Genomic DNA, 56,550 nt, shown 5'->3' with positions numbered 1-56,550 from the left:
CAGGGAAACACGCCGTCCGCGATCAGTCATTTTGGCAGCGGAACCCTCACATTCCATGTGCCTTGTCTTTTCCGGACCGACCCGGGAACGGACTTGTTCGTGACCGGGCCGCTCAACCGGCCGAAGGATGCCATTGCGCCGCTCTCGGGCGTCATCGAGACAGACTGGTCTCCTTACACATTCACGATGAACTGGAAATTCACGCGCTCGAATCAAAGAGTTCATTTCGAAGCAGACGAGCCGATCTGCCATCTCTTTCCGCTCGGGCGTGGTGCACTCGAGGCCGTTGCCCCCGAATTGCGGCCGCTTTCCGAGAACCCGGAGCTGGAGGCAGAATTCAAGACATGGTCGCAGAGCCGCAACGCGTTCAATGAAGACCTATCAGATCCCGACTCGGACGCCGCGCGGGCACGATGGCAGAAATCCTATTTCCGCGGCGTCTGTCCGTCCGGGGCGCCCGGACCGAAAGACCACCGCAGCCGGCTGCGCCTGAAGCCTTTCGGATAGCGTTTGGGGGCACCGCGCATGGACGGCGCGCGCGACAAGCGCTTGGCGTTCGCTCAAACCATTCCGTTTGAGCGGGACATGTTCTAAGTGCTTGAATTTGCTGGCACGCCCAACGGGACTCGAACCCGTGTTTCCGCCGTGAAAGGGCGGCGTCCTAGACCGCTAGACGATGGGCGCGCGCTGCGTGCTGGCTTATAGTCAGCTTCCGATTGGGAGACAACCCCGCAAATGCCCTTTGCGTGTTGTTTTTTCAGCTCCGCGAACGGCGCCTGCAGCGCCAGTTCCAATCGCGCTCCGGACCAACGTCGACATGCACGGATTTGGTGTGGCAATAGGTGCCGACGCCGCCGCGGCCGGACATGCTGCGCACATATTTGGCAAGCTCCCACTTGCTGACGCCGGGCACCTGCACATCGGCGGCGGCGCAATACATGTGCAGCGAGTTGCGCGCGCCGCGGGCCCGGCGATTGCGCTCCGGATTGCGGTAGCCGGAGGTCACGATGAGACGCTTTCCGTAATGCCGTTCGATCGTTTTCAGAACCCTGACGAGAGATGGCTTGAGGCACCCGACATCGACGCCGTCCGTCTGCTTCAGCAGCCCGTTCGGGGCGAGCCGCGCCAGACCGGCGGCCGAGGCGACGTCGACGGATCCCGATTCTTCATAAAGGTCGACGTCGTCGTCATTGCCCAGTCCGGATTTGCGGGTGATTTCAAACAGCGAATCCTGGCGCACGCCGGGCAATGCCGAATCGCTGCGCTCAGTGCCCGCCGTCCTGCTGACCGATGCCAGTTGGACAAGCGGTTTGGCGGCGGTCTGCTCGGAGTTCGCGGACGTTTCGGAAACAGCCTGCTGCACGATCGGCTGCGGGTCGCTCTGCGCCGTCTGGCCGGAGAAGAGGCTGGCCAGAAAACCCCGCTTCTGGGTCTGCGCGGGATCGGGCGTGTTTTCGGCATAGGCTGTCGGCTCGACCGTCTGCTGCGGGGCAGGGGTATTCGCTTCGGCCGTCCTTGTTTGCGCGGTTTCGTCTTCGGCCTCGACGCTTTCGGCGGCGACCGTTTCCGTCTTCGCGGCAGCGGCCGGTGGCGCGGAGTTGTCGGTTGCCGATCCGGATTCGCCGCGGCGCCCTCCTGCCGGGGCGGCCTGGCCGGCGGTCTGTTGCTGGCCCGAAAACAGGGTGGCGAAAAAGCCGCGTTTCGTGGGCTCGGTCTGCTTCGCGGATGCGGGTTCCACGTCCGCCGGCGCTGAAACTTCCGCCTGACTGTCTGCCGAGGCTGCGCCGCTTGCAGCACCCGCGGCAGAACGGTCCAGTGCGTTGTCGGTAGTTTCAGCCGGGTTGCCGGTTGGCACATAGGCGACTTCGGCCGGGAGAACCTCGTCGTCCGCGTCGATGACCGACGGTGGAACACCCGAACCGCCGTCGCTGGCCGCCGAATTTTCATCGGCGCCTTGCATCGCCTCCATGGCCGCCGTCTCCATGGACGCGACCAAGGGCGATTGTGATGTTCCCGAAAAGGAAGGATTGCCGAGGCCAAACTGGCTCTCGCCGGTCGCCGTGCAGGACGCCAAAAGGCTGCATGCAGCCGCTGCCAAGATGGCGCGCCTGGCTCTGCGTGCTGCCGGCTCCTGCGATGCTGTCAAAGGATCCCCACTTCCCGTAAAAGCCTCAAAATTTGGTCAAGGCCGCAAATTCTCGTAAGGGCCACGAATTCTCGTCAGGAATGCGTCTGCTAGGCGGTCTCGGGGTCGCCGCGGTGATACGCTTCGATTCCGCCCCCTCTCGCGCGAGGCCTACCGAATCCGTCTTCACTGTACAATATGTCGCTAGGCTCCAATTACGGCGAGAACGTGTTAATATTTTGTTTTCCCGCCTTAATTCCCCGACGTTTCGATCACAGAAGGTTTCCGTATATTACAATTCGATTGTCGGTGCGCCTTGGCCCGACTGCCAACGAAACGTGCACATTTTCCGGGGCGCGGCGCCGTGTTGCCTTCGATGGATATGCGATGGATGCAGTGCGTTTTGTGAAGATCGACGACGATGCTTCAGGACGAGCAGCTATATCTGCGCCCTGACATATTCGCCGGGCGCGTCGCCCAGTGAACGCTTTCCCTTGCGGCCGGGTTTGCGCGCCGGGACCCGTTCGTTGTCGAGGCGTTCGATCCATTGCTGCCAGTGCGGCCACCACGAGCCTGGCGTTTGCGTAGTCTCAGTCACCCAGTCCTCGAACGAGCCGACCGGCGGGCCGCCGGTCCAGTACTGGTATTTTCCGAGCGCCGGCGGGTTGATGACGCCCGCAATGTGGCCCGATCCCGCCATGACGAACTCCACCGGGCCGCCGAACTGGGAACAGCCGGTAAAGACCGACTTGGCCGGCGCGATGTGGTCTTCCCGCGTGGCCAGATTATAGACGGGGACGGAGATGTCCTTGAGGGCGACCTTGTGCCCTTTCAACGGCATCAGGCCGCGCGAGAGATTGTTCTCCAGATAGCAATTGCGCAGATAGAACGAATGGTTGGCGGCGGCCATTCGCGTGGAATCGGAATTCCAGTAGAGCAGGTCGAAGGGCATCGGATGCTTGCCGCGCATGTAGTTGTTGACGACATAGGGCCAGATCAGATCGCCGGCGCGCAGCATGTTGAACGCCGTGGCCATCTTGGTTCCTTCGAGATAGCCCTTGTCGTCCATCGCCCGCTCGAGCGCCGATATCTGCTCCTCGTCGACGAAGACCTTCAGGTCTCCGGCATGCAGGAAATCGACCTGCGTGGCAAAGAATGTGGCCGATTTGATCCGCTCGTCACCCTCCTTTGCCAGCATGGCCAGGGCCGCCGCCAGCAAGGTGCCGCCGACGCAATAGCCGATTGCGTTGACCGCTCTCTCGCCGGTCAGATCCTCGATCGTGTCGAGGGCGAAGATCAGGCCTTCCTCGATATAGGCCCCCCAGTCCTTGCGGCCGTGCCGCTCATCCGGATTGACCCAGGAGATGACGAAAACCGTATGGCCCTGGTCCACGGCCCAACGGATGAACGACTTTTCCCGATTGAGATCGAGGATGTAGAACTTGTTGATCCATGGCGGGCAGATCAGGAGGGGTCGCTTCAAGGCCTCCTTCGTCGTCGGCCGATACTGAATGATCTCGGCCAGTTCGCTGCGCGCCACGACCTTGCCGGGCGTTACCGCGATATTGCGGCCGATCTCGAACTGCGAGCAATCGGCCTGGCGCAGCTTCAGCTCGCCCTTGCCCGCGGCAATGTCCTCGGCCAGCATTTCCATGCCGCGCACCAGGTTTTCGCCATGGGTGGCGACCGTCTCGCGAAACAGTTCCGGATTGGTCAGGATGAAATTGGACGGCGACATGGCCTGGCTGACCTGCCGGACATAGAAGGACGCCTTGTGCCTGGTGTGCTCATCGAGCCCGTCGGCCTTGTCGACCAGTTCTGTGGCCCAGCGCGAGGTGACGAGATAAGCCTGCTTGAGAAAGTCGAAAAAGGCGTTCTTGCCCCATTCCTCGTCCTGGAAACGCCTGTCGCCGCGTTCCGGCTCGATTTGTTCGACGGGATCTTCGCCACTGCCGAAACGCCGGACGGAACTCGACCAGACGTTCATGTAGGCCGAGAAAAGCCTCGTCTGCGCCTCGATCGCACGGCCGGGATCCGACAGCCAGTATTCGGTCAGCTTGGAGAACGTCTTGACCATGTCGGTGACCGGTTCGGACACGCTGTCGCGCCGCTCGCCGCGCTCGCGCGGCGCAGCCCAGGCGGACGCCGCCTTGCCGGCGTTTTCGATCATGCGCGCCAGGTTGATTGCGAAAAGCTCAGGGTCCTTGACCAGATATTGCTCGACCTGCGAGGTAGCGTTGGTGTCGTTCGGTTTCTTGTCTTTTGCCTTGCCCATGTCGCGCAAGTCTCCTCCCGCAGGCGAATTTTCGGTACTTTATCACGCGTCGTCTCGCAGGGTCCAATTGCTTGACGCCGCAGCATGTGGTCCCATGGGGCGCAATATGGGAATCGCCATGGTCTGTTTGCCCGATCGAGCTGAAGTTTTCGTGACTGCCGCGCGGCTTTGTGTTCTCGCCGCCCTCGGCCTGTCGATCACGGCCTGCGCGTCGTCTACGACCGATAATGTCGCGCCGGCGGCATCCATGACCGCGGCTGCGGACGCACCAGTGACGTCAGTTGCGCCACGCAATACGGGCACCTATCCCAACCTCAATATTGCGCCGCGCGCGGCCGCGCCTCAACTGTCGGACGAAGAGACCAGCAGCAAGAAGCAGGAACTGCGCCAGACGCTTGCCGGTCAGAGTCGTGCGGGTGCCAATGGGGCTCCCGGCGCAACGGATCTGCAACAGCTGCGCGAAATCGGCCGCCGCCAGGCTGAAGCGGCGGCCGGCCAGGCCGCGACCGAGTAGAAGGCTCCGGCTAAACCTTCGCGCCGACCCTGCGACAGGCAAACGGGATTCTTCTTGGTTCGTGCCGGTTCCGGGTGTATATCGCCGGCCGATACGCCCTTGCATCCGGCTGGATCCGATATGGATGAATTTCACAAGACGCGGCGGCTTCCGCCCTATGTTTTCGAGCAGGTGAACCGGCTGAAAGCCAGCGCGCGCTCTCAGGGCGCCGACATCGTCGATCTGGGCATGGGCAATCCGGACCTGCCGACCCCGCAGGCGATCGTCGACAAGCTGTGCGATGTGGTGCGCGATCCGCGCACGCACCGCTATTCGACGTCGCGCGGCATTCCAGGCCTGCGGCGGGCGCAGGCGGCCTATTATGCGCGCCGCTTTGGCGTCAAGCTCGACCCCGAGACGCAGGTCGTGGCGACGCTCGGCTCGAAAGAGGGCTTTGCCAACATGGCCCAGGCGATCACCGCGCCCGGCGACGTCGTGCTTTGCCCCAATCCCACTTATCCGATCCATGCCTTCGGCTTCATCATGTCGGGCGGCGTGATCCGCTCCATGCAGGCCAGCCCCGATGAGGGGTTCATTCCGGCGCTGGAACGGGCCGCGCGCCATTCGATTCCAAAGCCTTTGGCGCTGATCCTCAACTATCCGTCGAACCCGACGGCGCATGTGGCCTCACTCGATTTCTACAAGGATGTCGTTGCCTATGCGAAGAGGAACGACATCATCATCCTGTCGGATCTGGCCTATGCGGAGATCTATTTCGACGGTTCGCCGCCGCCCTCGATCCTCGAAGTCCCGGGCGCGATCGACATCGCCGTGGAGTTCACCTCCATGTCGAAGACCTTTTCCATGCCGGGCTGGCGCATGGGCTTCGCTGTCGGAAACGAACGTCTCATTGCCGCGCTGTCGCGGGTGAAATCCTATCTGGACTACGGGGCCTTCACGCCGATCCAGGTGGCGGCGACGGCGGCGCTCAACGGCGACGGGTCCGACATCGAGCAGGTGCGCGAGATCTATCACCGCCGGCGCGACGTGCTGGTCGACTCCTTCGAGCGGGCCGGCTGGCCGGTGCCTGCGCCGGCCGCGACGATGTTCGCCTGGGCGCCGATCCCCGATGCGTTCCGCGGCATGGGGTCGCTGGAATTCTCCAAGCTTCTGGTGGAAAAGGCGGACGTGGCAGTGGCGCCGGGGATCGGTTTCGGCGAGCACGGCGACGATTTCGTGCGCATCGCGCTGGTCGAGAACGAACACCGCATCCGTCAGGCGGCGCGCAACATCAAGCGCTTCCTGTCTGCCGCGGCGCCGTCCGGCGACAATATCGTTCCGCTCAGCGCGCGCCGCTGAGACGGTCACCACATACCTGAAACAAATGAAAGGGTGTCATCACCATGGGTGAAGCATTGCGCGTCGGAATAGCGGGTCTGGGAACGGTCGGTGCCTCGGTTGCGCGGGTGCTGAGCGAAAAGACCGCTGAACTGACCCGCCAATGCGGCCGCGAGATCGTCGTGACTGCAGTGTCGGCGCGCGATCGCGCCAAGGATCGCGGTGTCTCGCTCGGTGACGCGCAGTGGTTCGACGATCCGGTCGAGATGGCCAGGTCCGCTCCCATCGACGTCTTCGTCGAACTGATCGGGGGAGAGAACGGGACGGCATATGCCTGCGTCAAGGCTGCGCTCGAGGCCGGCCGCCACGTCGTGACGGCCAACAAGGCGCTGCTCGCCGCCCATGGCGTGGCAATTGCGCAGGCGGCCGAGAAGGAGGGCGTGCTGCTCAATTACGAGGCGGCGGTCGCCGGCGGCATTCCGGTCATCAAGACCATGCGCGAGGCGCTTGCCGGCAACGCGGTGACGCGGGTCTTCGGTATTCTGAACGGAACCTGCAACTACATTCTCACGCGGATGGAGCAGGACGGCCTCTCCTTTGCCGAGTGTCTGGAGGAAGCCCAGAGGCTGGGCTATGCCGAAGCCGATCCCACCTTCGACATCGAGGGCCAGGACACGGCGCACAAGCTGGCCATCCTGACCAGTCTCGCCTTCGGCTCGGAGATTTCGGCCGGCGACATCTATCTCGAAGGCATCGCCAACATTACCCAGGCCGATATCCGCGCTGCGGCCGAACTCGGCTATCGCATCAAGCTGCTCGGCGTTGCCCAAAAGACAGAAAGCGGCATCGAGCAGCGCGTCCATCCGACCATGGTGCCGACTTCCTCGGTCATCGCCCAGGTCCATGGCGTCACGAATGCCGTGGCGATCGAGACCGACATATTGGGCGAACTGCTGCTTTCGGGGCCGGGGGCCGGCGGCGAGGCCACCGCATCGGCCGTCGTCGGAGACATTGCCGATATCGCCAAGAGCAGGCCCGGCTTCCAGCACGGACCCGTCTTCGGTTGGCCGGCGAGGGAACTGACACCCTACAAGCGGGCGCGGATGCGCGCCCATGCCGGCGGCTATTTCATTCGCCTGACTGTTGCGGACCGCACCGGCGTATTCGCTGCGATCGCGCGGCGCATGGCCGACAACGACATATCGCTCGAATCGATCGTCCAGCACGCCAACGGCGACATGGCCGATGACAGGAAGACGGTGATCCTCGTGACCCACGAGACGACCGAGGCCGCGGTGCGCAAGGCGGTGAAGGAGATGACCGCGGACGGCCATCTCGTCGACACACCGCAGGTCATCCGTATCGAGCGGGCCGAATAGCCGATCTGGCGCGAAGAGGCCGCGTCGATCGCGTTCGGGCGGCCTGCCTTGAAAATACCTTGAACTTTCAATCGATTGTTATGGCAAGAGGACCCCGTGCTCCTCTTGCCGAGCATGGGGCGGTTTGCCAAAAGAGTTCCCGAATTGCGTGTCTATGCGCAGTCTCGCTGATTTTTAGATCTGTCTTCAGGAATTTGCATATGCCCAAGAACGTCTCGGCCGGTCTCGATCGCATTCTTACTCTTGAGCTTGTCCGCGTCACCGAACGCGCGGCAGTGGCCGCAGCGCGGCTCAGAGGTCGCGGCGACGAGAAGGCGGCCGATCAGGTGGCGGTCGACGCCATGCGTTCCGAACTGAACCGCCTGCCGATCAAGGGTACGGTCGTCATCGGCGAAGGCGAGCGCGACGAAGCGCCCATGCTCTATATCGGCGAGGAGGTCGGAACCGGCGAGGGGACCGAGGTCGACATCGCGCTCGACCCGTTGGAAGGCACGACGATCTGCGCCAAGAACCTGCCCAATTCGCTGGCCGTCATCGCGATCGCCGAACGCGGCAGCCTGCTTTATGCGCCCGACGTCTACATGGACAAGATCGCCATCGGTCCCGGCTATCCCGCCGGCGTCATCGATATCGACGCGCCCGTGACCGAAAATTTCGCCAACCTTGCCAAGGCCAAGGGTGTCGCGGTGGCTGAACTTACCGCCTGCATTCTCGACCGGCCGCGCCACGCGCGGCTGATCGAGGAGGTTCGTGCCACAGGCGCCGCCATTCGCCTTATCGGCGACGGCGACGTGGCCGGGGTCATTCACACGACCAATCCCGACGACACCGGCATCGACATCTATCTCGGCATTGGCGGCGCGCCCGAGGGCGTGCTGGCGGCGGCTGCGCTGCGCTGCATCGGCGGCCAGATGCAGGGGCGGTTGCAGCTCAACACGGACGACAAGATCGCGCGCGCGGCGAAGATGGGCATTGCCGATCCCAACAAGGTCTATGCGATGGAGGAGATGGCGCGCGGCGACGTTCTATTTGCCGCCACCGGCGTGACCGACGGCAATCTCCTGTCCGGCGTCAAGTTCGGCCGAGATTCCATCAACACGCACACGATCGTCATGCGCTCCTCGTCAAAGACCGTGCGCGAGATCAAGGCGCAGCACCAGGATCTGGAGAAGTTCTGAGCCATCCTGCGGCCGCTTGCGTTTCCCTGGCCGCTGTGAAACGAAAGCGGCCATGACCAGCGGCCAAAGACGCTTCTTTCTCGATGTCAGACGCTCTGCGACCGGCCATGCCTGGGAGCATCGGCTGAACGAGCGGCAGGAGAATGTCGCACTCGCCATGGCCCAGACGCATGGCGTTCCCGATATCGTCGCGCGCGTCCTGGCCGGGCGCGGCGTGGCGATCGACGATGCACCGCGCTTCCTCGACCCGACAATTCGCGACCTTTTGCCGGACCCGGCGCTGCTGACGGACATGACACGCGCGGCAACGCGCATTGCCGAAGCGATCCGGCGGCGCGAGAAGGTCGCGATCTTCGGCGACTACGACGTCGACGGGGCCGCATCCTCCGCCATACTGAAACGCTATCTGCGTCATTTCGGCCTCGACTGCGAGATCTACATTCCCGACCGCATATTTGAAGGATACGGCCCCAACCCCGAGGCGATGCGCGATCTCGTCGCCCGCGGCGCATCGCTCATCGTCACCGTCGACTGCGGCACCAACAGCGCGCCCTCGATCGCCGCCGCCAACGAAGCCGGGGCCGAGGTCGTCGTGCTCGACCATCACCAGGTCGGCGGCGATCTGCCGCCGGCGGTGGCGGTCGTCAATCCGAACCGCGAGGACGACATATCGGGGCAGGGACATCTTTGTGCCGCGGGGGTGGTCTTTCTGGCCCTGGTGGAGACGACGAGGCTCCTGCGCGCCGGTGGGCCGTCGCAGCCGCTGCCGGACCTGCTTTCGCTTCTCGATCTCGTGGCCCTGGCGACGGTTTGCGACGTGGTGCCGCTCGTCGGCGTGAACCGCGCTTTCGTCGTCAAGGGACTGCTCGCCGCACGGTCGCAGGACAATGCCGGACTGGCGGCGCTGCAGGCGGTGGCGCGCATCGGCGAGCCCGTCAACAGTTTCCATTTTGCCTTTCTGATCGGTCCGCGCATCAATGCCGGCGGGCGCATCGGCGACGCCGCGCTTGGGGCCCGGCTTCTGGCAACTGACGATCCGGCCGAGGCGCGCGACATTGCCCAGGCGCTGGACCGGTTGAACCAGGAACGCCAGGCCATGGAGCGCGAGATGCTCGAACAGGCAAAAGCCGAGGCCGACGCCGAGCTTGCCGCGGGGCAGGGGCCGGCAATCCTGGTGGCGGCAAGCGAGGGCTGGCATGCCGGCATCGTCGGCCTGCTTGCCTCGCGGTTGAAGGATCATGCGCGCCGCCCGGTCTTCGCGATCGCCTTCAACGATAACGGCCAGGGGACAGGTTCCGGCCGCTCCGTGCCAGGATTCGACCTCGGCCGGCTGGTGCGCCGTGCGGTGGAAAAGGGGCTGCTGGTCAAGGGGGGCGGTCACGCCATGGCTGCCGGCATAACCGTCGACAAGGCAAGGCTCGGTGAATTGCGGGCATTCTTCGAAGAGGAGGCGGGCGCCGACGTTTTCCGGTTGATCGACGAGGCAAGCCTGAAGATCGATGGGGCGCTGAGCGCCGAAGGCGCCAACCTGGCGCTACTAGAGACGCTTGAGCGTGCCGGTCCGTTCGGCGCCGGTCACGCCCCGCCGCAATTCGTCTTGCCGCGCCACACGATAGCGGCGATCCGTGAAGTCGGAACCGGCGGCCATCTGCGGGTCGACCTTCGTTCGCAGGCCGGAGGCCGCATGCAGGCCATGGCCTTTCGGGCGGCCGATGCCCCGCTCGGGCGCTTCCTGCTCGATAACCGCGGGCAGACGGTACACCTCGCTGGCACTGTGTCAGCCAATTTCTGGAATGGGGTGAAATCGGTGCAGTTCCGGCTAACGGATGCAGCGGCCGCCTGATCTGCAAGATCAGGTCAGGACATCCTGCAGCCGTGTCAGTTCCGCCAGATTGGCCTGGGTCGCCTCGTACCCTATGCGGATCGCCTCGTCGGCGCGGTGAAACTCCGTCAGACCGATATGGCCGAGCTTGGGCTGAATGGAGAGGTCGGGCGGGTCGCCGGCCAGCCGCGCTCGCGAGATGCGATCCTGAATGATGTTGAAGGCTTCCATCATCACGCCGGTGATGCCGAGCTTCGATTCGCGTTGTCGCGCCTCACGCGATTTCTGCGGGATGCCGTCATGCGCATCCTTGTCGACAACGAGTTCGCCGGCATCGTGGCGGATCACGGCAGCGCGGCCGAACAGGTCGTAATGCAGGTTCACGGCAAGCACGATCGGCTGTTCATAAGCCCGGCACACGGAAACGGGAACCGGATTGACCAGCGCGCCGTCGACCAGAACGCGCTTGTTGGCGACGACCGGCTCGAACACGCCGGGCAGGGCGTAGGAGGCCCGCATTGCGGTGATCAGCGAGCCGCTCGACAGCCAGATTTCATGGCCCGTGCGCACCTCGGCCGCCACGCATACGAACGGCCTGTCGAGCGCTTCGAAGGTCACGCCGTCGAGATGCTCGCGCATTCGTGCCGTAAGCTTCATTCCGCCGAAGAGCCCGCTGCCGCCCAGATTGAGGTCGAGCAGGCCGAACATGCGCCGCCGCGTGATGCTGCGGGCGAATTCTTCAAGCTCATCCAGCTTGCCGGCCAGATAGCAGCCGCCGACCAGGGCGCCGATCGATGTGCCGGCGATCATGTCGATCCTGATTCCGGCTTCCTCGAGCGCGCGGATGACGCCAATATGAGCCCATCCACGGGCAGCGCCGCCACCCAGGGCCAAGGCAATGCCGTCATTGCCTTGTGTTGCGGTGTTCTGGGTCTCACCATCCCGGTTCGAGATGGAACCTTCGCGACCCTCTCCGCGTGTGCGCAGGGATGCCCATTCGAGCATCGTGATCTCCGTGAAGCCCTTGTCCAGAATTATAGAGCAGCTGTAACTGAAGTGTGAATATGCCGCATTTCACATGCCGCGCATTCATTTGGCCAGTCTACTTGACCGACCGATAGGCAGACTTTGCGTCAAAAAGAGGTGCACTGCCATCATCGATCAGCCGAACGTCGTCATTCTCTCTCGAAACCTTTCGATAAAAGCAGGAACGCCTGCCGGTGTGGCAGGTTGCATCGTGCCCGCCAACCCGGACCTTGAGCCATACGGCGTCCTGGTCGCAATCGGTGCGCACCTCGATCACCTCCTGGAAATTGCCGGAGGTCTCGCCCTTCTTCCACAAGGCATTGCGCGAGCGCGACCAGTAATGTGCGATACCGGTCTTCAATGTCAGGTCGAGCGCCTGGTCGTTCATGTGCGCCACCATCAGGAGCGTGCCGTCATTGGCATCCGTGACGATCGCCGTCACGAGGCCGCCGGCGTCGAAACGGGGCGTGAAGCGCGTCCCTTCTTCCAGCTCGCTCTTGTCCTTCGCCGGCGGATCGAACACAGGTCCGGTCATTCGTTCATTCCTTACGGGGACGGCTGGCGAGGCGACGGCCTTACGGCCGGGCGCCGGCCCGCAGCAGCGACATGAAACGTGCCTGCTCTTCCGGACTTTTCTTCAACACGCCGGTAAAAGTGGAGGTCAGTGTGGTGGAACCCTGCTTGCGGATGCCGCGCATGGCCATGCACATGTGTTCGGCCTCGACAATGACCGCCACGCCGCGCGGCTGGAGCACCTCCTGGATGGTCGAGGCGATCTGCGCCGTCATGGCCTCCTGCGTTTGCAGGCGGTGGGCGAAGATATCCACCACGCGGGCGATCTTCGACAGGCCGACCACTCGACCGTCCGGCAGATAGCCGACATGCGCCTTGCCGATGATCGGCAGCATGTGGTGCTCGCAATGCGAATGGAAATAGATGTCGCGTTCGATCACGAAGTCGTCGAAGCCGGCGACTTCCTCGAAGGTGCGGCCGAGCTCTTCGACCGGATCCTTGTCGTATCCGTCGAACATATCCCGATAGGCTTTCGCCACACGCTGCGGAGTATCGACAAGGCCTTCGCGATCCGGGTCGTCGCCCGACCACGACAGAAGCGTGCGAACCGCGGATTCGACTTCATCCTGGGTCGGACGTTCGCGTTCGGCGACGTTGGGCTTGGCAAGCGTATTGAATTTTTTCACGATCGCATCCATGAAAAGCGTCTCCCGTAGTTCCCCTCGCAGGAGGAACGAGTTGAACGGACCACAGCCTTTTCAGGGAACGCACTGCCAGTTTCTGGCGGGCCTGAAAGCGGCGTCCAGCTTCCGTGATCGCCTGGCGGAAAGCCACCTTGCCGCATCCGGAATACGACCACTATATAAGCCACATCGCGCCGAATGAAAGGTGCTGGCATACTGCAGGACTGCCGCGTGGAAGAAAATCATGATCGATGACGTCTACAATACGAAAATTCTGGGCTTTGCCGGCAATATCCCGCGAGTCGGCAGGCTGGACGAACCCGATGCCAGCGCCACGGCGCATTCGAAGCTTTGCGGCTCGACCGTGACGGTGGATCTGAAGATGCAGGACGATGTGGTCACCGATTTCGCCCATGATGTGAAGGCCTGCGCCCTGGGGCAGGCATCCTCGTCGATCATGGCAACCCATGTGGTCGGCGCCAAGGCGGGCGAACTGCGCGACGTGCGCGAGGCGATGTTGCGCATGTTGAAGGAGAACGGCCCGCCGCCTGAGGGGCGCTTTGCCGATCTGAAATATCTCGAGCCGGTGCGCGACTACAAGGCCCGCCACGCCTCGACGATGCTGACTTTCGACGCCGTGGTCGACGCGATATCGCAGATCGAGAAAAGGCGCGCCGAGGCTGTGGTTTAGCAGGCAACCGATCCGGTCCGGAATTCTCTATGGCGCCCAGCCGAGGATGGTGAACACGACCCGCAATTTCAAGGGCTTATGGCCGAAAACACCGGGGCGCATCGCCGGTACGGCGCTGGTGCGCCTTTACCAACTCACCCTGTCGGGATTTGTCGGCAATTCCTGCCGACATCTGCCGACCTGCTCGGAATACACCTATGAGGCCATCGCGCGCCACGGCCTGTGGCCCGGCGGCTGGATGGGGCTGTTTCGGGTTCTGCGCTGCGGGCCAGGCGGCACGCATGGGCTCGATCCCGTTCCGGTTCAACTCGATGAGCGGTACGTCTGGTACATGCCCTGGCGCTACTGGTCGATCTCGTCCCGGTGCAGCGACGGTGAGCAAAGCGACTGAACGAGACTTGCCCACGGCCACCACAGTGGGCACATTGGCCCCGTATCGTTTCATCGAGAGAGGGGAGGCCGTCATGGCTCACAAATTCGAAATCTACAAGGACAAGGCTGGCGAGTATCGCGTTCGCTTCAAGTACAACAGCGAGATCATGTTCTCCACCGAAGGCTATTCGTCGAAGACGAGCGCCCAAAACGCCATCGATTCCATAAAGAAAAACGGCCCCGACGCGCCGGTCGAAGACATCAGCTGACAAACATCCCCGACTGTCGCCGGTCCCTTCGCGGCCGTCGCGTTGCGCCAGCAAGGGTCTTTACGTGCGGCTTTGGCCCGGTTATCTAGCGCGCGCCGCTGCGGGGGACGGTCGTTCCCCGTGGCGTTCATATCGAAACCACCCGCGTTGGTAGGCGGGACTGGATAGAAAGGACGCACAATGGCCGATGCCATTTCTCTGACGTTCCCCGACAATTCCATCCGTGAGTTCGCTGCCGGAACGACCGGCCGCGAGGTTGCCGAATCGATCTCGAAGTCGCTTGCCAAGAAGGCGGTGGCCGTGGCGATCGATGGCGAGTTGCACGATCTTGCGGATCCTGTTGCCAATGGCCGCATCGAGATCGTCACGCGCGACGATCCGCGCGCGCTGGAACTGATCCGCCACGACGCCGCGCATGTGCTCGCCGAGGCGGTGCAGGAATTGTGGCCGGGAACGCAGGTCACCATCGGACCGGTCATCGAAAACGGCTTCTATTACGACTTTGCCCGCAACGAGCCCTTCACGCCGGACGATTTCCCCGTCATCGAGAAGAAGATGCGCGAGATCATCGCCCGCAACATGCCGTTTTCCAAGCAAGTCTGGGATCGCGACAAGGCCAGGGCGGTATTCCGCGACAAGGGGGAGGCCTACAAGGTCGAACTGATCGACGCCATTCCCGACGATCAGGACCTCAAGATCTACTTCCAGGGCGACTGGTTCGACCTGTGCCGCGGGCCGCACATGGCGTCCACCGGCCAGATCGGCAATGCCTTCAAGCTGATGAAGGTGGCCGGCGCCTATTGGCGCGGCGACGCCAACAATCCGATGCTGACGCGCATCTACGGTACCGCCTGGGCCAACCAGCAGCAGCTCGACCAATATCTGCACATGCTCGAGGAGGCCGAAAAGCGCGACCATCGCCGGCTCGGCCGGGAAATGGACCTGTTCCATTTCCAGGAGGAAGGGCCGGGTGTCGTCTTCTGGCACGCCAAGGGCTGGCGCATGTTCCAGAACCTGGTGTCGTATATGCGCCGCCGGCTCGCATCCGATTATGAGGAGGTGAATGCGCCGCAGGTCCTCGACCACTCGCTCTGGCAGACATCGGGTCACTGGGGCTGGTACAAGGAAAACATGTTCGCTGTGCGCTCGGCCGACGAGGAAGCGGAAGACCAGCGTATCTTCGCGCTCAAGCCGATGAACTGTCCCGGCCATGTCCTGATCTTCAAGCACGGCTTGAAGTCATACCGCGAACTGCCTATCCGGTTTTCGGAATTCGGCATCGTTCATCGCTATGAGCCGTCCGGCGCTCTGCACGGGCTGATGCGCGTGCGCGGCTTTACCCAGGACGACGCGCACATCTTCTGCACCGAAGAGCAGATGGCCGCGGAATGCCTGAAGATCAACGATCTCATCCTCTCGGTCTACGAGGATTTCGGCTTCACCGACGTCGTGGTGAAATTGTCCACGCGGCCGGACAAGCGCGTCGGGTCGGATGAATTGTGGGATCGCGCCGAGGCCGTGATGATGGACGTTCTGAAGACCATCGAGGCGCAGTCGGGCGGGCGCATCAAGACCGGAATCCTGCCGGGCGAGGGCGCCTTCTACGGTCCGAAGTTCGAATACACGCTGAAGGACGCGATCGGCCGCGAGTGGCAATGCGGCACGACCCAGGTCGATTTCAATCTGCCAGAACGGTTCGGCGCATTCTACATCGACAAGGATTCGGAAAAGAAGCAACCGGTGATGATCCACCGCGCCATCTGCGGCTCGATGGAGCGCTTCCTGGGCATCCTCATGGAGGATTATGCCGGCCATTTCCCGCTGTGGTTCGCGCCGGTCCAGGTGGCGGTGGCGACGATCACCTCGGATGCCGACGATTATGCGCGCGTTGTGGTCGACAAGTTGCGCCGCGCCGGCCTGCAGGTCGAGCTCGACCTGCGCAACGAGAAGATCAATTACAAGGTGCGCGAGCACTCGCTGGCCAAGGTCCCGGTCATTCTCGTATGCGGCAAGCGCGAGGCGGAAGAGGGCACCGTCAACATGCGCCGGCTGGGTTCGCGCGATCAGCATTCCATGGGGCTCGCCGAAGCCATTGAAACGCTGGCCGCGGAGGCCGTGCCGCCGGATTTGCGCCGCAACGCCGAGCGCGCGGCCTGAAACGGGGCCAATATGCCACCTGAGAGCGACCGCCCGGCTTGCCTGCCGGGCGGTTCCGGCCCGCAATGGGCCGGTGGATCGAATTTCTGTCTCGATCGTTAATTTAGCGCGTCAGAGGTTCTTTGACGCCGTTCTTCGGAAGGAGACAGGGATGAAAACGATTCTTGCAGTGCTCTTGCTTGCGCCGATAACCCTTGCCGGCACGTCTGTCGCCAATGCCGCAGACGGTGCCGTCATTCAGCAGCCAAATCCGGGCGCCTATGGCGGCGCGCGCGTGGGTTATCTTGATTGCGGAATCAGCGGCGGTGTCGGTTACCTTCTCGGTTCGGCCAAGACGGTCGACTGCGTCTTTCGCCCGAGCGCCGACAGCGCCTCAACGGAGCGCTATGTCGGCGTTATCAGGCGGTTTGGCGTGGATGTCGGGGTGACCACCGGCACACGGATGCTGTGGGCCGTCTTCGCGCCGACGGCCGGTTATCACCAAGGCTCCCTGACCGGACTCTACCAGGGCGTCACGGCCGAGGCGACCGCGGGCGTCGGGGTCGGGGCCAATGTGCTGTTCGGCGGCACGACGGGGTCGGTGCAGCTTCAGCCGATCAGCCTGACCGGACAGACGGGCCTCAACGTCGCGGCCACGGGGACGTCGATGACATTGTCGACCGTGAACTGACAGCCGCCGCACCCGGCGAGGCGCCGCGCTGTCAGTCGGCAGCTTCGTCGGTTGCACATTCGTACAGCGTGGCGCCGGTGTCGGCGTCGCGCCCCACGAGGCTAACCTCATAACCCCAAAGCTTGCGGATGTGGCGCAGCGTCGTGTCCCGGGTCTTTCCCTCGAGAATCAGTCCGTTCCTGACAGTGTGCGCCAGCCGCAATTGGCGATCTCCCAGCAGATCGACATCGACCACCTGGATGTCGGGCCGTTTCGTGCCGATGTCATAGGCGTGCGCCAGAGCGCCGCGCACTTTTTCATAGCCGCGCTCGTTGTGAATGGACGTGACCTCGAAATGCGACGACTGCGCCTCGTCGGCGAGCACGAAGAGGCGCCATTTGCGGATCAGGGCAGGGCTCAGATACTGCCGGATGAAGGATTCGTCGCGATGGTTGGCCCAGGCCTCGAGCAGCGTCTCGCGCCAGTTGCCGTTGCCGGCGATGTCGGGAAACCAGTCGCGATCCTCCGACGTCGGCTCCATCGAGATGCGCTGGATGTCCTGCATCAGGTCCAGTCCGAGCGCATAGGGGTTTATTCCCGAATAGCGCGGATCGTCGAAGCCGGGCTGGAAGACGACGTTGGAATGGCTCTTGAGGATTTCCAGCATCGCCCCTTCGCTTACGATGCCCTTGTCGAACAGCGCATTCATGATCGTGTAGTGGACGAAACAGGCACAGCCCTCGTTCATCACCTGGGTCTGCCGCTGGGGATAGAAATATTGCGCGATGATGCGCACGATCCTGACGATCTCGCGCTGCCAGGGCTCCAGCACCAGGCTGTTCTTCTCCAGGAAATAGAGCAGGTTCTCTTCCGGCAGGTTCAGCGACTTCTTGCGTTCGTCTGCCTTGGCATCGTCGTCCACTGCCCCGTCCTGGTCCTTTGTCGGCGGCAGCGTGCGCCACAGATCGTTGTAGGAGCGCTCTTCATATTCGAGCTTTTCGCGCAAGCCCTCGCGCTCCTTCTCCGAAGAAAGGCGCGGCGGCCGGCGATAGCTGAACACGCCCTGATCCATGAGCGCATGGGCGGCATCCAGCATGGATTCGACCGCCGCCACCCCGTAGCGCTCTTCGCAACGGGCGACGTAGCCCTTGGCGAAATCGAGATAGCTCAATATGCCGCCGGCATCGGTCCATTGCCGGAACAGATAGTTGTTCTTGAAGAAATGATTGTGGCCGAACGCAGCATGTGCCGTCACCAAGGCCTGCAGGGCCATGGTGTTTTCTTCCATCAGATAGACGATGCAAGGGTTTGAATTGATGACCATTTCGTAGGCCAGGCCGCGCAGTCCCTTGCGGTAGAGCTGTTCGTGCTGCAGGAACTGCTTGCCGAATGACCAGTGCCTGTACATCAGCGGCATGCCGATGGAGGAATAGGCGTCGAGCATCTGTTCGGAGGATATGATCTCCATCTGGTTGGGGTAGATGTCGAGCCCGAGTTCATCCTCGGCCGCTTGCCCGATCGCGTCATAGACGCGGGAAAGACTGGCAAAGTCCCAATCGGAATTGGAGATCAGCGGGCCGGAGCGCGTCTTCGATGCCATCCCGCTTGTCCTTCAATTGTCGCTCGATGACGAGCTCTGGCGTGCAAAGAGCTCCCTGAACACTGCGTAAATGTCGGCTGGCTTGGCGATGCGCCGCATCTGGAAATTGGGCCACGACGCGTCGATCCGGCTGTAGGAGCGCCACAGCGAGGTGCCGTTCTCGGTCGTGCCGAAAATGTCGCTCTCGCGCTCGTCGATGATCTCGACATAGGCGAAATACTGGCAGCGCTTCATGATCTCGCTGTCGAGCAGGCCGATGCAGCGCTGCGAATCGGTGGCGAAATTGTCGCCGTCCGACGCCTGCGCGGCGTAGATGTTCCATTCCTTGCTCGGATAGCGCTCATCGATGACCTGCAACATCTTCTCGAGCGCCGTGGAGACGACGGTGCCGCCGCTCTGGGTGCTGTAGAAGAAGGTCTGTTCGTCGACCTCGTGCGCCTCGTGCGTGTGGCGGATGAAGACGATGTCGGTGCGGTCGTAGCGGCGCTTGAGGAAAAGGTGCAGCAACACGAAGAAGCGCTTGGCGAGATCCTTCTCGCGCTCCGCCATCGAGCCCGAAACGTCCATCAGGCAGAACATGACGGCGTTGGCGTTGGGCAGCGGCTGGGCCTCGAAGCGATTGAACCGTATGTCGACCGGATCGACATATGCGATCACCTTGCGCCGGCGGTTGAGGCGATCGAGCTCTTCCTTGAGCGCGGCGATCTTGTCGCGCGTCGAGGTATCGGGTTGAGACACTGCCTCCAGCGCCCGTATTTCTTCCGCCATCGCGTCAAGGTCCTCCTGCCGAGGACGTTTCAGCGCGATGCGGCGGCCGAGGCTGTTGCGCATGGTGCGCCCCACATTGATGTTGGTCGGCGATCCGGTGGCGGAGTAGCCGGCACGGCGCGGCTTGAAGGCAACGATCTCCTTCAGGCTGAGCTTGACCATGTCGGGCAGTTCGAGATCCTCGAAAAAGATGTCGAGGACCTCGTCGCGCGACAGGATGAACCGGAAATCGTCCTGCGTTTCGCGGCCCGAATTGTCCGGGCCGCCGGCGCCGCCCGATTCCGGCTTGGGGATGCGGTCTCCCGGCGTGAATTCGCGGTTGCCTGGCAGGATGTGTTCGCGCCGACCGCTGTCGCGGGCCTGCTCGAAGCGGGGCTCGCCGGTTCCGCGAGCCGGAATGGGCACGGCCTGGTCGGAATCGATATCGGCGATCTTGCCGGTCGCGACGTGCTTCTTGATATGCTGTTTCAGTTCGTCGCGTGCCCGCCGCAGGAAGCGCTGGCGGTTGCCCAGGCTCTTGTCCTTCGGGTTCAGGCGTCGATCAATGAAGTTCGGCATGGGGCGTCCTGCATGTTGAGCTTCAGCCCGCTTTGTTGACTCTCATGTACCAGTCGACCAGCCGCCGAACCTGCCGCTTGGTGTAGCCGCGTTCGACCATTCGCTGCACGAACTCGTCATGCTGCTTCTCGGTCTGCGAATCCTTCTTGGAGCCGAAGCTGATGACCGGCAGCAGATCCTCGACCTGGCCGAACATGCGCTTCTCGATGACTTCGCGCAATTTCTCGTAGCTGGTCCAGGACGGGTTGCGGCCCTGGTTGCGCGCCCGGGCGCGCAGGGTGAACTTCACCACCTCGTTGCGGAAGTCCTTGGGATTGGCGATGCCGGCCGGCTTCTCGATCTGCGACAGCTCGTTGTCCAGCACGTCGCGGTCGAAGAGTTGGCCCGTGTCGGGATCCTTGTAGTCCTGGTCCTCGACCCACGCGTCGGCATAGGCGATATAGCGGTCGAACAGGTTCTGGCCGTACTCGCTGTAGGATTCCAGATAGGCCTTCTGAATCTCGTGCCCGATGAACTCGGCATAGCGCGTGGCCAGTTCCGATTTCAGGAATTCGAGATAGGCCCCTTCCGTCTCCTTGGGGAATTGTTCGCGCTTGACCGCGTGTTCGAGAATATACATCAGATGCACCGGGTCGGCCGCGACTTCGGTGGTGTCGTAGTTGAACGTCTCCGAAAGAATCTTGAAGGCGAACCGCGTCGACACGCCGGTCATGCCCTCGTCGACGCTCGCCGCGTCGCGATATTCCTGCACCGACCGCGCCTTGGGATCGACCTCCTTGAGGGTCTCGCCGTCATAGACCCGCATCTTGGTGTAGAGCGAGGAGTTCTCGTGCTCGGCCAGCCGCGTCGAGACAGTGAAGCGGCTGAGGATATCGAGCACCTCGGGCGCGCAGGGCGAATTGGACAGGTCGCTTTCGCGCAGCAGCTTGTCGTAGATCCTCTTTTCCTCGGTGACCCGCAGGCAATAGGGGATCTTGACGACGAGGATGCGGTCGAGGAAGGCCTCGTTGTTGCGGTTGTTCTTGAACTGCAGCCATTCCGATTCATTGGAATGGGCCACGACGATGCCCTGATAGGGGAAGGCGCCGAAATTCTCGGTGCCGTTGTAGCTGCCTTCCTGGGTCGCCGTCAGAAGCGGGTGGAGGACCTTTATCGGCGCCTTGAACATCTCGACGAATTCGAGCAGGCCCTGGGTCGTCTGGTTGAGGCCGCCGCTATAGGAATAGGCGTCGGGGTCCGACTGGCTGAAATGCTCGAGCTGGCGGATGTCGACCTTGCCGACCAGGGCCGAAACGTCCTGGTTGTTCTCGTCGCCGGGTTCCGTCTTGGCGATGCCGATCTGGCGCAGCTTCGACGGCATCAGCTTGACGACGCTGAACTTGGAGATATCGCCCGAGAGCTCGTCGAGGCGTTTGGTTGCCCAAGGCGAGATCAGGCCCGTCAGCCGGCGCCGCGCGATGCCGTACTTGTCTTCCAGCAGATCGCCCATGCGTTCGGGATTGAACAGGCCGAGCGGCGATTCCATGATCGGGCTCATCTGGTTGCCGATCTTGAGCGTATAGATGGGATATTCCTCCATCAGCGACTTCAGTCGCTCGGCCAGCGACGACTTGCCGCCACCGACGGGGCCGAGGAGATAGAGGATCTGCTTGCGCTCTTCGAGGCCCTGGGAGGCGTATCGGAAATAGCCGACGATCCGTTCGATCGTATCTTCCATGCCGTAGAAATCGGCAAAGGAATCGTACAGCTTGACCGTCCGGTTTGCGAAGATGCGGCCGAGACGCTCGTCCTTGCTGGTATCCACAAGGGTCGGCTCGCCGATGGCTGCCATCATCCGCTCGGGCGCCGTGGCGTACATGAATTTGTCGTCACGGCAGGCCAGCAGATATTCCTGCAGGCTCATCTCCTCCTGTGCAGCACCGGAGTAGATCTCCGAAAACAGTTCAAAGACGTCGGATTCATTCCCACGCATCGCTACCTCGCCAGGGTTCTCTCCTCCCCGATAGTCCTTCTCGACATTACTTCAGATTGAATAGATTCGCGCCCTCTTCGTTCCTTCACATTTCGGCGAGCGGTGCTATTCGAAAGGACCACATGCGCCGTGCCCACCTTATGGTGCGCCATTGGCTGCCCTCGATTGGGTGCTTCGCAAGTGCTACGCGCTAATGCCGCCATCGCCGAACAGATCCTCATTCCGGCACGATAGACGTACACCTTGGATCAAATGCGATCGAAACCCGTGAAGATGCATCCTTCAGGTGCACGCGGGCCATGATTCGGACAATCGCAATGTATCATATCACGCGGGCAAAGTGCGCCCCCGCATAACGGTCTGTTGTGCAAAAATCCTGATCCGGGGGAGGGGTGCGTCGCCTGAGGCGGTTTGCGACGGTAGCGCTCGCAATGGCAGGGCCGTGGAAGGCGGTCATTGCACCGGGCTCGTCGCGGGACGGACATCCGGGCAGGACGTTGTTTGGGCGTGCCGGTGAGGGCACGCCCGATCGGCGCAGCCGACTCAGCCCAAAAGGGCGTTGTCGTCGCGTTTGATCGCGATGATCGAAGAGCGCGGCAGCATGTCCTTGCCGTCGGGGAAGGGGGCGTCCGGGTGCTGGATGCCGACGAACATCGTACGGCGGTCGGCCGACCAGCAAAGCCCTGTCACCTCACAGCCGAAGGGCCCGGTGAGGAAGCGCTGGATCTCGCCCGTCGCCGGGTCGCCGACAAGCATCTGGTTGTTGCCCTGACCTGCGGCATCGCCTTCGTTGCTGTCGTCTCCGTCTGTCTGGATCCAGATCATGCCGGTCGTATCGATGACCATGCCGTCCGGCGAGTTGAACATGTTGCCGGTGTTGATATTGGCGCTGCCGGCATAGGGTCCCTCGCTGTGGACGGAGGGGTTGCCCGCCATGACGTAGAGGTCCCACTCGAATATCGACGAGGCGTGGTTGTCGCCGGCTGGGCGCCAGCGGACGATCTGGCCGTAATTGTTGGTCTCGCGCGGGTTCACCGCACTGACAGCCATCGCGTCTCCACCCGCATTGGTGCGGATTTCGCCGTCATCGCCGGCACCGCGGCGGCTGTTGTTGGTCAGGCAGCAATAGGCCTCGATCGCCGTCGGGTTGACGGCCACCCATTCGGGACGGTCCATCGTGGTCGCGCCCACTTTCGATGCAGCCGTACGGGCGAAGATCGCAATCTCGGCCGCCGCCATGCCGGTCGCCTCCGGCGTGAGCGCCAGCCATGTGCCGGTCTGGTCGTCGTTGAACTTTCCGACGTAGAGCGTGCCCTCGTCGAGCAGCGTCGAGGTGTCGCCGCCCGGCACATAGACGTCGCGCGACAGCCACTTGTAGAGGAACTCGCCTCGCTCGTCGTCGCCCATATAGACCACGACGCGGCCGTCGGGCGCGAGTACGCAGGCGGCGTTTTCGTGCTTGAAGCGGCCGAGCGCGGTGCGCTTCACCGGGGTCGAGGCAGGGTCGGACGGATCGATCTCGACGATCCAGCCGGCGCGGTGCGGCTCGTTCGGGTTCCGGCTGACATCGAAGCGCGCATCGAACGTTTCGTAGCCATAGCGTCCTTCTGCGCCGATGCCGTAGCGCTGGTAGCCGGCGGCGATCTTTTCATCGGAAGGCATCTCGCCGGTGGCGCCGAAATAGCCGTTGAAGTTCTCCTCGCAGGTCAGGTACGTGCCCCACGGCGTCTTGCCGGCGCCGCAATTGTTGAATGTGCCCAGGCTTTCCGTGCCCGTCGGGTCGTCTTCGGTCTTCATCAGATCGTGCCCGGCGGCGGGCCCGGCAATACGCATCGGCGTGTTGTGAGTGATGCGGCGGTTGAAGGGACTGTCCTTCACGACCTGCCAGCCATTCTCACCCTCGCGGACCTCCATCACGGCCACGCCCTGAAGATTCTGGAGCTTGCGCACGCCGTCGGCGTCGCCCGCCTTGCCGTCGGCATGGCTTGCGGGAAGGTTCACCTTGGTGTTGGTGTATTCGTGGTTGACGGCGATCACCTGGGCATCGCCGATCATGAAGAGCTCCATACCGTCGGTGTTCTCGCCGAACACCTTGTCCGACATTTCCACGCTGCCGCCGGTCTCCTGCGCAAAATCGCCGTCCGCCTCGGCAAAAAGCGGATCGCCCCAGCTTATGAGCCTGCTCCAGGAATAGCCTTCGGGCACGTGCACCGTACCGTCGGTGGCGGTCGGAACCGGCTTGAAGGCGAAGCGGCTGGCATGTTGAGCCAGCGCGGAGGTGGAATTGAAGAGGCCCGTTCCCATGACCGCCGCGCCGGACCCGAAAGCGAGCACGCCGCCCAGAAAGCCGCGGCGCGAAATCGCGCGCTCGACGACACGGTCGAACTCCTGTTCCTCAGACCGCGGGAAGTTCAATTCGTCCCATTCGTCGGCAGATATCGCGGTTGCGTCGATGTCGGTCATCGTCTTCTCCTGGCTGTCTCGCTGGGTCGCGTCTGGCGCATGCCAATCCACATTTCCTGATAGCCGGGCGGTTTAACGGTTTGGTGACACGGCCTGTGGGCGGCGGCGACCACGCCTGCATCACCCGGATTTCAGGCGGCCAGTCCGATCAGCACCCCGCCCGTCGCCGCGACGACGACCACGACCCAGGGCGGCGCCTTCCAGGCCATGAGGAGCACGAAACAGGTGAGTGCCAATGCGAACTCGTACGGCCCGAGAATGGCGCTGGTCCAGACCGGCTGGTAGAGCGCGGCGCCCAGGATGCCGACGACCGCGGCATTGGTGCCGCGCATGATCGCCTGGGCGGTCGGTCGCGCGCGAAACGCGTCCCAGAACGGGATGATGCCGATGAGCAGAAGAAAGCCCGGCAGGAAGATGGCGACGAGGGCGATGGCCGCGCCGAGAAGTCCGTTGGGCTCAGGGCCGAGCACCGCGCCGAGATAGGCGGCGAAGGTGAACAGCGGGCCCGGTACGGCTTGCGCCGCGCCATAGCCGGACAGGAACTGGTCGGCCGTCACCCAGCCTGGACGCATGACGCCGGACTCCAGAAGCGGCAGCACGACATGCCCGCCGCCGAAGACGAGCGAGCCCGCGCGATAGAAGGATTCGAACACCGCCAGCCCTTGCGCGGAGGTCGCTGCGGCGGCCAGGGGCAGGCCGAAAAGCAGGATGAAGAACAGGATAAGGCAGGCCACGCCGACGCCGCGCGAGACGGGGAAGCTCATATGGCCGGAAACCGCCTTGCCGTTCGACCGGCACAGCCACAGCCCGGCAAGACCGCCAGCCACGATCGCGGCGATCTGCCCGAGCGAACCGGCGGCGAGGACCACGATCAGCACGGCTGCAAGCGCGATGCTGGCGCGTTCCTTATCGGGGCAGAGGTTTTCGCCATGCCCCAGACGGCCTGCGCCACGATGGCAACGGCGACGGCCTTAAGCCCGTGGATGATGCCGGAGCCGATTGGCCCGCCGAAGGCGCCGGCACCGAGCGCGAACAGCACGAGCAGGATCGCCGAGGGCAGGGTGAAGGCCGTCCAGGCCGCCGCCGCGCCCAGAGCGCCGCCGCGAAAAAGTCCGAGCGCGAAGCCGACCTGGCTGGACGCCGGGCCGGGCAGGAACTGGCACAGCGCGACCAGATCGGCATAGCCCTTCTCGTCGATCCACTTCCGGCGGGTCACCAGTTCATCGCGGAAATAGCCCAGATGGGCGATCGGGCCGCCGAAGGAGGTCACGCCGAGCTTGAGGAATGCGGCGAAGACCTCGCCGGCGGTTCCTTTGCGGCCTTTGCCATGTGTAACCGTGTCGCCGGTGGCGTCGTTCATCCGTTTGTCTCGCCCGTTGTTCCAAGTCGGCAAACGAGGGGTCATTGCTTCATCGGTGTCAACCCGCCGGGCTTTTGATCATTTACGGGTCGGTTGTCCGCTGCCATGGAAATCCACCTCGACTGCTGCGCACCGATCCGCACCTTCGATCTCGATCGGCCGCAAGCGGCTTGCCACGACGAATAAGCATGATAGTCATATTCATGTTTAAACCGGCCTGTCGGCCAAGCGGCTTGTGCAATGAGCTACCAGCATTCGATGACGTGCTATACGGAAGGCATTCGGGTGCTCGCGCCTGTCAAATGGCGCGGCCTCGATGGGCTGATGAGCGTATTCTGGAATGCCGAAGGCCAGGCCGGGGCCAGGGGATACTATCTGTCGCCCGATCCGCGCATCGTGGTCTTTTTCAACGACGTGTCGCCTCACATCCGGATGACCAACCGGGAAGGGGGAGCAACACAGCATTATCGTCCGATGACGCGCGCGATCTATGTGCCCGCCGGCGTTCCCCTGTGGACCAATTTCACCTCAGTGCATCGCTTCTCGCATCTGGACCTGCATGTGCACAGGGAGCGGATGCTGAGGTTTCTCGCGCCTTCGGTTGGAACATCGGCCGCGCTTGGCGCCATGCGCCGCCCGGTGGAAATTCAGGATGTCGGGGCGATCGAAGCGCTGGCCGGCCTGCTGGTCGACGAGGTGTCGAATCCGTCGAAACACGCGGTCTACGGCGAAAGCCTCGTCGGCAGCATCGTGACCGGCCTTCTCGATATCCCGGATCACGACGTCAAGCCGGGCAATGGCAGGCTCACCCAGGCGCAGATGAACAAGCTGATAGCGCGCGCCGACGCCCATGGCGATTGCCGCCTGAGCGTTGCCGAAATGGCCGCGACGGTCGGCTTGTCCGAAAGCTGGTTCGCCAATGTCTTCAAGCAGACGACGGGCAAAACGCCGCTCCAGTGGCAGCTTGGACGGCGGGTCGGACTCGCCCAGGAAATGCTGGCCGAAAGCGATCTGACGGTCGCCGACATCGCCGCCCGGCTTGGCTTCACCGACCAGGCGCATCTGACAAAAACCTTTCGGCAGATTGTCGGTGAAACGCCGGCCGCGTGGCGCCGATTGCGGCAGGTCGGTTAGCGCGCGTTCGCTTCAAACGGAAACATTTGAGCGAAAGGTACATGTTCCAACATATTGATCTGGCGTGCATATCTTTGCTTCAAACGTTTCCGTTTGAAGCGAACGCGCGTCAGCCGAGGGTATTGCCCCACCCGCAAATGGCCGCGGGTGGGGCATATCGTTACCAAGTGTGGCGCAGGGTCGCGAAAACGGCACGGCCGGGATTGTAGAAATCTGCGCCGAAGCCGCCATAAGCGACGTACTTCTCGTCGAACAGATTGCTTACATTCACCTCGAACGTGGTGTTCTCCCGGATATCGTAGGTATAGGCGGCGTCGAAGACGATGCTGTCACCGGTCCACTGCGTGTTGGCGTTGTCGAAGTAGTAGGAGCTTTGATAGCGCGCACCCAGTCCGAATGTCATGTCACCAATGGTTCCGTTGCCTTTAAGATCGTAGTTGAGCCAGAGCGACGCAACCTGGTTCGGTACGAACGACAACTCGTTACCCTCGAAGCCGGCCGCTCCGTTTTCGACGATTTCGGACTTCATGTAGGAATAGGCAGCCGTGAGACTGAGATTATACATCATCTCCGCCTTGGCCTCGAGGTCGATGCCGCGGACCCGCACCTCGCCAATCGCCTCTTCGAAGCCGGTGGCCGGATTGGTGCGTGTGATGTTGTTCTTCGTCAGATCGTAGACGGAAGCGGTGAACAGGGCCGGGAAAGCGTCAGGCCGGTACTTCACGCCGATTTCATATTGCTCGCCGCGTTCGGGTTCGACGCCCAGCGAAGCGGGAACCACCGATTCCGCGTAGCTCGCATAGGCGGCAAACTCATTGGTGAACCGGTAGGTCAGGCCGAAACGGCTGGTCAGTTCGCTGATGTCGCCGTCGCTCGTCGTGCCGGCGAGATTGTTCGTCTCCGAGATGTCGATCCAATCGTTGCGCAGGCCGATGGTTGCAATCAGCCTGTCTGCGAAGGTCAGGTTCTGCTCGACATAGATGGCCGTGGTCTTCTGGTCGGTGTTGGTGCTGGTGTAGGGCGGAACCGATTCCGGTGCGCCGGTATAGACCGGATTCGTCCAGTCGATGCCGGGCGCGTCGTTGGAAAAATAGCCGTTGTTGGTAGACGACGTATTGTTATATTCGACGCCGACCAGCGTCCGGCTGTCCACGAATTCGAAGCTCGTGTCGTATTGCAGGTGTGCATCGATGATGAACCGTTCGGCCGCGGAGTCGTTGGCGAAGAAGGCCCGCTCTGCGATCGTCGATCCATCCGTCGGCGTGCCGGAAATATAGGCGTAGCCGAAATTGCTGCTCTCGTCGCTGTAGCGCGCATTGGCGTTGAAGGTCAGCCCGGTTCCGAAATCGTGATCGAACATGACGCTGACGCTGTCCCGGTCCACGCCGCGATAGTTGAAATCCGGCTCACCGAAGAAACGGCTCCGGTCGAAATCCGTACCGACGGGGTGGCCGCCGCCGCCGGGAACGCCGTCCTTGTCCAGATGGTCGTAGACAACAGTCAGGTTGGTCATGTCGGTGGGGCGCCATGTCAGGCCGCCCATGAAGAACTTTTCGTCATCGCGGGAATAATCGTACTCGGCATCGGCATTCTGCAACTTGCCTGTCATGCGAAAGGACAAGGTATCGTCCGCCGTGACGTTGTCACCGAAATCGAAACCGATCTCGGCGTGGTCAAAAGAGCCACCCGTGACATAGGCTTCGCCGAACCGTTCGCGCTTCGGTCGCTTGGTGACGAAGTTGACCGATCCGCCGGGGTCCGAGACGCCGAAGACGGTCGAATTGGCACCTTTGAGTACCTCGATGCGCTCATAGGCGTAAGGCTCTTCGCGGATGCCGCCGAACGGCGCGCCGAGCCGCAACCCGTCACGATAGGTCAAGGCGTCGAAGCCGCGGATCTTGAAGAAGTCGAAACGGTCGTCCGAGCCGTAGAAGTCGGTTGTCACGCCGGCGGTATATTTCAGCGCGTCCTCGACATTCTTAACCCCGCGCTCTTCCATCTCTTTGGCTGTGATCACGGATATCGAAGCGGGGGTGTCGAGGATGTCCGTCGCCATCTTGCTGCCACTGGTGGTCTGGGTGGCGACGATCGAGTTCGCATCGTCATCGCCGCCGCCCTTGACGGTGATCGTCTCGAGAACGGTGGCAGAACCGGAATTCTCAATCTCTTGGGCCCGCAATGACGTCGAGGGCAGGGCGACCAGCGCTGTGCAGCCCAGCAATAGAGCGGTTCTGACACGCACCCGTTCGTGATTGCCGCCCGTCGTTTCGATTCTCATGGCCAGGTTCCAGAGCTTGAAATTGCTTATGTTGACCGCCGGCAGGCCGGCAGCTGCCGAATGGCTTGATTGAGGGCGGCGGGCGAAACATCGCCCCTATGCGAGGTTGCCCGAGCCCTGGACTGCACCAAAGTTTGCCTGACACAGCCTTGCGGCGTCTGTTAACTTGAGTGCAGCATTCCAGTATTGTAGATTCCTCCGGTTTTGTAGGAATCTACGGAAAGATCGACACGCTCCCGCCGAGCAGGGGGCGCCCGACTTGACGTCGGCGGATTAACCTGAAACTGAAATTCAACTTAAAACGCCCTGGAGAGTTTCGCCGATGCTGCGGTTGTTCCGCCTGTTCGCACCGTTTGCCGCGACATGCTTGTCATTGTTCGCGGCCGGTTGCGCATGGGCTGGGGAAGACGCCTTTCCCGTGACCATCGAGCATGCACTGGGCACGACGACGATTGCCGAAAAGCCCGAACGGGTAGCGACGGTCGCCTGGGCGAATCATGAAGTCCCGCTGGCGCTCGGCATTGCGCCGGTCGGGTTCGCCGCGGCCAATTTCGGCGATGACGACGGCGACGGTGTGCTACCCTGGGTGGCCGGCAAACTGGCTGAGCTCGGTGCCGACACGCCGGTGCTATTCGACGAGGGCGACGGCATCGATTTCGAGGCTGTGGCCGCGACCGATCCCGATGTGATCCTGGCATCCTATTCGGGCCTGAGCCAATCCGACTACGACACTCTGAGCAAGATCGCTCCGGTCGTCGCTTACCCGGACTCTCCCTGGGCGACCGATTGGCGCGACATGATCCGCTTCAACAGCGCCGGCCTGGGTATGGCGGCCGAGGGCGAGGCGCTGATCGGGCGGATTGAAGGTGAAATCGCCCAGGCGGTCGCACGACATCCCGAACTGGCGGGCAAGTCGGCGATGTTCATCACCCATCTCGACACGACCAATCTGAGTGTCGTCAGTTTCTACACGACAAACGATACGCGGGTGAAATTCTTTCAGGATCTCGGCTTGAGGGCGCCGCAAAGCGTGATCGAGCCTTCCAGGCCCGGTCAGTATTCGGGCCAGATCAGCGCCGAAAGGATCGATGCATTCGACGATGTGGATATCGTCGTGACCTATGGCGGCGAGGCGTTGCTCGAGGCACTGAAGGCCGATCCCTTGATGTCGCGAATGCCTGCCGTCGCACATGACGCCGTGGTCATGCTCGGTCGCGATCCGCTGGGTACCGCGGCCAACCCGACGCCGCTGTCGATTTCCTGGGTTCTCGACGAATATGTGGACATGCTGGCCAAAGCCGCCGCAAAGACCGAATGACGACGGACAGTATCACGCCTCCCGTACAGGCGGTTTCGGGCCGGGCGAACGGCATGAGATCGATCTGGCTCGTTGCCGTGATGGCAGCGCTCGTTCTGCTCCTCGTCTCTTCGGTCGCCATCGGCACGCGCGACGTCGCATGGGCCGATATCGTGGCGGCGCTGGGCGGCCAGGTCGACAGCATCGGCCAGGCCGTGGTGGCCGCGCGCATCCCGCGGACGATCCTTGCCGGTCTCGCCGGCGGGGCGCTCGGACTGACCGGGGCAATCATGCAGGGCGTGACGCGCAATCCGCTGGCCGATCCTGGAATTCTGGGTGTTAACCGCGGCGCCGCGCTGGCCGTCGTCGTCGGGGTCGCGTGGTTCGACATGGCGTCGGCACAGGCCTACATCTGGACGGCCATATTGGGCGCTGGCGTTGCCGCGGGTTTCGTTTACACGATCGGATCGCTGGGGCGCGGCGGCGCGACGCCGTTGAAGCTGGCGCTGGCCGGTGTCGCCACCTCGGCCGCCCTGTCTTCGCTGGTCATCGCGATTGTCCTGCCGCGCGCCGATATCGCCGGGGGCATTCGCTCGTGGCAGGTCGGCGGGGTTGGCGGTGCCACCTTCGACGATATCGCCAATGTCCTTCCCTTCCTTGCCGTGGGATTCGTGCTCAGCCTGCTGTCGGCGCGCAAGCTGAATCTTCTGGCGCTTGGCGACGAACTGGCGGCGGGACTGGGCGAGCGCGTCGCCCTGGCGCGCGCAATGTCCGTGCTCGGCGCCATCCTGTTGTGCGGTGCGACGACAGCTGTCTGCGGGCCGATCGGCTTTGTCGGCCTGGTCGTGCCGCATCTTTGCCGCCTGCTGGTCGGCATCGACCATCGCTGGCTGTTGCCCTTTTCCACGCTGACGGGCGCCTGTCTGCTGCTGGCCGCCGATGTCACCGGCCGGATCATCGCCCGCCCGAACGAACTCGAGGTCGGCATCGTGACCGCCTTCGTCGGGGCACCGTTCTTCATCTGGATCGTCCGTCGCCAGCGGGTTCGAGACCTATGACGATGCTTTTGTCGCCGGTCGATATCGTCATCCAGGGCCGCAGCAGCCGCGCGCGCCGGCGCCGACTCGTGATCGCCGTTTTGCTGGCCCTGCTTGCCGCGCTCTTCGCGCTGACGCTGATGGTCGGCCAAAGCTACACGCCGCCCGGCGACGTCGTGCGCGTGCTGCTCGGCCACGATGTGCCGGGCGCCGGCTTCGCTGTCGGGCAATTGCATCTGCCCCGCGCCGTGCTGTCGGTCTTGTCCGGCCTCTGTTTCGGGCTCGGCGGTGCTGCCTTCCAGATCATGCTGCGCAACCCGCTGGCCAGTCCGGACATCATCGGCATCAATCTCGGCGCCAGCGCGGCGGCGGTCTTTGCCATTGTCGTCTTGTCGCTGAGCGGACCGGCCGTGTCGGTCTTCGCCGTGATGGCCGGCCTGGCCGTGGCGCTCCTGATCTATGCGCTGTCCTTCCGCAACGGCGTCGCCGGCACACGCCTGATCCTGGTGGGGATCGGCGTCTCCGCCATGCTGGAAAGCTTCATCGCCTATACGCTGTCGCGCGCCCCGGCATGGAACCTTCAGGAGGCGCTGCGCTGGCTGACCGGCAGTGTGAACGGCGCGCAGCTTGGTCAGACCGTGCCGGTGCTGTTGGCGCTCGCCGTCTTCGGCGGACTGCTTCTCAGCCGCGCCCGCGACCTCGACACGCTGAAACTGGGCGACGACACAGCGGCGGCCCTCGGCACCGACATCGTCCGCACCCGCATCATCGTGATGATCGCGGCGGTCGGCGCGATCGCGGTGGCGACCGCGGCAACGGGGCCGATCTCCTTCGTCGCCTTTCTTTCGGGAGCGATCGCCGCACGCATTGTCGGCGGCAACGGATCGCTGCTGATCCCGTCGGCGCTGATCGGGGCGACGCTCGTGCTGGCGGGCGATTATTGCGGCCAGTTCCTCCTGCCCAGCCGCTATCCGGTCGGCGTGGTCACCGGGGCGTTGGGTGCGCCTTACCTGATTTACCTGATCGTGCGCGTAAACCGCACCGGGGGCTCGCTATGACCGTTCATACTCTCACCGCCAGCCGGCTTTCGGCGGGTTATGGTGACACAGAAGTCCTGAGCGGGCTCGAACTCGCCGTGCCGCCCGGCAGGATCACCGCAATCGTCGGCGCCAATGCCTGCGGCAAGTCCACGCTGTTGCGGGCGATGTCCAGGCTCATTGCGCCGCGCCAGGGCCATGTTCTGCTTGATGGCAAGTCGGTCCACCGGATTCCGCCGCGCGAGCTGGCGCGGACATTGGGCCTGCTTCCCCAGTCGCCGATTGCGCCGGAAGGCATCACGGTCGCCGATCTTGTCAGCCGCGGAAGACATCCTCATCAGGGCATGTTTTCACGCTGGACACGCAAGGACGACGAGGCCGTTGCCGCCGCGCTCACGGCCACTAGAACCCTCGAACTGGCCGAAAGGCCGGTGGACGAGCTTTCCGGCGGGCAGCGCCAGCGTGTCTGGATCGCCATGGCGCTGGCGCAGCAGACGGAGATCCTGTTGCTGGACGAGCCGACGACCTTTCTCGACATCAGCCATCAGGTCGAAGTGCTGGATCTGCTGTCGGACCTCAATCACGCACGCGGAACCACCATCGTCATGGTGCTGCACGACCTCAATCTGGCAGCGCGCTATGCGGACGACCTGTTGGCCATGGTCGGCGGGCGCGTGCAGGTCTCGGGCAAGCCGGAAGACGTATTGACGGAAGCGAGCGTGCGGGAGGTCTTCGGGCTCGAAAGCCGCATCATCAAGGATCCGACCTCGGGCAGGCCGATCATGCTGCCGATCGGGCGGCATCGCATGGCAACGGCGTGAATTTGGCGGCGATGTCCTCGAGACCTTTAAATCCCGGCGATTTCAGTGCAGGAAGAGGTCGAGTACGGTACAAATCCGGGCAATTTGCCCCTATGTGAACGCCGGATTGATGATCTGATCGGGCTTTTGATGTATTTCAGCGCATTGAAAAACAAAGAGAAAATTTTGTCGGTGGCCCCGATGATGGACTGGACGGACCGTCATTGCCGCTTCTTTCATCGGCAATTGACGCGCCGGGCGCTGCTTTACACCGAGATGGTCGTGGCCGACGCGGTCATCCACGGCGATCGCCAGCGCCTGCTCGGCTACAGCGATGTCGAGCATCCCGTGGCCCTGCAACTTGGCGGCAGCGAGCCGGACAAGCTGGGCGAAGCGACGCGCATCGGTGAAACGTTCGGCTATGACGAGATCAACCTCAATTGCGGCTGTCCTTCCGATCGCGTCCAGTCGGGCACGTTCGGCGCCTGCCTCATGCGCGCGCCCGATCTCGTCGGTGCCTGCGTCGCCGCCATGAAGCGCCAGACCGCCTTGCCGGTCACGGTGAAATGCCGCATCGGGGTCGACGACCAGGACCCGGAGACGGCGCTCGACGCGATGGCCGAGGCGGTGTTCGCCGCCGGCGCCGACGCCTTGTGGGTGCATGCGCGTAAAGCGTGGCTGGAGGGGCTGAGCCCGAAGGAAAACCGCGACATCCCGCCGCTCGACTATGAGCGGGTGTACCGGTTGAAGCAGCGATATTCCTCTCGTTTCATCGGCATCAATGGCGGTGTTCAGACGTTGGATGAAGCGCACCGCCATCTCGAGCAGCTTGATGGCGTCATGCTGGGGCGTGCCGCCTATCACAATCCGTCCATCCTGGCCGGAGCCGATTCGCAGATATTCGCAGACGGCCCGGGCGTGGTCGATTTCGAGGCGGTCATCGAGACGATGTGCGACTATGCCGCCGCGCACATCGTGTCGGGGGGGCGGCTGTCGCATGTCACGCGGCACATGATCGGCCTGTTCCACGGCCGGCCCGGGGCACGGCACTATCGCCAGATCCTGTCGAGTGAGGCGACCCGGCCCGGCGCCGGGCCCGAAATCCTGCGCAAGGCGTTCGCCGCCGTCGATTGGAAGGGCCGGTTGGAAGCCGCCTGAGCGACGTCTGCCTGGACGGGCAACCGTTGTTCCGCGACGCGATGGCCCAGTCTAATCGATCAGCATCATGACGTCCTGGCGGATGTCGAATCCGGTCAGAGTGCCGAGAAAGTTCATGCCGAGCAGGCTCTGCTGCAGCGTTCTCGGTGCCGCGACAAGAACGGGAACGCGCGAGCGCGAGATCGAGCCGATGCGGATCTCGTCCACACGGGCGCGCGCCGCCCTTGCCGTGCCGTTGGCGGTCGATACGGGAATGGAGTAGGAGAGCGAGGCGGGATCGATGCCAATGCGCTCGGCGTCGCGCGCCGTGAGTACCGTGGTCGTGGCGCCGGTGTCGATGAGAAAGCGGACGGGTTGGCCATCGACCTCGGCGCGCACTCCGAAATGCCCGTTGGCCAGCTTGTCGAGGCGCACCGCATTGGTGTCGCCGTCGACGCGCATGGCGATCGGGCTCGCCGGCACGAGCCCCGCCGTGACGCGACTGGCAACGTCCTGGAGTTCGTAGCGGAACTGATAGCCGGCAATCAGGCAGAAAATGACGGCAAGCCAGATGGCGAGGCTGCGCGCGGCGTTGCTGAAAGAAATGCGCGATGCAACCAGCGCGCCGCCGATCACCAGCCCCAGCGCCACCAGGTAGACCATACGGCCGAACCGGTCGTTCGCCATGCCAAGCGTCGCGCCGCCGTCATGGTTGAGGACGAGCAGGATGAGCCCGCCCGCCATCACTGCCATGACGATCCAGAAGAGCCGCGGCATGGCTTTAGGCCGTGTGGACAGTTATGGATCGGGCGTGGCGCGAGCCGGATTTCGTTCCTGAAGAGGAGAAAAGCGCAAGGCGGTGTCGACCACCGTCGAGCATTTTCGACACATTCAGGGGCGAAATCCGCCGTGCCCGATACGGGTATGGCGAAAATCGCCCATTTCGGCGTCGCGGCCCCTTGAAAGGGGTCGACCCTTCCTGCGGGCCCGCTCCTGGAACTGAACGATTTTCGCTCATACCACGCTCCAATCCATAGCTGTCCACACGGCCTAGCCCGTCCGTTCGCGTTGGCGCGCCATGCGCGCGCGGCGCGTCATGCGCCGCGGCTTGCGCTCGACGGTTTCAAGCCGCATGCGCAATTCGACCATGATGTCGCGCCGCTCGTCGGCACTCATGTCGATCCAGCCGGCAATCTCCTCGCGTGTCCGGCCGCACCCGAAACAATAGCCGGTCTTTTCGTCGATCGAGCAGACGAGGATGCAGGGGGATTCGATCGCGTTCATCGCCGCTCCTGGTTCGTAGTTTCACGCACATGGTGCGGATTCTCTTTCAGGACAAGGTCGCGCCAGCGCTGTCATGCGTCAATGAGTGAGCCTGCGGCCATTGTGTTGGCGTTGCGCTGCGTCTAAGCCGTGGCCGGACATTTTTACGGACATCTCATCAGTCATGACTGCTACCGGACTTCCTTTCGACGACTTTCGCACTTTGATTGCCGACCTCCCCGGACCGGACCCGGATGCGGGGCAGTTGGCCAGGAACGCCATCGAGCGCGCCGGTGGCGACGGCGTTTTCGGCCGGTTGGGTGAACTGGCGGCGTGGTATTGCGACTGGTCGGGCCGCTCGCCCGCCGTCGTTTCGCGGCCTCTGGCGGCCGTTTTCGCGGGCAACCACGGCGTGGCCGCAAGGGGCGTCTCGGTGCGGCCGCAATCCTGGACCTCCACCATGGTCGAGCATTGCACGGCCGGCGGAGCCGCGGTGAACCAGGCCTGCGTCGCCGCCGATGTGGGCCTCAAGGTCTTCGACCTGGCGCTGGACATTCCCACCGGCGACATCAGCCGCGAGGCCGCGCTGGACGAGCGCGCCTGCGCGGCCACGATGGCCTTCGGCATGGAAGCCGTCGCCGGCGGGGCCGATCTTCTGTGCATCGGCAGCATCGGCGTTGCAGGCTCGACGGTGGCAGCCGCCGTGCTGGCCGCCCTTTACGGCGGAGATGGTGCGGCCTGGGTCGATCCCGGCTTGGGTGCAGGCGGCGAGATGCAACGGCACAAGGCGGCCGTCGTCGACGAGGCGCTGGCTGTGCATTCCGGGCATCTGAAGGATCCGCTGGAGACCCTGCGCCGCCTCGGCGGGCGTGAGTTTGCCGCCATCGCCGGCGCGATCCTGGCCGCGCGGATCCAGCGCATCCCCGTCATCCTCGACGGCTTTGCCGCCACCGCGTCGGCCGCACTGCTCAAGGCGCTTGACGGGTCGGCTATCGATCATTGTATCCTGGCCGCGGTGGGCCATGAGCCCGGCCATGCCCGTGCGGCCGAGCGGCTTGGGCTTCGTCCGGTCCTGGATTTCGGCTCCGATCTTGGGGCAGGGGCGGAAGGCGCACTGGCGGCCGGCGTCGTCAAGGCCGCAGCACAACTGCACGCCGGCACAAAACCGGTCGACTAGCGCGCGTTCGCTTCAAAGAGCGGGACATGTTCTACGCCGTTGCGCGCTGCGGCTCGGGTGAAGTCGGATGCGCCTTCAGGACACGTGTGGCCGGGAAAATCGCGATCGCTTCCGTGCCGCCCCTGAGCTTGGATCGGATATCGAACTTGCCTTCGTGGACGCGCAGCAGGCCCTGCACGATGGGCAGGCCGAGCCCGGTGCCCTGTTCGGCATTCTTGATGGCGATCGAGCCCTGACCAAAGGCCGACAGCACGATGGGGATTTCGTCGGCCGGTATGCCCGGCCCGTTGTCGCGAACCGAAATGTACTGTCCGCCGCCGGCCGTCCAGCCGACCTGGACCCGCACTTCACCGCCCGAAGGGGCGAACTTGACGGCATTGGACAGCAGGTTGAGCGTGATCTGGCGTACCGCGCGCTCATCGGCATTGAGTTGCGGCAAGCTGCTCTCATAGTCCTGGACAAGTCTGATGCTTTTTGTCCGCGCCTTGAGCTCGAAGAGATGGCAGCATTCCTCGACCACCTCGGCAAGCTGCATCGGCTCGGCCTGCAGCTGGTAGCGTCCGGCCTCGATGCGCGAGATGTCGAGGATCTCGTTGATGAGCTCGAGCAGGTGCTTGCCGGAGGTGTGAATGTCGCGGGCATAGTCGCGATAGGTCTCGTTCTCCAAAGGGCCCAGAACCTCTTGCGACATCACTTCAGAAAAGCCCAGGATCGCATTGAGAGGCGTGCGCAATTCGTGGCTCATGGAGGCCAGGAAACGCGACTTGGCCAGGTTGGCTTCCTCGGCCCGCCGGCGCGCTTCGTCGGAGATCGCGTTGGCCGTTTCCAGTTCGGCAATGAGCCCGTCCTTCTCGGTGCGGAACGAGAGCAGCATGATGGCCGAGCGGCGAAGATGGCCCGCCACATAGGCGAAGAAGGGCAGGGCGACCAGCAGCAGGCCGGCCATGACGAGGTCGACCGGCGTTCCCGTGCGCACGCTCATTGCGGCAAACAGGACTGCGGGCAGCGCGAACGTGCACAACAGCGCGCCGCTGAGCGCAAAGCTGAAGATCGCAGAAACGGCCATCGCCAGAAGCAGCACGACGGCCTTGACGACGGGGAACTGGTCGATCTGGCAGATCTGGCAATCGGCCCAGACGAACCAGGACCAGCACAACCCGGCAAGGCAATGCCCGAGCAGAAAGCGATACCGTATGCCGGCCAACGCGCCCTCCCGCACAGCCAGTCGTCCGGTCCGCCGCGCAAACAGCGCGATCACCGCATAGACGATCGATGTTGCGGCGGCCCAGGTGACGATTTGCGGTATGCCCATCCCGGCGATCATCCCGGACGCTGCAGCCGCAAAGGCCAGGAGCGGGATCGTCGTTGCACTGCCGATGGTGGCGCGGCCATGCAGTGTCAGCATCTCACGGTCGAAACCGGGGCTTCCGGGCGAGTTGGCCAATCGGTTGCGAGTCTCGCGCAACGCACGCGCCAGTTCGCCATTGCGGCTCGAACGGGTGCGGTCCACAATGTTCTTGTCTGCCGTTGTCGAGCGTTGCGGCGCCATGGAGTCCGGGATTGGGTGAATGATCCTCAGCATTCGAGCGTACAAGCCGATGGTTAAGACTCCCTTCAGCCAATGAGGCTCTGGATGGAACGACGCAGAGGCCGCCCGGCCCGCCGTTCGGGCGGCTTCCGGCGGGTTGTCGATCTTGCCGCAGCCGCTGTGCTGGTCGGATTGCTCGCTTTGATCGCCACCAGGCTCGACAGGGTTGCGACGCGCTCGTGGACGGGCGATGCCGTTATCCACGACGGAGATACGCTGAGCCTTGACGGGCAGCGTATCCGGCTGCGCGGCATCGATGCACCGGAACTCGATCAGGATTGCGCCGGACCGCAGGGACGTTACCGCTGCGGCCGCCGGGCGAAGCAGGAACTGCAACGCCTCGCCACGGCCGGTCCGGTGACATGCGATGGATGGGAACGGGACCGCTATGATCGACTGCTGGCTACCTGTTCAGCGGGCGGCGTAGACTTGAACGGGGCCATGGTGGCCGCCGGTTGGGCCGTCGCATATGGCGGCTACAGGATGGCCGAATCCATGGCACGGGCCGGGGGCAAGGGTCTTTGGGCGGGCACATTTGACCGGCCCGGCGACTGGCGCAGAATGAAGGGCGCCATGGTCGAGCCCGAACACCATCTGCTGGCGCGGCTCGTCAACTGGCTGCGCGCCATGATAGGGACGCAATAACACTTCGATCAGGCAATCACAGCATCACGGGAGGCCGGCTATGCGACTGTTCGACGGCGGAAGGGCGCCCAATCCGCGGCGCGTACGCGTATTTCTTGCAGAAAAGGGCATCGAGGTTCCCATGACGCCGGTCGACATGGGCGCGCTCGGCCACCGGTCGCAGGAGGTCACCGAACGCAATCCATTGCAGCGCCTGCCGGTGCTGGAACTGGACGACGGAACGGTTCTCACCGAATCGATCGCAATCTGCCGCTATTTCGAGGAGCTTCATCCCGCCCCGCCGCTCTTCGGCACCGGCGCGCTGGAAAAGGCACGCGTGGAGATGTGGCAGCGGCGCATGGAGCTCAACCTGCTCATGCAGGTCGCCCATGCCTTTCGTCACATCCATCCGGCGATGAAGGAATGGGAAATTCCGCAGGTTCCCGAATGGGGCGAGGCCAACAAGCCCAAGGTCGTCGACTTCCTGGCATTTCTCGATCGCGAATTGGCGGAGCGCGAATTCGTAGCCGGAGACAGCTATTCGGTCGCCGATATCACGGGCCTGATCGGCATTGACTTCATGAAGCCGGCGCGCATCGCCTTGCCGGACGCCTTCGCCAATGTGCGGCGCTGGCACGAGACCGTTTCGGCCCGCCCGAGCGCGCGCGCCTGACATGGGTGACGATGCATCGCCGCTGGAGTGCCTGGCCGCACAAATCCGTCGATGCACCATCTGCCGCGACGAGCCGATTGGACGGCCCTTGCCGCATGAACCGCGCCCGGTCGTCGTTGCCTCGGCGAATGCCAGGATCCTCGTGGCCGGCCAGGCGCCGGGTCTCAGGGTGCATGAGACGGGCCTGCCGTTCAACGATCGCTCGGGCGACAGGCTGCGCGACTGGATGGGCGTTTCACGCGAGGCGTTTTACGATCCGGCGCTGTTCGCCATCGTGCCGATGGGATTTTGCTTTCCCGGCTATGACGCCAAGGGTGGCGATCTGCCGCCGCGCCGCGAATGCGCACCGCACTGGCGCCAGCCATTGATGAACCTGATGCCGCAGATCGAACTCGTCCTGGCAGTCGGGCAGCATGCCCAGAAATGGCATCTCGGCAGGGATTGCCGCGCAACGCTGACGCAGACGGTGGCGGCGTGGCGAGAGATATTCGAGGCGCCCCGCCCGGCAAGAATCCTGCCTCTGCCGCACCCTTCCTGGCGCAATACGGGCTGGCTGAAGCGGAATCCCTGGTTCGAGCGCGATCTGCTGCCGGTGTTGAGACGCGAAGTTGCGGCACGGATCAGCGCGTGAAACAACAGACGGTGCCGACGTAATGCCAGTTTGTGAGAAAAATTTTCTTGAGAATGCCGTTATTCCGGCGCAAGATGGTATTCTGTTCTCATTTGGAGCCTGACATGGACCGCCTCGACCGGAAAATTCTTCGATTGCTTCAGGAAGATTCCACGCTTGCCGTTGCCGACGTCGCCAAGAAGGTCGGACTATCGACGACGCCGTGCTGGCGCCGGATCCAGAAGCTGGAGGAAGAGGGCATTATCCGCCGCCGGGTCGCGATCCTCGACCCGGTGAAAATCAATGTTCGGGTGACGGTCTTCGTCGCCATCCGCACCAATTCGCACAGCCATGAATGGCTGCGGCGCTTTTCCGAGGTCATCCAGGAATTTCCGGAGGTGATCGAGTTCTATCGCATGAGCGGAGACGTCGATTACCTGTTGCGCGTGGTTGTGCCGGACATCGCCGCCTATGACGCCTTCTACAAGCGGCTGATCTCGAAGATCGAGATTCGCGACGTCTCGTCTTCCTTCGCCATGGAGCAGATCAAGTATACGACCGAGCTGCCGCTCGACTATCTGGTCCTCGACAAGGAGGCCGCCACGTCGGCGGCGTGACGGCGTACGTCAGCACCGTCACCGGCAGGTGGGTTGCCTCATGCCTTTCTGGCAAGGCGGGCCAGCGTCTTTTCGGCGGTGAGTTCCCTGACGGCATCGCGCCCAATCCAGCGGCGGGTCCCCTCGTCGCTGGCCGCCAGCCTTTCGGCCAGGGCGAGCGCAGGGGCATGGAGGCTTGCCGAGCGTTTGCCGATCTGCCGCAGCGCCCAGTTGACGGCCTTTTTCACGAAATTGCGCCCGTCTCCGGCATGCGTTTCGATCAGATCGAGCCATTGCAGAAAGGTCGTGTCCGGCGCCGCTTTCAGGTGAACCGCGCATGCGGCGATCATGGCGAAGGCCGCGCGGCGGACATATTCGCGCTCGTCCTGTGCGAAGGCGGCGATAAGGGTCGTATGAAGTCCGGCCCGGACGAAGAGATCGGCTGCGTGGTCGACAATCTCCCATGAGTTGAAATCCTCGGCCCAGCGGCGGGCCTGCGTGGTGGTGATCCTGCCCGGCTCGTCGGTGAAACAGGCAAGAAGCCGCGCCTCGCGGATCCCGCTTTGCCACAACAAGTCCGCCCGGTCGTGATCGCGACCCAGACGCCGCGCCAGCGGCCTGAGCACGGAATTTGGAATGCCGAGCGCACCGCGCGTATCGATGCCGTAGCGCGCCATGCCCGCGCAGTTTTCCGGCGAGGCATTGGCGCGCAGATGGGCGAGGATCGCCTCGGCGCCGGCGTCTCGGGGCAGCCCGGCCATATCGTCCGTTCGGGCTATTTTTCCAGCCGGGCGAGCAGGGAGGAGGTGTCCCAGCGCTTGCCGCCCATCTCCTGGACCTCCTTGTAGAATTGGTCGACCAGTGCCGTCACCGGCAATTTGGCGCCGGTGTTGTTGGCCTCCGACAGGCAGATGCCGAGGTCCTTGCGCATCCAGTCGACGGCGAAGCCGAAATCGTAGGTCCCGGCATTCATCGTCTTGTAGCGGTTTTCCATTTGCCAGGAGCCGGCCGCGCCCTTGGAGATGACGTCGATGACGGCTTCCACGTCGAGGCACGAACGCTTGGCGAAGTGAATGCCTTCGGAAAGCCCCTGGACGAGGCCTGCAATGCAGATCTGGTTGACCATCTTGGTCAATTGGCCGCTGCCGGCCGGCCCCATCAGCCCAACCATGCGGGCATAGGAATCGATCACCGGCCTGGCCTTGTCGAACGTCGCCTGTTCGCCGCCGCACATGACAGTGAGCACGCCGTTTTCCGCGCCGGCCTGACCGCCCGAGACGGGCGCGTCGACAAAGCCGATGCCGCGGCCTTCGGCCGCTGCTGCAAGTTCGCGCGCCAGGTCCGCCGAGGCAGTCGTGTTGTCGATGAAGACGGCGCCTTTATTCATGGTCGAAAATGCCCCGTCGGCTCCTGTCGTGACGGCGCGGACATCGTCGTCATTGCCCACGCAGGCAAAGACGAAATCCTGGTCGCGGGCCGCCTCGGCCGGCGTGGCGGCTGATTTTCCGCCATGTTCGCCGACCCATTTCTCGGCCTTTGCAGCGGTGCGGTTGTAGACTGTGACGTCGTGCCCGCCCTTGTTCTTCAGATGTCCCGCCATGGGATAGCCCATCACGCCGAGACCGAGAAAAGCGACTTTAGCCATATCTATACTCCTTGATTCCCTGGACGGGATGATCAGCGCTTGAGATGTTTGGTCAACCGCCGCTCGATCCACTCGATCGTATGGCGCAATGTTTCCACGATGGCGAGATAGATCAACGCCGCCCACAAATAGGTCTGGAAATCGAAAGTGCGTGAATAGGCGCGGCGCGTCTCGCCCATCAGGTCGTAGACGGTGATGATTGCGACGATCGCCGAACCCTTGATCATCAGGATGATCTCGTTGCCATAAGGCCTGAGCGCTACGATCAGCGCTTGCGGCAGGATGATCTTGCGGACGGTCTGGAACTTCGACAGACCGAGGGCGGCCGCGCCTTCCCACTGTCCGCGCCCGATGCTCTGGATCGCGCCGCGGAGTATCTCGGCCTGATAGGCGGCAGTGTTCAGGGTGAATGCGAAGATCGCGCAGTTCCAGGCTTCGCGGAAAAAGCCCCACAGGCCGATCGCCTCAAGCTGGTCGCGGAACGAGCCGAGGCCGTAATAGACGAGAAAGGCCTGGGCAATCAGCGGCGTGCCCCTGAAGAAATAGACGTAGCCATAACCGATCGCCGACAGAACCTTGTTCTTCGACATGCGCATCCAGGCGATCGGAATGGAAAGCACCGCACCGGCCGTGACCGAAATGCCGACCAACGCCAGTGTCACGCCGAGGCCGGACAGATAGGCCGGGGCGTATTTTTGAAACAGCTCCGGGTTCCAGGCATTGACCAGGAAGGCGAGGAGCCCAAGCCCGGCCACCGCCCAAAGCGCCACGAGCGCGGTGCCGAAGATGCGTTCGCGCGTCCAGCCGCGCGGTGGCGCGGGTGGCTTTTCGACCGTGCTCGGGGCTGCCGCCATCTCACTCATGAGTGTTGGCCGCCCCGGCCGACGCGCCTTTCGATCAGGGTGAAGGCAAAGGAGGAAAGGATCGCCAGGACCAGATAGATGAGGCAGGCGGTGCCGAAGAAGAGGAAGGCCTGCCTTGTCACCCGGGCGGCAATGCCGGTCTGGCGCAATATGTCGGCAAGACCGATGACGGAAACGAGCGCCGTATCCTTCAAAAGGATCAGCCAGAGATTGGACAGGCCCGGAAGCGCAATGCGCACGAGTTGCGGCAGAATGACGAGGCGCATGGTCTGGCCGTTCGTCAGGCCGATCGAGTAGGCGCCTTCATACTGGCCGGCGGGAATGGCGCGGAAGGCCGAGAGAAAGACCTCGCTGGCATAGGAGGAGAAGACGGCGCCAAGCGCCACCATGCCGGCGACGAAGCTGTTGATCTCGATACTCGCCTCCGGGTCGAACAGGTGCAAGACCTGCTGGAGCCCGATCTGGGCGCCGTAGAAGACGAGAAACAGGGTCAGCAGTTCGGGCAGGCCGCGGAAGATGGTCGTATAGATATTGCCGGCAAGCCGGAGGCTCGGCTCGGGCGAGCGCTTGGCGAGCGCCACCAAAAAGCCGGCCAGCAGTCCGATCGGCAGCGTTGCCAGCGCCAGCGATACGGTTATCGCCACGCCCGATGCAATCTGGTCGCCCCAGCCCTGCGGGCCGAAACCGAGCAGCGTGGCATAGTCTTCCATCCAGCCCTTCCGGCATTCGCGGTCGGCGTCGTTTCTGGCAGGGACATCGCAGCAAGATTGAGATCAGCCTTGCCGCGTTCGTCCAAGGCGCGGCACAAAACGGTGCGACCATGTCTTCGCACGATGCGCCGGCGTGATGCAGTGCATTGCGCCGGCCATCGCGTGTCGCCCCCCCTTATTCCCCGTAAATGTCGAAGGGGAAGTATTTCTTGTTGATCTCGGCGTAGGTGCCGTTTTCGCGAATGGCCTTGATCGCGGTGTTGAAGCGGTCGCGCAGCTCGGTCTCGTCCTTGCGCAAAGCAATGCCGATCCGGTCGTCGCTGCTCACGGGGTCTCCCTTGAACTCGCAACACGCCCCGTCGTCACTGTTGATCCAGTCATACTGGACGCCGAAATCCGCCAGGACGGCATCCACGCGGCCGGTATCGAGATCGGACCAGGCCTCGAGCTGTGTCGGATAGGCCTTCAAGTCGGCGTCGGGATAGGTCTCTTCGGCGAAGATCGCCGCAATCGTGCCTTCCTGCACGCCGATGACCATGTTTCCGACCGCCGACGGGTCCATGTCGCTGTCTTTCGGCGCGATGAAGACGAGCGAGTTCACGTAGTAGGGGTCGGTGAAATTCACCTGCTCCATACGTTCCGGCGTGATCGACATCGAGGCGACGATGGCGTCGAACTTGCCGGCCTGCAGAGCTGGGATGATGCCGTCCCAATCCTGTGTGACGAACTCGCATTCGACCTTCATTTCTTCGCACAGCGCTTCGGCGATCTCGACGTCGAAACCCACAAGCTTGCCGTCGGCGGTCAGGTTGTTGAAGGGCGGATAAGCGCCTTCTGTCCCGATCTTGAGGGTTTCCTGGGCGTTGGCCGCAGAAAACGATGCGGCGATGGCGGCGGCCGAAGCGGCAAGCGCCAGACGCTTCATGATAGGCATAGTGTTCCTCTCTCTTATAGATCTGACCCGGCGTTGTGCCGCGGTGGTTGTTGAGGCGCGCCCCCCGACGGCCGCACCTTGGCCCGGATATTCCCATTGTTTTCCGTCGAATTGCAACCGCCAACGACACGAGATCGATGACGTTGGGGAATGTGTTGCCAGCGTTACGAGGAGCCGGGCGGCCCGCCAGGCCATGCCCATGCGACGACAAAATCGGCGATGGCGGCGATGTCGTCGAGATCGAAGACCGGCAGGCTTTCGTCGCTGACGGAATGGTCCGCCGCGATGGCGACGATGTTGGCAAACCGGCCGGTCATGGGCGAGGTGTCCGTGGCCGCGCTGCGGCGCGCCTCGATCTTGGGGTGGTCTTCGCGCTTGTAACCCTCGACGACGACGATGTCGCAGGGCGAAAGCCGCCCGAGGACCGCCGCCAGCGTGGGCTCCGGCTCGTCCTGCAGCTCGTGCATCAGCGCCCAGCGATTGGACGAGACGATCGCCACTTCGCGCGCACCGGCCTGGCGATGCCGCCAGGAATCGGTGCCTTGCCGGTCGATGTCGAAGCCGTGATGGGCATGTTTGACCGTGGCGACTTTATAGCCGCGCCGCGCCAGCTCTGCGACCAGCCTTTCGGTGAGCGTGGTCTTGCCGGAATTCTTCCAGCCGGTAATGCCGATGATTCGATTCATTCCATGTGCCGTCCGTGCCCAAAACCCTCGAGCGGCTTCAATGCATTCATGGCGCATGGCGCCATGTCAATCCGTGTCGGAGCCGGGCAGGGGCCCTTCGGTGCGATCGATATGCATGCCGTAGAGGGTCGCGCACAAAGCCAGGCAGCTCGAGACGAGCATGACCAGAATGAGCGGTTGGGCGCCGCTGTCGGGCGAAAGCAGCAGGCCGGCGATGACGGAGAGCGCCGCCCCGCCGCCGATCTGCATGGCGCCGCCCAGACCCGAGGCCGAGCCCGCCAGATGCGGCCGCACGCTGACGATCCCGGCATTGGCGCTGGGCAGCGTCATGCCGTTGCCGAAGCCCAGAAGCATTGCCGGGCCGAACAGCGACAGGGCGTGCACGAAACCCGAGCTGAACAGCAGCAGCGAAACAATCATGCCGGTCGCGACGATGACGTTGCCGGCCAGCATCATCCGGTTGATGCCGAAGCGGCGCGCAAACCGGGCCGATATGAAATTGCCTCCCATATAGCCCAGCGAAATGAGCATGAAATAGAGCCCGTAGCCCGAGGGCTTCAGGCCGAGAATCTCGGTCGACACATAGGGCCCGCCGCCCAGGAAGGCGAAAAAGGCGCCGGAAGTGAAGGCGGCCGTCATCGTATAGGCCCAGAAGCGGCGCGATGTCGCGAGCTCGGGATAGGAGCGAAACTGCGCCAGCATGCTGGGCGTTGGCGCATGGTTGGTCTCGTTGAGGTCGAGATAGACGATTGTGAAGGCCGTCAGCCCGAAAACCAGCGTCAGCACGAAGGTCGATTGCCAGCCGTACCATTCGTCGAGAAAGCCGCCGATCACCGGGCCGATCATAGGCACAAGCGCCATGCCCATCGTCACATAGCCGATCTTGCTCGCGGCTTCGTCGGTGCCGACCGTGTCGCGGATGATGGCGCGCGAAAGAACCATGCCGGCGGCGGCGAAGGCCTGGAGCACGCGGCAGGCCAGCAGCAGTTCGATGGTCGTGACGAAGAGGGAAGCAACGGTCCCGATCAGGAAGACCACCAGACAGGACAGCATGACCGGGCGCCGGCCGTAGCGGTCGGATGCCGGGCCGATCAGAAGCTGCAGTCCGGCGGTGGCCGCCAGATAGAGCGATACCACGAGTTGAGCGACAGCATTGTCGGTTTCGAAATGGCGGGCGATGCTGGGCAGCGACGGCAAGAAGACGTTCATCGCCAGCGCGCCGGTGGCCGTCGCCATGACGAGTGTCACGATATGCGGCGAGCGGGGCCGCTCTATCCTGCGATCGCTCATCATGTCGCCGGTGCCGGCATGCTCATATGTTTCACCCATTGCTACAGACCGTCGGCGGCCATGGTGGAGGGGGCGCTTTCGGCCGCCATTCTCCGTCTGCCGACGACGCGTTCGCGGTGGAACGCGTAGAGCCCGGAAAGGACGATAATCGTCGCGCCCGCGATCATTGCGCTATCCGGTATGTCGCCGAACAGCACGATGCCGAGCGCGATCGACCAGATGAGGGCCGTGTAGCGGAAGGGGGCGACGAAGGATATGTCGCCGAGCCGCATGGACATGATGACGAACTGATAGCCGAACAGGAGGAAGATCGCGGCTGCGGCCAAAAGTGCCGTGTTCGCGCCGTCGAGCGGCGACCATCCGCCGAGCGGCACGGTCAGGGTGGCGCCCGCGACGGCAACGGCCGCCGCTGTCGCCGTCGAGACGAAGAGCGACGGGACATCGTCGTCGATGCACTTGGTGGCGAGGTCGCGCAAGGTGCAGAAGCACACCGCCAGGAAGGCGAGCAGGGAATAGGCGCTGAATCCTTCGAAACCGGGCCGTATGATAGTCAGCACGCCGAGAAATCCGGCCAGGATGGCGAGCCAGCGCCGCCATCCGACCGGTTCGGCAAACAGCACCGCAGCCCCCAGCGTGACACCCAGCGGCAGGGCCTGGAGAATGGACGTCGCGTTGGCGATCGGCAGGTGGGCAAGTGCCAGCATGAACGAGCAGGTCGCGCCGACATCGCCGAGAATGCGCAGCACCACCATCGGCCGCATCAGCCTTTCAGGATTCTGCAATGCCCCGGCGCGCCAGGCGAGCAGCGCGATGAGCGCGGTCGCGATGATGCCGCGCACGAACATGATCTGTCCCATGTTCATCGACTGGGACAAGAGCTTTGTGATGCCGTCATTGATCGTGAAGCCGGCCATGGAGACCGACATGAAGATCGAGGCGCGCAGATTGGCAGACTGGACCACGGGTGTTTCCGATGTTTCTACCGCATGTAACACCGGAGCGCGGATTAGCAACGCGAAACGACTGGGCCAGTCGCCAAAGCCAAATTCCGGAAGACGACGCGCGTTCCATCGGGCAGCACGATGGTGGGCCGTGCGGCGAACGTCCGGTTTCAGCCGCCGGTCACGCTCATATGGCGCGAGACCGATGGCCGGCTGGTCCGCCGGTCGATGATGAAGTCGTGGCCCTTGGGTTTGCGGGAAATTGCCTCGTCGATCGCCCGGTCGAGCAGCACATCGCCTTCCGAGGCGCGCAGCGGCGCGCGCAGGTCGGCCGCGTCCTCCTGGCCGAGACACATATAGAGCGTGCCGGTGCAGGTCAGGCGCACCCGGTTGCAGCTTTCGCAGAAATTATGCGTCATCGGCGTTATGAAGCCGAGCCGGCCGCCGGTTTCGGCGACATCGACATAGCGCGCCGGACCGCCCGTCTTGTAGGGTATGTCGGTCAAGGTGAACTGGCGTTCCAGCTGGGCCCGCATCAACGACAGCGGCAGATACTGGTCGGTGCGGTCGGCGTCGATCTCGCCCATCGGCATGGTTTCGATGAGGGTCAGGTCCATGCTGCGGCCATGTGCCCAGCGCATGATGTCGGAAATTTCGTCCTCGTTGAACCCTTTCAGGGCCACGGTATTGATCTTGATCTTCAGCCCGGCCCGCTGTGCGGCGTCGAGACCGGCATTCACCTTTGCGAGATTGCCCCAGCGGGTGATTGTCCGGAATTTTTCCGGGTCGAGCGTGTCGAGCGACACGTTGATGCGCCTGACGCCGCAATCGGCCAGTTCGTCGGCGAAACGGGCAAGTTGCGAGCCGTTGGTCGTCAGCGTCAACTCATCGAGCGCGCCGGTCTCGAGATGGCGTCCCAAGCCGCGGATGAGATGCATGACATTCTTGCGCACCAGCGGCTCGCCGCCTGTCAGGCGCAGCTTGCGGACGCCTTTTTCGACAAAGGCGGTGCAGAGCCGGTCGAGCTCTTCGAGCGACAACAGGTCCCTCTTGGGCAGGAAGGTCATGTCTTCCGCCATGCAGTAGGTGCAGCGGAAATCGCAGCGGTCGGTCACCGAGACGCGCAGATACTCGATCTGGCGGCCGAACGGGTCGACCATACTGCCCATCGCGGGACGCTTCGTGTCGATGGTTTCCAGCACACGCTCCTCCACTTGCCTTTTGGCCAATGTCGTGACGTTTCGGACATGGATCAAGACGACGATTGACGCCTTTGGTAACATCAGCGTTATATCTGACGCAATATATCGCTTGCTGCCGGCATTGTGTTTTTTCAGCGCGGCGCGCTGCCGAAAGAAGGACTGCCATGATCCCGCCCACCGAACTGAGAGTGTCGAAGGACCGGCGTTTGCTGACGGTCACTTTCGCCGACCGGGAGCCGATGGAACTTCCGGCCGAGATGCTGCGGGTGCTGTCCCCATCCGCCGAGGTGCAGGGGCATTCGCCGGAGCAGCGCGTGACGGTTCCCGGCAAGAAGAATGTCGAGATCCTGCGCATCGAGCCCGTCGGCAATTATGCCGTGCGCATCGTCTTCGACGATCTGCACGACACCGGTATCTACACCTGGGATTATCTCAGCACGCTCGGAGCCGAAAAGGCCGAGCATTGGCAGGCCTATGTGAACGAACTCGAAGAAAAGGGATTAAGCCGCTGACTTGCAGCCGTCGCGGCCGTCGCACAACCGTCATAGTCACCATGTTAGGCGCGGGCGCGCCGCATAACTGTGGGGAGCTTGGCCGTGAATGAAATCACCTCGGTGGAAGAACTGGAGGCGCTCTACGGCCTGCCCGGCGAGACCTCGCTGGTCAAGGAACTCGATCGCATCATTCCCGAATATGCAGCCTTGATCGCGGCATCGCCCTTCCTGGCGCTGGCGACCGCGGGGCCCGAGGGACTCGATTGCTCGCCGCGCGGTGATCTCGCCGGATTCGTGCGCATCCATGACGAGCGGACGCTTATGCTGCCGGACCGGCGTGGCAATAACCGTGTCGATTCCCTGAAGAACATCGTGCGCGACGGGCGGGTGGGTCTGCTTTTCCTCGTCCCCGGTTCGGGCACCACGCTGCGCGTCAACGGCCGCGCGCGCATCGTGGTCGACGAGGACCTGTGCGCGTCGTTTGCCGTAAAGGGAACGCCCGCCCGCTCGGTCGTGGTGATCCATGTCGAGGCGGTCTATTTCCAATGTGCCCGTGCCATCGTGCGCTCCGATCTGTGGAATGCCGAAAATCATGTCGATGCGAAGTCCCTGCCGTCGCCCGGACGCATTCTCGCTGTGACCAGCCAGTCGAGGATCGACGGCGAGGCCTATGATGCCGAATGGCCCGAGCGCGCCGGCAGGACGATGTGGTAGTTCTGCCGCGCATCAGCCGTCCTGCTTCGCTTGCCTCATATTGGGCAGGAAGACCGTCAGCAGGCCGATCAGCGGCAGGTAGGAGCAGATCCGGTAGACGAAGTCGATCCCCCTGGCGTCGGCGATGATGCCAAGCACCGCGGCGCCTATGCCGCCGAGCCCGAAGGCGAAGCCGAAGAAGATGCCGGCGATCATGCCGACGCGGCCGGGCACGAGTTCCTGGGCGAAGACCACGATCTGCGGGAAAGCGGAGGCCAGGATGAGGCCGATGATAGCCGTCAGGATCGGCGTCCAGGCATAGCTTGCATAGGGCAGGGCCAGGGTGAAGGGCAGTACGCCGAGGATCGAGAACCAGATCACGGCCTTGGAACCGAACCGGTCGCCGATCGGGCCGCCGAGTATGGTGCCGACGGCCGCCGCGCCGAGGAACACGAACAGCAGCACCTGCGCCTCGCGCACCGAGAGGCCGAACTTCTCGATGACGTAAAATGTGTAGTAGCTCGAAATGCTCGCTATGTAGACGTGCTTGGAAAAGACGAGCAGGATCAGGATGATCAGCGCGCCGGCAACGCGACGCCGTGGCAGTTCGAGGCTCGTTGCCGGCCGCGCCCGCGTTGCATGGGCGGCGCGGTAGGCATTATACCAGGCGCTCACCCTGGCGAGCACGATCATGCCGACGAGCGCGGCGAGCGAGAACCACGCGACGCTGATCTGCCCGCGCGGTACCACGATGAAGGCCGCCAGCAGCGGGCCGATCGCCGTGCCGATATTGCCGCCCACCTGGAACAGCGCCTGGGCCAGGCCGTAGCGGCCTCCCGAGGCCAGGCGTGCCACGCGCGAGGATTCGGGGTGAAAGATGGCCGAGCCGATGCCGACCAGGCTGGCGCCTGCAAGGAGCAGCGAGTAATGGGCGGCCGTGGCCAGCAGGATGAGGCCGCACAGCGTCGAGGCCATGCCCGCAGGCAGCGAATAGGGCATTGGCCGCCTGTCGGTGTAGAGGCCGACGAGCGGCTGGAGCAGCGAGGCCGTGACCTGGAAGCTCATGGTGAGCAGGCCGATCTGCCAGAAGTCGAGCCCGTAATCGGCCTTCAGCATCGGATAGATGGCCGAAAGCAGCGACTGCATGACATCGTTCAAGAGATGGCAGAAGCTGACCGCGATGAGGATGGCATAGGCCGTCTTGTCGACTGGGAAGCTGCGGGCGTTGAGTGTGGCGTCGGCCATGTTTTGTGCCTGTGAGAACGGAATCGCTGTTGTCTGTGAAGGCCACGTCCTTACACCCCTTGCCGGGCGTCCTGCTTTCGTGGTTTGGTCCATTTATTATGCAAGTGGGCCAAACGCAAAACCGCGCCACACCAAAAGCGCCCGAGCGGCATTCTCCGGGGTTCGATGCCGTCCACACCGAGCGTCTGGCGGCGCTGGCGGCGGCAGACGAGCCGGTGGTGGCCTTTGCCTTCGATTATCCCGCCAGCCACGACGTGCCGCCGCATCGGCACAGCCGGGCGCAATTGCTGCATGCATGCAGGGGCGTCGTGCTGGTCTCTTCGGCCGCGGGACGGTGGATGATCCCGCCCGACCACGCGGTCTGGATCCCGGCCGGGGTCGAGCACGCGGTGACCATGCTCGGACCGGTGCGCATGCAGTCGCTCTATGTGCTGCCCGAAATGGCGGGCGGCGGCGCGGGGGTGCTCAAAGTGGTCGGATTGACCGATCTCATGCGCAGCCTCATGTCTGAAGCGGTCGAAATGAGTGCCGCGATGGCGGCCTCGGAACGGGGCGCTTTGCTGTTCAAGCTGCTCTTGGCGGAAATTCCGCGGCAGGCCGAACGTCCGTTGGGGCTGCCCTTTCCAGCCGAGCCGCGGCTGGCGGCGCTGTGCCGGCGCTTCATGGAAGATCCGTCGCCCGACGTCACAATCGATTCCTGGGCGGGCGAGACCGGAATGAGCCGGCGCAGCTTCACCCGCGCCTTCAAACGCGAGACCGGCGTCAGCCTGTCCATCTGGCGTCAGCAGGCAAGCCTGTTTGCCGCGCTGCCACGGCTGGCGGCCGGCGAGACGGTGACCAGCGTGGCACTGGACCTGGGCTACGAAAACGTGCCGGCATTCACCACCATGTTCAAACGGATGCTGGGCACCCCGCCGCGCAGCTATTTTCGCGATGGTGCGGGCGGGGTGCCGCCGGTTTAATCCCTTATGAAGGCGAGCAGGTCGGCATTGATCACGTCGGCGTGGGTGGTGCACATTCCGTGCGGATAGCCCTTGTAGGTCTTGAGTGTCGCGTTCTTGAGCAGGTTTGCCGACAAGGGAGCCGAGTCCTCGTAGGGCACGACCTGGTCGTCGTCGCCGTGCATCACGAGCACAGGCACGTCGATGGTTTTCAGATCGTCGGTAAAGTCGGTTTCGGAGAAGGCCTTGATGCAGTCGTAATGGGCCTTGGCGCTGCCCATCATGCCCTGACGCCACCAGTTCTCGATCACGCCTTGCGACACTTGAGCGCCCGGACGATTGAACCCGTAGAACGGGCCGCTCGGTACATCTAGGAAGAACTGGGCCCGGTTGGCCGCCAGAGCCGAGCGGAAGCCGTCGAAGACGTCGATCGGCAAGCCTCCTGGGTTGTTCTCCGTCTTGACCATGATCGGCGGCACTGCGCCGATGAGCACCGCCTTTGCGACCCGGCCCTTTCCGTGCCCGGCCACGTAGCGTGCAACTTCGCCGCCGCCGGTCGAGTGGCCCACGTGGACCGCATCGCGCAGATCCAGCGCAGCCGCCAGTTCGGCGACGTCGGCCGCATAAGTATCCATGTCGTGACCGGTCCAAACCTGGGTTGAGCGTCCATGTCCCCGCCGGTCGTGGGCAATCACGCGGAAGCCCTTGTCGAGGAAGAACAACATTTGCGCGTCCCAGTCGTCTGCACTGAGTGGCCAACCGTGATGGAAAACGATTGGTTGCCCGGTGCCCCAGTCCTTGTAGAAGATTTCCGTGCCGTCCTTGGTCGTGATCGTAGCCATCTGAGACTCCATTGATCGATTGAAGAATTGCCGGCATCTCGCGGACAGTGGTCCACGCAATCATCCTAATCCTTCCGAATGTCATTTTGGAGATAGGGAGGAGCCAGCGCCCCGAATGCGGCACGGACACGGGACGGTTATCTGAGCCTCATTCGTCGGCCAGCATGTCGATGATGCGGCGCATCTGATCGCCCATGGCATCGCATTGCGCCGGCGTGGACTGTTCCATCACCCGGTCGATCAGACCCGTATAGACCTCTAACGCCTGCATCAGCAGGTCTTCGCCATCCTCGGTCAGGTAGAGGCGCATGACACGGCGGTCCGATAAGTCGCTTTCGCGCCTGAGCAGGCCCTGCGTCTCCAGTTGAGGCATGAGCATGGTGATGTTGGACCGGCCGACAAGCAGCCGGCGTGCCAGCTCGTGCTGCGACATGCCGGGATGGCGGTAGAGATTCATCAGCATGTCGAGCTGGGCGATCTTCAGCCCGAACGGCGCCAGGAGGCGCGTCAGCTCGCGCACCACGGCCTTTTCGGCGCGCACCAGCGCGATCCAGTTCTTGAAACGCGGATTGTCCCAGGGGAGATCTTGTTTTTTGTTCATTCTTGAACTAATATGTTCATGCTTGAACCAATTGGTCGGAGGACCAACATGGCATCATTTCCTCTCACTGTCATCCGTGGTGCGTTCGGCATTGCCGACCATCTGATCCCACGTCTTGCCGGCCGGGCCGCCTTCGAACTGTTTTGCCGGACAAGAAACCCCAACCGCCCGCCGGACAGGGAAAGGCAGGTGATCGAACGCGCCGTGCCTTTCATGGCGGAAGCGCGGCATCATCGTCTGACGGCGCGTTCGGGTTGCGTGGCGGTTCACGAGTTCCGCCCGCCCCACGGTGTCGCGTCGACCTTCCAGGTGCTGGTCATCCATGGCTGGAATTCGCGCACCGAGCACATGGCGCCGCTGATCGAAACGATGCGGGCGAGGGGCGGCCGCGTCTTTGCCCTGGACCTGCCCGGACACGGGTGGTCTTCGGGTCGGCGGCTCAACCTGGCGACCGGGGTCGATGCGACGGCCACGGCGGCGCAATGGTTCGGCCCTTTTGACGCGATCGTCGGTCATTCCTTCGGCGGCGCGGTCGCGGTCAATGCCGTCGTCGGCGCGATCAAAGGCGTTATGCCGGTTGAGGCGGCGCGACTGGCACTCATCGCGGCGCCCAATTCGATGCCTTCCTTCTTTGATGGATTCGGCCGCATGCTCAATCTCGGACCGCGCGCCCAGACGGCCCTGGCCGGGGAGGTCGCACGCATTGCGGGCCGTCCGCTCTCGGAATTCGTCGGGGCGGATCAATTGTCCCGATGCGCCATTCCAACGCTTGTCGTGCATGCCCCGGATGACAAGGAGGTGCCGGCTGCCCACGCCGAGGCCTATGGGCAGGCGGGGCCGCATATCCGGCTCGTCTGGGCCCACGGCCTCGGACATCGCCGCATCATCGCCGGCCCCGGGGTGCTTACGACAATTGCTGATTTCGCCGCGCCGACAAAGCCCGTTCAGCCGGTGCACGGCCGCATGCGCCGCGCCGACGCCGCTTAAGACCGCAAGAGGAAGGTCAGGACTTGCGCGGACGGCCGGGCTCGTGCGGCAGGCCCGCCTCTTTCCAGGCTGAGAACCCACCTGCGATATGGCTCACCTTGTCGAGCCCCATATCCTGCGCCGTCTTGGTGGCAAGCGCCGAGCGCCAGCCGGCGGCGCAAAAGAAGACGAGATGCTTGCCGGAGGAGAAGATGTCCTTGTGGTAGAGGCTTTCCGGATCGATCCAGAACTCCAGCATGCCGCGCGGGCAGTGATGCGCGCCGGTGATCCGGCCCTCACGGTCGAGCTCGCGCGGGTCGCGAATGTCGATGAAAAGCGTCTCGTCATCCTGCAACAGCGCCGCCGCCCCGGCCGGCGACAGCGCCTCGACTTCAGCATTGGCTTCCTCAAGCAGCGCCTTGTATCCCTTCTTCAACGCCATCGCGTCCCACTCCTTCTCAGCGCTTGACCACCACGCGCGTGCCGACATCGACCTGATTGTAGAGATGGACCACATCGTCATTGGCCAGGCGGATGCAGCCTGAAGACATGGCCTGCCCGATGGTCCATGGCGCGTTGGTGCCGTGAATGCGGTAGAGCGTCGAGCCAATATAGAGCGCGCGTGCCCCAGCGGGTTGTTGCGGCCGCCGGGCATATAGGCTGGCAGCTTGCGGCCCTTGGCCGCCTCGCGCCGGATCATCCGCGGCGGCGGCGTCCAGCCTGGCCATTCGGCCTTGCGCGAGACGCGGTTCGTGCCCGACCAGGCGAACCCCTCGCGGCCGACCCCGACGGCATATTTGATCGCCCGGCCATTGCCGAGCGTGTAGTAGAGCCGGCGCTCGGACGTGTGGATGACGATGGTGCCCCTGGCATAGCCCTGGTCATAGCGGACCGTGCGCCGGGGAATGGGCGATTTGTCCGAATAGCGCTTGGCGCGCAGGGAAGGCGGCTCGCCAGCACGCAGGATGCGGGCGAGCAGGCTTTCGGCCTGGGCGTCGGTTGTGAACGAAACGGGCGCAGCCGACAGGATGACAAGCGCCAACACGGTGAGGATAGCCGGTCGCATTCCACCTCTCCTTCGCCCCCGCCGACAGTGAAGCCGGCAAGCCGGTTCGCGTCAACCATGGCGTGCCGTCAACGTTGTCCGCAGGCATGGCCGATGCCGGTGTCAGCCCAGGTTGAGCTCCTTGAAGAAGTCGTTGCCCTTGTCGTCGATGACGATGAAGGCGGGGAAATCCTCGACCTCGATGCGCCAGACGGCTTCCATGCCGAGTTCCGGATATTCGACGACCTCGACATGTCTGATGCAGTCCTGTGCCAGGCGGGCGGCGGGGCCGCCGATCGAGCCGAGATAAAAACCGCCGTGCCGCGCGCAGGCCTCGCGCACCTGCCGCGAGCGGTTGCCCTTGGCCAGCATGACCATCGACCCGCCGAAGGACTGGAACTGGTCGACATAGGAATCCATGCGCCCGGCCGTGGTCGGTCCGAACGAACCCGAGGCATAGCCGGCGGGCGTCTTGGCCGGGCCGGCATAATAGACCGGGTGGTTCTTGAA

General features: G+C 63.4%; 54 protein-coding genes, 1 tRNA gene and 2 pseudogenes (2 of these 57 running past the window's edge). 27 read left to right on the top strand and 30 right to left on the bottom strand.

The genetic code is table 11. From position 1 onward, the window contains the following. Positions 1–507, top strand: partial view of a DUF6065 family protein gene (locus GM909_RS07145; protein WP_157015509.1) — the 3' portion only. Its footprint begins 222 nt before the window's first position; only the last 507 of its 729 coding nucleotides appear in the window; the start codon falls outside the window, past its left edge; its stop codon occupies positions 505–507. Between the two features lie 101 nt (positions 508–608). Here the strand turns inward: GM909_RS07145 and GM909_RS07140 are convergent. Continuing rightward, positions 609–684 (bottom strand) — tRNA-Glu (locus tag GM909_RS07140). 73 nt (positions 685–757) lie between these two features. Next, on the bottom strand, positions 758–1,969 hold the full coding sequence (locus GM909_RS07135; protein ID WP_235911706.1) for a YcbK family protein: 1,212 nt from the start codon (positions 1,967–1,969) through the stop codon (positions 758–760). Between GM909_RS07135 and GM909_RS07130 the strand changes: the two genes are divergently transcribed. After that, positions 1,968–2,204 (top strand): hypothetical protein, encoded by a 237-nt coding sequence (locus tag GM909_RS07130; protein ID WP_157015508.1) that lies wholly within the window; start codon positions 1,968–1,970, stop codon positions 2,202–2,204. The genes GM909_RS07135 and GM909_RS07130 overlap by 2 nt on opposite strands. A gap of 360 nt (positions 2,205–2,564) precedes the next feature. Here the strand turns inward: GM909_RS07130 and GM909_RS07125 are convergent, their stop codons facing one another. Then, positions 2,565–4,400: a PHA/PHB synthase family protein gene (locus GM909_RS07125; protein ID WP_157015507.1), complete on the bottom strand. Its 1,836-nt coding sequence runs from the start codon at positions 4,398–4,400 to the stop codon at positions 2,565–2,567. 94 nt (positions 4,401–4,494) lie between these two features. On the opposite strand from GM909_RS07125, the gene GM909_RS07120 reads away from it, so the two are divergent. The 5 genes from GM909_RS07120 to recJ all read left to right on the top strand — a co-directional run bounded on the left by GM909_RS07120 (position 4,495) and on the right by recJ (position 10,631). Beyond that, positions 4,495–4,914, top strand: a complete 420-nt coding sequence (locus tag GM909_RS07120) for a hypothetical protein (RefSeq protein ID WP_157015506.1) — start codon at positions 4,495–4,497, stop codon at positions 4,912–4,914. A 120-nt stretch (positions 4,915–5,034) separates the two neighbouring features. Then, positions 5,035–6,252, top strand: coding sequence for an LL-diaminopimelate aminotransferase (locus GM909_RS07115; protein WP_157015505.1), 1,218 nt, complete (start codon positions 5,035–5,037; stop codon positions 6,250–6,252). A 44-nt stretch (positions 6,253–6,296) separates the two neighbouring features. Beyond that, the gene (locus tag GM909_RS07110; RefSeq protein ID WP_157015504.1) at positions 6,297–7,610 is read left to right on the top strand and encodes a homoserine dehydrogenase; all 1,314 of its coding nucleotides are present in this window, start codon (positions 6,297–6,299) and stop codon (positions 7,608–7,610) included. A 200-nt stretch (positions 7,611–7,810) separates the two neighbouring features. Continuing rightward, positions 7,811–8,788, top strand: coding sequence for a class II fructose-bisphosphatase (glpX, locus tag GM909_RS07105; RefSeq protein ID WP_157015503.1), 978 nt, complete (start codon positions 7,811–7,813; stop codon positions 8,786–8,788). 52 nt (positions 8,789–8,840) lie between these two features. Next, positions 8,841–10,631, top strand: coding sequence for a single-stranded-DNA-specific exonuclease RecJ (gene recJ, locus GM909_RS07100; protein WP_157015502.1), 1,791 nt, complete (start codon positions 8,841–8,843; stop codon positions 10,629–10,631). A gap of 9 nt (positions 10,632–10,640) precedes the next feature. Here recJ and GM909_RS07095 read toward each other — a convergent pair whose 3' ends face one another. The 3 genes from GM909_RS07095 to folE all read right to left on the bottom strand — a co-directional run bounded on the left by GM909_RS07095 (position 10,641) and on the right by folE (position 12,847). After that, complete coding sequence (locus tag GM909_RS07095; RefSeq protein ID WP_157015501.1) at positions 10,641–11,615, bottom strand: patatin-like phospholipase family protein; 975 nt, start codon at positions 11,613–11,615, stop codon at positions 10,641–10,643. Positions 11,616–11,712: 97 nt separating this feature from the next. Next, positions 11,713–12,171: a phosphoribosyl-AMP cyclohydrolase gene (hisI, locus tag GM909_RS07090; protein ID WP_157015500.1), complete on the bottom strand. Its 459-nt coding sequence runs from the start codon at positions 12,169–12,171 to the stop codon at positions 11,713–11,715. A gap of 40 nt (positions 12,172–12,211) precedes the next feature. Continuing rightward, positions 12,212–12,847, bottom strand: a complete 636-nt coding sequence (gene folE / locus GM909_RS07085) for a GTP cyclohydrolase I FolE (RefSeq protein WP_157015499.1) — start codon at positions 12,845–12,847, stop codon at positions 12,212–12,214. A 229-nt stretch (positions 12,848–13,076) separates the two neighbouring features. Between folE and GM909_RS07080 the strand changes: the two genes are divergently transcribed. From GM909_RS07080 to GM909_RS07060, 5 genes are all read left to right on the top strand, one after another. Then, entirely contained in the window at positions 13,077–13,523 is a 447-nt protein-coding gene (locus tag GM909_RS07080; RefSeq protein WP_157015498.1) for an iron-sulfur cluster assembly scaffold protein, read from the top strand. A gap of 46 nt (positions 13,524–13,569) precedes the next feature. After that, positions 13,570–13,914, top strand: coding sequence for a membrane protein insertion efficiency factor YidD (gene yidD / locus GM909_RS07075; protein WP_157015497.1), 345 nt, complete (start codon positions 13,570–13,572; stop codon positions 13,912–13,914). A gap of 73 nt (positions 13,915–13,987) precedes the next feature. Then, complete coding sequence (locus GM909_RS07070) at positions 13,988–14,164, top strand: YegP family protein (RefSeq protein ID WP_157015496.1); 177 nt, start codon at positions 13,988–13,990, stop codon at positions 14,162–14,164. A gap of 180 nt (positions 14,165–14,344) precedes the next feature. Further along, entirely contained in the window at positions 14,345–16,321 is a 1,977-nt protein-coding gene (gene thrS, locus GM909_RS07065) for a threonine--tRNA ligase (RefSeq protein ID WP_157015495.1), read from the top strand. A gap of 151 nt (positions 16,322–16,472) precedes the next feature. Then, entirely contained in the window at positions 16,473–16,991 is a 519-nt protein-coding gene (locus tag GM909_RS07060) for a DUF992 domain-containing protein (protein WP_157015494.1), read from the top strand. A gap of 31 nt (positions 16,992–17,022) precedes the next feature. On the opposite strand, the gene GM909_RS07055 is transcribed toward GM909_RS07060, so the two are convergent. The 5 genes and pseudogenes from GM909_RS07055 to chrA form a co-directional block, all read right to left on the bottom strand. Then, positions 17,023–18,570, bottom strand: a complete 1,548-nt coding sequence (locus tag GM909_RS07055; protein ID WP_157015493.1) for a SpoVR family protein — start codon at positions 18,568–18,570, stop codon at positions 17,023–17,025. 12 nt (positions 18,571–18,582) lie between these two features. Further along, positions 18,583–19,896 (bottom strand): YeaH/YhbH family protein, encoded by a 1,314-nt coding sequence (locus GM909_RS07050; RefSeq protein WP_157015492.1) that lies wholly within the window; start codon positions 19,894–19,896, stop codon positions 18,583–18,585. 22 nt (positions 19,897–19,918) lie between these two features. After that, complete coding sequence (locus GM909_RS07045) at positions 19,919–21,868, bottom strand: PrkA family serine protein kinase (protein WP_157015491.1); 1,950 nt, start codon at positions 21,866–21,868, stop codon at positions 19,919–19,921. 543 nt (positions 21,869–22,411) lie between these two features. Beyond that, complete coding sequence (locus GM909_RS07040; protein ID WP_157015490.1) at positions 22,412–24,331, bottom strand: PhoX family protein; 1,920 nt, start codon at positions 24,329–24,331, stop codon at positions 22,412–22,414. A 131-nt stretch (positions 24,332–24,462) separates the two neighbouring features. Next, a pseudogene (chrA, locus tag GM909_RS07035) lies at positions 24,463–25,691 on the bottom strand (chromate efflux transporter). Between the two features lie 240 nt (positions 25,692–25,931). Between chrA and GM909_RS07030 the strand changes: the two are divergent. After that, a complete protein-coding gene (locus tag GM909_RS07030) occupies positions 25,932–26,825 on the top strand; it encodes a helix-turn-helix domain-containing protein (protein WP_157015489.1) in 894 nt (297 codons plus the stop codon). A 160-nt stretch (positions 26,826–26,985) separates the two neighbouring features. Here GM909_RS07030 and GM909_RS07025 read toward each other — a convergent pair whose 3' ends face one another. Next, a complete protein-coding gene (locus GM909_RS07025; RefSeq protein ID WP_157015488.1) occupies positions 26,986–29,103 on the bottom strand; it encodes a TonB-dependent siderophore receptor in 2,118 nt (705 codons plus the stop codon). Positions 29,104–29,425: 322 nt separating this feature from the next. Between GM909_RS07025 and GM909_RS07020 the strand changes: the two genes are divergently transcribed. From GM909_RS07020 to dusA, 5 genes are all read left to right on the top strand, one after another. Further along, positions 29,426–30,421: an iron-siderophore ABC transporter substrate-binding protein gene (locus GM909_RS07020; protein ID WP_157015487.1), complete on the top strand. Its 996-nt coding sequence runs from the start codon at positions 29,426–29,428 to the stop codon at positions 30,419–30,421. Then, positions 30,418–31,458, top strand: a complete 1,041-nt coding sequence (locus GM909_RS07015) for a FecCD family ABC transporter permease (RefSeq protein WP_157015486.1) — start codon at positions 30,418–30,420, stop codon at positions 31,456–31,458. Before GM909_RS07020 ends, GM909_RS07015 begins: the two co-directional genes overlap by 4 nt. Positions 31,459–31,460: 2 nt before the next feature. Further along, positions 31,461–32,495: a FecCD family ABC transporter permease gene (locus tag GM909_RS07010; protein WP_157015535.1), complete on the top strand. Its 1,035-nt coding sequence runs from the start codon at positions 31,461–31,463 to the stop codon at positions 32,493–32,495. Continuing rightward, positions 32,492–33,295 carry an ABC transporter ATP-binding protein gene (locus GM909_RS07005; protein ID WP_157015485.1) on the top strand — a complete coding sequence of 268 codons (804 nt, stop codon included), beginning with the start codon at positions 32,492–32,494 and terminating at the stop codon, positions 33,293–33,295. The genes GM909_RS07010 and GM909_RS07005 overlap by 4 nt, the downstream gene beginning before the upstream one ends. Before the next feature lie 129 nt (positions 33,296–33,424). After that, complete coding sequence (gene dusA / locus GM909_RS07000) at positions 33,425–34,432, top strand: tRNA dihydrouridine(20/20a) synthase DusA (RefSeq protein WP_157015484.1); 1,008 nt, start codon at positions 33,425–33,427, stop codon at positions 34,430–34,432. Between the two features lie 51 nt (positions 34,433–34,483). Here dusA and GM909_RS06995 read toward each other — a convergent pair whose 3' ends face one another. Continuing rightward, the gene (locus tag GM909_RS06995; protein ID WP_157015483.1) at positions 34,484–35,188 is read right to left on the bottom strand and encodes a TIGR02281 family clan AA aspartic protease; all 705 of its coding nucleotides are present in this window, start codon (positions 35,186–35,188) and stop codon (positions 34,484–34,486) included. A 273-nt stretch (positions 35,189–35,461) separates the two neighbouring features. Beyond that, positions 35,462–35,695 (bottom strand): DUF1289 domain-containing protein, encoded by a 234-nt coding sequence (locus GM909_RS06990; protein WP_157015482.1) that lies wholly within the window; start codon positions 35,693–35,695, stop codon positions 35,462–35,464. 163 nt (positions 35,696–35,858) lie between these two features. On the opposite strand from GM909_RS06990, the gene GM909_RS06985 reads away from it, so the two are divergent. Further along, a complete protein-coding gene (locus tag GM909_RS06985) occupies positions 35,859–36,851 on the top strand; it encodes a nicotinate-nucleotide--dimethylbenzimidazole phosphoribosyltransferase (RefSeq protein ID WP_157015481.1) in 993 nt (330 codons plus the stop codon). 31 nt (positions 36,852–36,882) lie between these two features. On the opposite strand, the gene GM909_RS06980 is transcribed toward GM909_RS06985, so the two are convergent. Beyond that, a complete protein-coding gene (locus GM909_RS06980; protein WP_157015534.1) occupies positions 36,883–38,400 on the bottom strand; it encodes a sensor histidine kinase in 1,518 nt (505 codons plus the stop codon). Positions 38,401–38,484: 84 nt separating this feature from the next. Here GM909_RS06980 and GM909_RS06975 point away from each other — a divergent pair, with 84 nt between their 5' ends. The 4 genes from GM909_RS06975 (at position 38,485) to GM909_RS06960 (ending at position 40,963) form a co-directional block, all read left to right on the top strand. Beyond that, positions 38,485–39,084 (top strand): thermonuclease family protein, encoded by a 600-nt coding sequence (locus GM909_RS06975; RefSeq protein ID WP_235911704.1) that lies wholly within the window; start codon positions 38,485–38,487, stop codon positions 39,082–39,084. A 40-nt stretch (positions 39,085–39,124) separates the two neighbouring features. After that, the gene (locus GM909_RS06970; protein ID WP_157015479.1) at positions 39,125–39,736 is read left to right on the top strand and encodes a glutathione S-transferase; all 612 of its coding nucleotides are present in this window, start codon (positions 39,125–39,127) and stop codon (positions 39,734–39,736) included. Position 39,737: 1 nt separating this feature from the next. Continuing rightward, complete coding sequence (locus GM909_RS06965; protein WP_157015478.1) at positions 39,738–40,367, top strand: uracil-DNA glycosylase family protein; 630 nt, start codon at positions 39,738–39,740, stop codon at positions 40,365–40,367. Between the two features lie 104 nt (positions 40,368–40,471). Then, the gene (locus GM909_RS06960) at positions 40,472–40,963 is read left to right on the top strand and encodes an Lrp/AsnC family transcriptional regulator (protein WP_157015477.1); all 492 of its coding nucleotides are present in this window, start codon (positions 40,472–40,474) and stop codon (positions 40,961–40,963) included. A 38-nt stretch (positions 40,964–41,001) separates the two neighbouring features. Here the strand turns inward: GM909_RS06960 and GM909_RS06955 are convergent, their stop codons facing one another. The 9 genes from GM909_RS06955 to moaA form a co-directional block, all read right to left on the bottom strand. Continuing rightward, entirely contained in the window at positions 41,002–41,703 is a 702-nt protein-coding gene (locus GM909_RS06955) for a DNA alkylation repair protein (protein WP_157015476.1), read from the bottom strand. A 14-nt stretch (positions 41,704–41,717) separates the two neighbouring features. Next, a complete protein-coding gene (locus GM909_RS06950; RefSeq protein WP_157015475.1) occupies positions 41,718–42,587 on the bottom strand; it encodes an NAD(P)-dependent oxidoreductase in 870 nt (289 codons plus the stop codon). Positions 42,588–42,619: 32 nt separating this feature from the next. Further along, entirely contained in the window at positions 42,620–43,441 is an 822-nt protein-coding gene (locus GM909_RS06945; RefSeq protein ID WP_157015533.1) for an ABC transporter permease, read from the bottom strand. 5 nt (positions 43,442–43,446) lie between these two features. Beyond that, positions 43,447–44,160: an ABC transporter permease gene (locus tag GM909_RS06940; protein WP_157015474.1), complete on the bottom strand. Its 714-nt coding sequence runs from the start codon at positions 44,158–44,160 to the stop codon at positions 43,447–43,449. 175 nt (positions 44,161–44,335) lie between these two features. Then, a complete protein-coding gene (locus GM909_RS06935; protein ID WP_157015473.1) occupies positions 44,336–45,094 on the bottom strand; it encodes an ABC transporter substrate-binding protein in 759 nt (252 codons plus the stop codon). 164 nt (positions 45,095–45,258) lie between these two features. Continuing rightward, the gene (gene mobB / locus GM909_RS06930; RefSeq protein ID WP_157015472.1) at positions 45,259–45,780 is read right to left on the bottom strand and encodes a molybdopterin-guanine dinucleotide biosynthesis protein B; all 522 of its coding nucleotides are present in this window, start codon (positions 45,778–45,780) and stop codon (positions 45,259–45,261) included. Positions 45,781–45,846: 66 nt separating this feature from the next. Continuing rightward, on the bottom strand, positions 45,847–47,073 hold the full coding sequence (locus tag GM909_RS06925) for a multidrug effflux MFS transporter (protein WP_157015532.1): 1,227 nt from the start codon (positions 47,071–47,073) through the stop codon (positions 45,847–45,849). Positions 47,074–47,111: 38 nt separating this feature from the next. Next, the gene (locus tag GM909_RS06920) at positions 47,112–48,032 is read right to left on the bottom strand and encodes a DMT family transporter (RefSeq protein WP_157015471.1); all 921 of its coding nucleotides are present in this window, start codon (positions 48,030–48,032) and stop codon (positions 47,112–47,114) included. A gap of 149 nt (positions 48,033–48,181) precedes the next feature. Beyond that, the gene (gene moaA, locus GM909_RS06915; protein WP_157015531.1) at positions 48,182–49,180 is read right to left on the bottom strand and encodes a GTP 3',8-cyclase MoaA; all 999 of its coding nucleotides are present in this window, start codon (positions 49,178–49,180) and stop codon (positions 48,182–48,184) included. 197 nt (positions 49,181–49,377) lie between these two features. On the opposite strand from moaA, the gene GM909_RS06910 reads away from it, so the two are divergent. Continuing rightward, entirely contained in the window at positions 49,378–49,725 is a 348-nt protein-coding gene (locus GM909_RS06910) for a gamma-butyrobetaine hydroxylase-like domain-containing protein (protein ID WP_157015470.1), read from the top strand. An 84-nt stretch (positions 49,726–49,809) separates the two neighbouring features. Beyond that, the gene (locus GM909_RS06905; protein ID WP_157015469.1) at positions 49,810–50,421 is read left to right on the top strand and encodes a pyridoxamine 5'-phosphate oxidase family protein; all 612 of its coding nucleotides are present in this window, start codon (positions 49,810–49,812) and stop codon (positions 50,419–50,421) included. Between the two features lie 12 nt (positions 50,422–50,433). Here the strand turns inward: GM909_RS06905 and GM909_RS06900 are convergent, their stop codons facing one another. After that, positions 50,434–51,645, bottom strand: coding sequence for an MFS transporter (locus GM909_RS06900; RefSeq protein ID WP_157015468.1), 1,212 nt, complete (start codon positions 51,643–51,645; stop codon positions 50,434–50,436). A gap of 29 nt (positions 51,646–51,674) precedes the next feature. Here GM909_RS06900 and GM909_RS06895 point away from each other — a divergent pair, with 29 nt between their 5' ends. Continuing rightward, positions 51,675–52,607 (top strand): AraC family transcriptional regulator, encoded by a 933-nt coding sequence (locus GM909_RS06895; protein WP_235911702.1) that lies wholly within the window; start codon positions 51,675–51,677, stop codon positions 52,605–52,607. Here the strand turns inward: GM909_RS06895 and GM909_RS06890 are convergent. Together GM909_RS06890 and GM909_RS06885 are read right to left on the bottom strand one after the other, a co-directional pair. Continuing rightward, positions 52,604–53,428 carry an alpha/beta fold hydrolase gene (locus GM909_RS06890; RefSeq protein WP_157015467.1) on the bottom strand — a complete coding sequence of 275 codons (825 nt, stop codon included), beginning with the start codon at positions 53,426–53,428 and terminating at the stop codon, positions 52,604–52,606. The two genes, GM909_RS06895 and GM909_RS06890, sit on opposite strands and share 4 nt — an antisense overlap. A gap of 148 nt (positions 53,429–53,576) precedes the next feature. Next, positions 53,577–54,029, bottom strand: a complete 453-nt coding sequence (locus tag GM909_RS06885) for a MarR family winged helix-turn-helix transcriptional regulator (protein ID WP_157015466.1) — start codon at positions 54,027–54,029, stop codon at positions 53,577–53,579. Positions 54,030–54,077: 48 nt separating this feature from the next. Here GM909_RS06885 and GM909_RS06880 point away from each other — a divergent pair, with 48 nt between their 5' ends. Then, positions 54,078–55,016, top strand: a complete 939-nt coding sequence (locus tag GM909_RS06880; RefSeq protein ID WP_157015465.1) for an alpha/beta hydrolase — start codon at positions 54,078–54,080, stop codon at positions 55,014–55,016. 16 nt (positions 55,017–55,032) lie between these two features. On the opposite strand, the gene GM909_RS06875 is transcribed toward GM909_RS06880, so the two are convergent. From GM909_RS06875 to GM909_RS06865, 3 genes and pseudogenes are all read right to left on the bottom strand, one after another. After that, entirely contained in the window at positions 55,033–55,431 is a 399-nt protein-coding gene (locus GM909_RS06875; protein WP_198174155.1) for a rhodanese-like domain-containing protein, read from the bottom strand. A gap of 22 nt (positions 55,432–55,453) precedes the next feature. Then, a pseudogene (locus tag GM909_RS06870) lies at positions 55,454–56,049 on the bottom strand (L,D-transpeptidase). Positions 56,050–56,163: 114 nt separating this feature from the next. Continuing rightward, positions 56,164–56,550: the final stretch of a fumarate hydratase gene (locus tag GM909_RS06865; RefSeq protein ID WP_328600448.1), read on the bottom strand. 1,233 nt of this gene lie beyond the right edge of the window; only the last 387 of its 1,620 coding nucleotides appear in the window; the start codon falls outside the window, past its right edge; its stop codon occupies positions 56,164–56,166.

Origin of the sequence: Mesorhizobium xinjiangense (assembly GCF_009749525.1) — a bacterium.
GTDB lineage: Bacteria > Pseudomonadota > Alphaproteobacteria > Rhizobiales > Rhizobiaceae > Mangrovimarina > Mangrovimarina xinjiangensis.
This window is presented reverse-complemented; position numbering and strand designations above follow the sequence as displayed.

Coding starts and splice junctions, on each gene's coding strand:
- GM909_RS06985 (WP_157015481.1), top strand. CDS start 35,859: ATGACTGCTACCGGACTTCCTTTCGACGACTTTCGCACTTTGATTGCC.
- recJ (WP_157015502.1), top strand. CDS start 8,841: ATGACCAGCGGCCAAAGACGCTTCTTTCTCGATGTCAGACGCTCTGCG.
- GM909_RS06975 (WP_235911704.1), top strand. CDS start 38,485: ATGGAACGACGCAGAGGCCGCCCGGCCCGCCGTTCGGGCGGCTTCCGG.
- GM909_RS06960 (WP_157015477.1), top strand. CDS start 40,472: ATGGACCGCCTCGACCGGAAAATTCTTCGATTGCTTCAGGAAGATTCC.
- GM909_RS06925 (WP_157015532.1), bottom strand. CDS start 47,073: ATGATGAGCGATCGCAGGATAGAGCGGCCCCGCTCGCCGCATATCGTG.
- GM909_RS06890 (WP_157015467.1), bottom strand. CDS start 53,428: ATGGCTACGATCACGACCAAGGACGGCACGGAAATCTTCTACAAGGAC.
- GM909_RS07095 (WP_157015501.1), bottom strand. CDS start 11,615: ATGCTCGAATGGGCATCCCTGCGCACACGCGGAGAGGGTCGCGAAGGT.
- GM909_RS07135 (WP_235911706.1), bottom strand. CDS start 1,969: ATGGAGGCGATGCAAGGCGCCGATGAAAATTCGGCGGCCAGCGACGGC.
- GM909_RS07070 (WP_157015496.1), top strand. CDS start 13,988: ATGGCTCACAAATTCGAAATCTACAAGGACAAGGCTGGCGAGTATCGC.
- GM909_RS06990 (WP_157015482.1), bottom strand. CDS start 35,695: ATGAACGCGATCGAATCCCCCTGCATCCTCGTCTGCTCGATCGACGAA.
- GM909_RS07045 (WP_157015491.1), bottom strand. CDS start 21,868: ATGCGTGGGAATGAATCCGACGTCTTTGAACTGTTTTCGGAGATCTAC.
- GM909_RS07020 (WP_157015487.1), top strand. CDS start 29,426: ATGCTGCGGTTGTTCCGCCTGTTCGCACCGTTTGCCGCGACATGCTTG.
- GM909_RS06880 (WP_157015465.1), top strand. CDS start 54,078: ATGGCATCATTTCCTCTCACTGTCATCCGTGGTGCGTTCGGCATTGCC.
- GM909_RS07130 (WP_157015508.1), top strand. CDS start 1,968: ATGGCCGCCGTCTCCATGGACGCGACCAAGGGCGATTGTGATGTTCCC.
- folE (WP_157015499.1), bottom strand. CDS start 12,847: ATGGATGCGATCGTGAAAAAATTCAATACGCTTGCCAAGCCCAACGTC.
- mobB (WP_157015472.1), bottom strand. CDS start 45,780: ATGAATCGAATCATCGGCATTACCGGCTGGAAGAATTCCGGCAAGACC.
- GM909_RS06965 (WP_157015478.1), top strand. CDS start 39,738: ATGGGTGACGATGCATCGCCGCTGGAGTGCCTGGCCGCACAAATCCGT.
- GM909_RS07030 (WP_157015489.1), top strand. CDS start 25,932: ATGAGCTACCAGCATTCGATGACGTGCTATACGGAAGGCATTCGGGTG.
- GM909_RS06950 (WP_157015475.1), bottom strand. CDS start 42,587: ATGGCTAAAGTCGCTTTTCTCGGTCTCGGCGTGATGGGCTATCCCATG.
- GM909_RS06900 (WP_157015468.1), bottom strand. CDS start 51,645: ATGGCCGACGCCACACTCAACGCCCGCAGCTTCCCAGTCGACAAGACG.
- GM909_RS07010 (WP_157015535.1), top strand. CDS start 31,461: ATGCTTTTGTCGCCGGTCGATATCGTCATCCAGGGCCGCAGCAGCCGC.
- GM909_RS07060 (WP_157015494.1), top strand. CDS start 16,473: ATGAAAACGATTCTTGCAGTGCTCTTGCTTGCGCCGATAACCCTTGCC.
- GM909_RS07005 (WP_157015485.1), top strand. CDS start 32,492: ATGACCGTTCATACTCTCACCGCCAGCCGGCTTTCGGCGGGTTATGGT.
- GM909_RS06940 (WP_157015474.1), bottom strand. CDS start 44,160: ATGGAAGACTATGCCACGCTGCTCGGTTTCGGCCCGCAGGGCTGGGGC.
- GM909_RS06955 (WP_157015476.1), bottom strand. CDS start 41,703: ATGGCCGGGCTGCCCCGAGACGCCGGCGCCGAGGCGATCCTCGCCCAT.
- yidD (WP_157015497.1), top strand. CDS start 13,570: ATGGTGAACACGACCCGCAATTTCAAGGGCTTATGGCCGAAAACACCG.
- GM909_RS06910 (WP_157015470.1), top strand. CDS start 49,378: ATGATCCCGCCCACCGAACTGAGAGTGTCGAAGGACCGGCGTTTGCTG.
- GM909_RS07015 (WP_157015486.1), top strand. CDS start 30,418: ATGACGACGGACAGTATCACGCCTCCCGTACAGGCGGTTTCGGGCCGG.
- thrS (WP_157015495.1), top strand. CDS start 14,345: ATGGCCGATGCCATTTCTCTGACGTTCCCCGACAATTCCATCCGTGAG.
- GM909_RS07055 (WP_157015493.1), bottom strand. CDS start 18,570: ATGGCATCGAAGACGCGCTCCGGCCCGCTGATCTCCAATTCCGATTGG.
- GM909_RS07125 (WP_157015507.1), bottom strand. CDS start 4,400: ATGGGCAAGGCAAAAGACAAGAAACCGAACGACACCAACGCTACCTCG.
- GM909_RS06980 (WP_157015534.1), bottom strand. CDS start 38,400: ATGGCGCCGCAACGCTCGACAACGGCAGACAAGAACATTGTGGACCGC.
- dusA (WP_157015484.1), top strand. CDS start 33,425: ATGTATTTCAGCGCATTGAAAAACAAAGAGAAAATTTTGTCGGTGGCC.
- GM909_RS07025 (WP_157015488.1), bottom strand. CDS start 29,103: ATGAGAATCGAAACGACGGGCGGCAATCACGAACGGGTGCGTGTCAGA.
- GM909_RS07080 (WP_157015498.1), top strand. CDS start 13,077: ATGATCGATGACGTCTACAATACGAAAATTCTGGGCTTTGCCGGCAAT.
- GM909_RS07115 (WP_157015505.1), top strand. CDS start 5,035: ATGGATGAATTTCACAAGACGCGGCGGCTTCCGCCCTATGTTTTCGAG.
- hisI (WP_157015500.1), bottom strand. CDS start 12,171: ATGACCGGACCTGTGTTCGATCCGCCGGCGAAGGACAAGAGCGAGCTG.
- GM909_RS06995 (WP_157015483.1), bottom strand. CDS start 35,188: ATGCCGCGGCTCTTCTGGATCGTCATGGCAGTGATGGCGGGCGGGCTC.
- GM909_RS06945 (WP_157015533.1), bottom strand. CDS start 43,441: ATGGCGGCAGCCCCGAGCACGGTCGAAAAGCCACCCGCGCCACCGCGC.
- GM909_RS07050 (WP_157015492.1), bottom strand. CDS start 19,896: ATGCCGAACTTCATTGATCGACGCCTGAACCCGAAGGACAAGAGCCTG.
- moaA (WP_157015531.1), bottom strand. CDS start 49,180: ATGGGCAGTATGGTCGACCCGTTCGGCCGCCAGATCGAGTATCTGCGC.
- GM909_RS07040 (WP_157015490.1), bottom strand. CDS start 24,331: ATGACCGACATCGACGCAACCGCGATATCTGCCGACGAATGGGACGAA.
- GM909_RS07120 (WP_157015506.1), top strand. CDS start 4,495: ATGGGGCGCAATATGGGAATCGCCATGGTCTGTTTGCCCGATCGAGCT.
- GM909_RS06935 (WP_157015473.1), bottom strand. CDS start 45,094: ATGCCTATCATGAAGCGTCTGGCGCTTGCCGCTTCGGCCGCCGCCATC.
- GM909_RS06885 (WP_157015466.1), bottom strand. CDS start 54,029: ATGAACAAAAAACAAGATCTCCCCTGGGACAATCCGCGTTTCAAGAAC.
- GM909_RS06970 (WP_157015479.1), top strand. CDS start 39,125: ATGCGACTGTTCGACGGCGGAAGGGCGCCCAATCCGCGGCGCGTACGC.
- GM909_RS07110 (WP_157015504.1), top strand. CDS start 6,297: ATGGGTGAAGCATTGCGCGTCGGAATAGCGGGTCTGGGAACGGTCGGT.
- glpX (WP_157015503.1), top strand. CDS start 7,811: ATGCCCAAGAACGTCTCGGCCGGTCTCGATCGCATTCTTACTCTTGAG.